The 57,671-nt window shown below is 64.2% G+C and carries 47 protein-coding genes and 3 pseudogenes (1 of these 50 running past the window's edge); 16 read left to right on the top strand and 34 right to left on the bottom strand.

The annotated features are described in order from the left end of the window. Window positions 1-93 precede the first annotated feature (93 nt). Window positions 94-945 (top strand): archaetidylserine decarboxylase, encoded by an 852-nt coding sequence (gene asd / locus ACRC0P_RS10920; protein WP_438630774.1) that lies wholly within the window; start codon window positions 94-96, stop codon window positions 943-945. A gap of 54 nt (window positions 946-999) precedes the next feature. Continuing rightward, the gene (locus ACRC0P_RS10925; protein WP_438630776.1) at window positions 1,000-2,235 is read left to right on the top strand and encodes an MFS transporter; all 1,236 of its coding nucleotides are present in this window, start codon (window positions 1,000-1,002) and stop codon (window positions 2,233-2,235) included. On the opposite strand, the gene ACRC0P_RS10930 is transcribed toward ACRC0P_RS10925, so the two are convergent. The 3 genes from ACRC0P_RS10930 to ACRC0P_RS10940 all read right to left on the bottom strand — a co-directional run bounded on the left by ACRC0P_RS10930 (window position 2,186) and on the right by ACRC0P_RS10940 (window position 5,150). Next, window positions 2,186-3,553 carry an HD-GYP domain-containing protein gene (locus ACRC0P_RS10930; protein WP_438630778.1) on the bottom strand — a complete coding sequence of 456 codons (1,368 nt, stop codon included), beginning with the start codon at window positions 3,551-3,553 and terminating at the stop codon, window positions 2,186-2,188. The genes ACRC0P_RS10925 and ACRC0P_RS10930 overlap by 50 nt on opposite strands. Window positions 3,554-3,699: 146 nt before the next feature. After that, a complete protein-coding gene (gene hemE / locus ACRC0P_RS10935) occupies window positions 3,700-4,779 on the bottom strand; it encodes a uroporphyrinogen decarboxylase (RefSeq protein ID WP_438630780.1) in 1,080 nt (359 codons plus the stop codon). Between the two features lie 206 nt (window positions 4,780-4,985). Continuing rightward, window positions 4,986-5,150, bottom strand: coding sequence for a hypothetical protein (locus ACRC0P_RS10940; protein ID WP_438630894.1), 165 nt, complete (start codon window positions 5,148-5,150; stop codon window positions 4,986-4,988). Between the two features lie 260 nt (window positions 5,151-5,410). On the opposite strand from ACRC0P_RS10940, the gene ACRC0P_RS10945 reads away from it, so the two are divergent. Then, window positions 5,411-6,691, top strand: coding sequence for an aerolysin family beta-barrel pore-forming toxin (locus ACRC0P_RS10945; protein ID WP_438630782.1), 1,281 nt, complete (start codon window positions 5,411-5,413; stop codon window positions 6,689-6,691). A gap of 152 nt (window positions 6,692-6,843) precedes the next feature. Beyond that, window positions 6,844-7,149: pseudogene (locus ACRC0P_RS10950) on the top strand (LysR substrate-binding domain-containing protein); the annotation flags it as partial. 197 nt (window positions 7,150-7,346) lie between these two features. On the opposite strand, the pseudogene ACRC0P_RS10955 reads toward ACRC0P_RS10950, so the two are convergent. The 7 genes and pseudogenes from ACRC0P_RS10955 to mbhE all read right to left on the bottom strand — a co-directional run. Beyond that, window positions 7,347-7,647 (bottom strand): annotated as a pseudogene (locus ACRC0P_RS10955) (FAD-dependent oxidoreductase); the annotation flags it as partial. Window positions 7,648-7,813: 166 nt separating this feature from the next. Beyond that, window positions 7,814-8,158, bottom strand: a complete 345-nt coding sequence (mnhG, locus tag ACRC0P_RS10960) for a monovalent cation/H(+) antiporter subunit G (RefSeq protein ID WP_438630784.1) — start codon at window positions 8,156-8,158, stop codon at window positions 7,814-7,816. Beyond that, window positions 8,155-8,490 (bottom strand): monovalent cation/H+ antiporter complex subunit F, encoded by a 336-nt coding sequence (locus ACRC0P_RS10965; protein ID WP_438630786.1) that lies wholly within the window; start codon window positions 8,488-8,490, stop codon window positions 8,155-8,157. Before ACRC0P_RS10965 ends, mnhG begins: the two co-directional genes overlap by 4 nt. After that, window positions 8,487-8,984: a Na+/H+ antiporter subunit E gene (locus tag ACRC0P_RS10970; RefSeq protein ID WP_438630788.1), complete on the bottom strand. Its 498-nt coding sequence runs from the start codon at window positions 8,982-8,984 to the stop codon at window positions 8,487-8,489. Before ACRC0P_RS10970 ends, ACRC0P_RS10965 begins: the two co-directional genes overlap by 4 nt. Beyond that, window positions 8,981-10,474: a proton-conducting transporter transmembrane domain-containing protein gene (locus ACRC0P_RS10975; RefSeq protein WP_438630790.1), complete on the bottom strand. Its 1,494-nt coding sequence runs from the start codon at window positions 10,472-10,474 to the stop codon at window positions 8,981-8,983. Before ACRC0P_RS10975 ends, ACRC0P_RS10970 begins: the two co-directional genes overlap by 4 nt. A gap of 26 nt (window positions 10,475-10,500) precedes the next feature. Then, the gene (locus ACRC0P_RS10980) at window positions 10,501-10,884 is read right to left on the bottom strand and encodes a sodium:proton antiporter (protein ID WP_438630792.1); all 384 of its coding nucleotides are present in this window, start codon (window positions 10,882-10,884) and stop codon (window positions 10,501-10,503) included. Beyond that, window positions 10,884-13,619 (bottom strand): hydrogen gas-evolving membrane-bound hydrogenase subunit E, encoded by a 2,736-nt coding sequence (gene mbhE, locus ACRC0P_RS10985; protein ID WP_438630794.1) that lies wholly within the window; start codon window positions 13,617-13,619, stop codon window positions 10,884-10,886. The genes ACRC0P_RS10980 and mbhE overlap by 1 nt, the downstream gene beginning before the upstream one ends. A gap of 593 nt (window positions 13,620-14,212) precedes the next feature. Between mbhE and ACRC0P_RS10990 the strand changes: the two genes are divergently transcribed. Both ACRC0P_RS10990 and ACRC0P_RS10995 read left to right on the top strand, forming a co-directional pair. Then, on the top strand, window positions 14,213-15,145 hold the full coding sequence (locus ACRC0P_RS10990; protein ID WP_438630796.1) for a universal stress protein: 933 nt from the start codon (window positions 14,213-14,215) through the stop codon (window positions 15,143-15,145). Window positions 15,146-15,173: 28 nt separating this feature from the next. Beyond that, a complete protein-coding gene (locus ACRC0P_RS10995; RefSeq protein WP_438630798.1) occupies window positions 15,174-15,530 on the top strand; it encodes a cation-transporting P-type ATPase in 357 nt (118 codons plus the stop codon). Here the strand turns inward: ACRC0P_RS10995 and ACRC0P_RS11000 are convergent. From ACRC0P_RS11000 to ACRC0P_RS11045, 10 genes and pseudogenes are all read right to left on the bottom strand, one after another. Further along, window positions 15,520-15,795, bottom strand: a pseudogene (locus ACRC0P_RS11000) (transposase zinc-binding domain-containing protein); the annotation flags it as partial. The gene ACRC0P_RS10995 and the pseudogene ACRC0P_RS11000 overlap by 11 nt on opposite strands. Then, complete coding sequence (locus tag ACRC0P_RS11005; protein WP_438630800.1) at window positions 15,796-17,214, bottom strand: FAD-dependent oxidoreductase; 1,419 nt, start codon at window positions 17,212-17,214, stop codon at window positions 15,796-15,798. Between the two features lie 57 nt (window positions 17,215-17,271). Beyond that, window positions 17,272-21,723: a glutamate synthase large subunit gene (gltB, locus tag ACRC0P_RS11010; RefSeq protein ID WP_438630802.1), complete on the bottom strand. Its 4,452-nt coding sequence runs from the start codon at window positions 21,721-21,723 to the stop codon at window positions 17,272-17,274. Window positions 21,724-21,942: 219 nt separating this feature from the next. Continuing rightward, entirely contained in the window at window positions 21,943-23,028 is a 1,086-nt protein-coding gene (gene aroB / locus ACRC0P_RS11015) for a 3-dehydroquinate synthase (RefSeq protein ID WP_438630804.1), read from the bottom strand. A 52-nt stretch (window positions 23,029-23,080) separates the two neighbouring features. Next, on the bottom strand, window positions 23,081-23,608 hold the full coding sequence (gene aroK, locus ACRC0P_RS11020) for a shikimate kinase AroK (RefSeq protein WP_438630806.1): 528 nt from the start codon (window positions 23,606-23,608) through the stop codon (window positions 23,081-23,083). Further along, entirely contained in the window at window positions 23,605-25,830 is a 2,226-nt protein-coding gene (gene pilQ, locus ACRC0P_RS11025; RefSeq protein WP_438630808.1) for a type IV pilus secretin PilQ, read from the bottom strand. The genes aroK and pilQ overlap by 4 nt, the downstream gene beginning before the upstream one ends. A 2-nt stretch (window positions 25,831-25,832) precedes the next feature. Next, on the bottom strand, window positions 25,833-26,360 hold the full coding sequence (locus ACRC0P_RS11030; protein WP_438630810.1) for a pilus assembly protein PilP: 528 nt from the start codon (window positions 26,358-26,360) through the stop codon (window positions 25,833-25,835). After that, window positions 26,357-26,977, bottom strand: coding sequence for a type 4a pilus biogenesis protein PilO (locus ACRC0P_RS11035; RefSeq protein WP_438630812.1), 621 nt, complete (start codon window positions 26,975-26,977; stop codon window positions 26,357-26,359). The genes ACRC0P_RS11030 and ACRC0P_RS11035 overlap by 4 nt, the downstream gene beginning before the upstream one ends. Before the next feature lie 11 nt (window positions 26,978-26,988). Next, entirely contained in the window at window positions 26,989-27,567 is a 579-nt protein-coding gene (locus ACRC0P_RS11040; RefSeq protein WP_438630814.1) for a PilN domain-containing protein, read from the bottom strand. Window position 27,568: 1 nt separating this feature from the next. Beyond that, window positions 27,569-28,645, bottom strand: coding sequence for a pilus assembly protein PilM (locus ACRC0P_RS11045; protein ID WP_438630816.1), 1,077 nt, complete (start codon window positions 28,643-28,645; stop codon window positions 27,569-27,571). A 146-nt stretch (window positions 28,646-28,791) separates the two neighbouring features. On the opposite strand from ACRC0P_RS11045, the gene ACRC0P_RS11050 reads away from it, so the two are divergent. After that, entirely contained in the window at window positions 28,792-31,446 is a 2,655-nt protein-coding gene (locus tag ACRC0P_RS11050; protein WP_438630818.1) for a penicillin-binding protein 1A, read from the top strand. Between the two features lie 284 nt (window positions 31,447-31,730). On the opposite strand, the gene ACRC0P_RS11055 is transcribed toward ACRC0P_RS11050, so the two are convergent. The 6 genes from ACRC0P_RS11055 to pilG all read right to left on the bottom strand — a co-directional run bounded on the left by ACRC0P_RS11055 (window position 31,731) and on the right by pilG (window position 42,250). Then, window positions 31,731-32,213 (bottom strand): chemotaxis protein CheW, encoded by a 483-nt coding sequence (locus ACRC0P_RS11055; protein ID WP_438630820.1) that lies wholly within the window; start codon window positions 32,211-32,213, stop codon window positions 31,731-31,733. 28 nt (window positions 32,214-32,241) lie between these two features. After that, a complete protein-coding gene (locus ACRC0P_RS11060) occupies window positions 32,242-38,298 on the bottom strand; it encodes an Hpt domain-containing protein (RefSeq protein WP_438630822.1) in 6,057 nt (2,018 codons plus the stop codon). 87 nt (window positions 38,299-38,385) lie between these two features. Then, window positions 38,386-40,527: a methyl-accepting chemotaxis protein gene (locus ACRC0P_RS11065; RefSeq protein WP_438630824.1), complete on the bottom strand. Its 2,142-nt coding sequence runs from the start codon at window positions 40,525-40,527 to the stop codon at window positions 38,386-38,388. 135 nt (window positions 40,528-40,662) lie between these two features. Beyond that, on the bottom strand, window positions 40,663-41,205 hold the full coding sequence (locus tag ACRC0P_RS11070; protein ID WP_438630826.1) for a chemotaxis protein CheW: 543 nt from the start codon (window positions 41,203-41,205) through the stop codon (window positions 40,663-40,665). A 28-nt stretch (window positions 41,206-41,233) separates the two neighbouring features. Continuing rightward, window positions 41,234-41,596 (bottom strand): twitching motility response regulator PilH, encoded by a 363-nt coding sequence (pilH, locus tag ACRC0P_RS11075; protein WP_438630828.1) that lies wholly within the window; start codon window positions 41,594-41,596, stop codon window positions 41,234-41,236. A gap of 258 nt (window positions 41,597-41,854) precedes the next feature. Then, the gene (gene pilG / locus ACRC0P_RS11080; protein WP_438630830.1) at window positions 41,855-42,250 is read right to left on the bottom strand and encodes a twitching motility response regulator PilG; all 396 of its coding nucleotides are present in this window, start codon (window positions 42,248-42,250) and stop codon (window positions 41,855-41,857) included. Window positions 42,251-42,529: 279 nt separating this feature from the next. On the opposite strand from pilG, the gene gshB reads away from it, so the two are divergent. The 9 genes from gshB to ACRC0P_RS11125 all read left to right on the top strand — a co-directional run bounded on the left by gshB (window position 42,530) and on the right by ACRC0P_RS11125 (window position 51,045). Further along, complete coding sequence (gene gshB, locus ACRC0P_RS11085; RefSeq protein ID WP_438630832.1) at window positions 42,530-43,486, top strand: glutathione synthase; 957 nt, start codon at window positions 42,530-42,532, stop codon at window positions 43,484-43,486. A 192-nt stretch (window positions 43,487-43,678) separates the two neighbouring features. Beyond that, complete coding sequence (locus tag ACRC0P_RS11090; RefSeq protein WP_438630834.1) at window positions 43,679-44,587, top strand: energy transducer TonB; 909 nt, start codon at window positions 43,679-43,681, stop codon at window positions 44,585-44,587. A 29-nt stretch (window positions 44,588-44,616) separates the two neighbouring features. Beyond that, window positions 44,617-45,201, top strand: a complete 585-nt coding sequence (locus ACRC0P_RS11095) for a YqgE/AlgH family protein (RefSeq protein ID WP_438630836.1) — start codon at window positions 44,617-44,619, stop codon at window positions 45,199-45,201. Further along, window positions 45,201-45,641, top strand: a complete 441-nt coding sequence (gene ruvX, locus ACRC0P_RS11100) for a Holliday junction resolvase RuvX (protein ID WP_438630838.1) — start codon at window positions 45,201-45,203, stop codon at window positions 45,639-45,641. The genes ACRC0P_RS11095 and ruvX overlap by 1 nt, the downstream gene beginning before the upstream one ends. 69 nt (window positions 45,642-45,710) lie before the next feature. After that, window positions 45,711-46,628, top strand: a complete 918-nt coding sequence (gene hemC / locus ACRC0P_RS11105; RefSeq protein WP_438630840.1) for a hydroxymethylbilane synthase — start codon at window positions 45,711-45,713, stop codon at window positions 46,626-46,628. Then, window positions 46,625-47,407 (top strand): uroporphyrinogen-III synthase, encoded by a 783-nt coding sequence (locus ACRC0P_RS11110; RefSeq protein WP_438630842.1) that lies wholly within the window; start codon window positions 46,625-46,627, stop codon window positions 47,405-47,407. The genes hemC and ACRC0P_RS11110 overlap by 4 nt, the downstream gene beginning before the upstream one ends. A gap of 86 nt (window positions 47,408-47,493) precedes the next feature. After that, the gene (locus ACRC0P_RS11115; RefSeq protein WP_438630844.1) at window positions 47,494-48,777 is read left to right on the top strand and encodes a uroporphyrinogen-III C-methyltransferase; all 1,284 of its coding nucleotides are present in this window, start codon (window positions 47,494-47,496) and stop codon (window positions 48,775-48,777) included. After that, window positions 48,774-50,015, top strand: coding sequence for a heme biosynthesis HemY N-terminal domain-containing protein (locus ACRC0P_RS11120; protein WP_438630846.1), 1,242 nt, complete (start codon window positions 48,774-48,776; stop codon window positions 50,013-50,015). Before ACRC0P_RS11115 ends, ACRC0P_RS11120 begins: the two co-directional genes overlap by 4 nt. Window positions 50,016-50,028: 13 nt before the next feature. Beyond that, complete coding sequence (locus ACRC0P_RS11125; protein WP_438630848.1) at window positions 50,029-51,045, top strand: alpha/beta fold hydrolase; 1,017 nt, start codon at window positions 50,029-50,031, stop codon at window positions 51,043-51,045. Here the strand turns inward: ACRC0P_RS11125 and ACRC0P_RS11130 are convergent. The 8 genes from ACRC0P_RS11130 to ACRC0P_RS11165 all read right to left on the bottom strand — a co-directional run. Next, entirely contained in the window at window positions 51,000-51,290 is a 291-nt protein-coding gene (locus ACRC0P_RS11130; RefSeq protein WP_438630850.1) for a GNAT family N-acetyltransferase, read from the bottom strand. The two genes, ACRC0P_RS11125 and ACRC0P_RS11130, sit on opposite strands and share 46 nt — an antisense overlap. Beyond that, window positions 51,262-52,725, bottom strand: coding sequence for a 4-hydroxy-3-polyprenylbenzoate decarboxylase (ubiD, locus tag ACRC0P_RS11135; protein WP_438630852.1), 1,464 nt, complete (start codon window positions 52,723-52,725; stop codon window positions 51,262-51,264). The genes ACRC0P_RS11130 and ubiD overlap by 29 nt, the downstream gene beginning before the upstream one ends. A 227-nt stretch (window positions 52,726-52,952) precedes the next feature. Continuing rightward, complete coding sequence (locus tag ACRC0P_RS11140) at window positions 52,953-53,222, bottom strand: RNA recognition motif domain-containing protein (protein ID WP_438630854.1); 270 nt, start codon at window positions 53,220-53,222, stop codon at window positions 52,953-52,955. Window positions 53,223-53,440: 218 nt separating this feature from the next. Next, window positions 53,441-54,700: a transcription termination factor Rho gene (gene rho / locus ACRC0P_RS11145; protein ID WP_438630856.1), complete on the bottom strand. Its 1,260-nt coding sequence runs from the start codon at window positions 54,698-54,700 to the stop codon at window positions 53,441-53,443. A 377-nt stretch (window positions 54,701-55,077) separates the two neighbouring features. Further along, complete coding sequence (trxA, locus tag ACRC0P_RS11150) at window positions 55,078-55,407, bottom strand: thioredoxin TrxA (protein WP_438630858.1); 330 nt, start codon at window positions 55,405-55,407, stop codon at window positions 55,078-55,080. A 140-nt stretch (window positions 55,408-55,547) separates the two neighbouring features. Further along, the gene (hemW, locus tag ACRC0P_RS11155) at window positions 55,548-56,801 is read right to left on the bottom strand and encodes a radical SAM family heme chaperone HemW (RefSeq protein ID WP_438630860.1); all 1,254 of its coding nucleotides are present in this window, start codon (window positions 56,799-56,801) and stop codon (window positions 55,548-55,550) included. Next, the gene (gene rdgB, locus ACRC0P_RS11160; protein ID WP_438630862.1) at window positions 56,794-57,408 is read right to left on the bottom strand and encodes an RdgB/HAM1 family non-canonical purine NTP pyrophosphatase; all 615 of its coding nucleotides are present in this window, start codon (window positions 57,406-57,408) and stop codon (window positions 56,794-56,796) included. The genes hemW and rdgB overlap by 8 nt, the downstream gene beginning before the upstream one ends. A 53-nt stretch (window positions 57,409-57,461) precedes the next feature. Next, a protein-coding gene (locus ACRC0P_RS11165) for a DUF4426 domain-containing protein (protein WP_438630864.1) crosses the window boundary here: on the bottom strand, window positions 57,462-57,671 show its final stretch. The gene runs 243 nt beyond the window's last position; only the last 210 of its 453 coding nucleotides appear in the window; its start codon lies beyond the right edge, outside the window; its stop codon occupies window positions 57,462-57,464.

Raw genomic sequence — 57,671 nt, forward strand, 5'->3', positions numbered from 1 at the left:
TGCCCGCGATCAGGCTCTGTTCGCGGGCATGGCCCGCTCCTACAGGGGTGAGCAGTTACGAAATAAGAATTTATACGGACCAGAAATAACTCTATGCACCCCAAACTATTTACCACACTGCAATACCTGACCCCGCAACGGGCCCTGTCCCGCGCCGCCGGCTGGCTGGCGGAAACCCGCATCAAGGCGATCAAGGACCCCTTCACCCGCTGGTTCGTGGACAAGTACGATGTGGATATGACCGAGGCGGAGCAGCCGGACTGCACCGCCTACCGGAGTTTCAACGAGTTCTTTACCCGCGCCCTGAAAGAGCGCGCGCGCCCGATCGTCGAGGGGGAAAGCGCACTCGCCTGTCCCGCGGACGGCGGTGTCAGTCAGTTGGGGGAAATTCACAACGGGCGCATCTTCCAGGCCAAAGGCCACGATTTCAGCCTGCTGGAGCTGGTGGGTGGCGATACAGGGACCGCGGCAAAGTTTACCGGCGGCCACTTCGCCACCGTGTACCTGTCGCCGAAGGATTACCATCGGGTGCATATGCCGATTGCCGGTACCCTGAAGAGCATGACCTATGTGCCGGGCCAGTTGTTTTCGGTCAATACCGTGACCGCAAAAAACGTACCGCGGCTCTTCTCGCGCAACGAGCGGGTAGTGTGCCTGTTCGACACCGCCGCCGGCCCAATGGCCGTGATTCTTGTGGGAGCGATGATCGTGGCCAGCATCGAAACCGTGTGGGCCGGTCTGGTGACCCCGCACCAGCGCCGGGTGCGCACCACCAATTACGACGACAATACGCCGGTTCATCTCGAAAAAGGCGAGGAGATGGGCCGCTTTAAACTCGGCTCCACGGTGATCCTGCTGTTTGGCGCCGACCAGGTGCGCTGGCTGGAAACACTACGGGCTGAGAGCCAGGTGAAGATGGGGCAGCATTTCGGCGATCTGATTTAGCGGTGCGCACGGCGCACCCTGCCCATCCGAGTCCCGAGTCCCGAGTCCCGTTTTATGTTCCCGCTGCCCATATTTATTCGCCACGACGGAAATCTCGCCTTTTTTGCCCTGCTCACCGTAGCCGCATCCGGTTTCGGCCAGACATTTTTTATCTCGATTTTCGGCAGTGCGCTGCGCGCCGAGTTTTCCCTCAGCCACGCCCACTACGGCATGGTTTACAGCGGAGCCACGCTCGCCTCGGCCCTGGCGCTGTTCGCCTGCGGCGGCCTGGTGGACCGCTGGCCGTTGCGCCGCAGCGCCCTGCTCGTCACCCTGCTGCTGGCCGCCGCCTGCCTGCTGATGGCCGGCGCGCCCGCCGCCTGGGCGCTGCTGCCGGGATTCTTCCTGCTGCGTTTTGCCGGCCAGGGCTTTATGACCCACCTGGGCATGACCACCGCGGGCCGCCACTTCAGCGATAACCGCGGCAAAGTCATCGCCCTGGCCGCGGTCGGTTTTCCGCTGGCCGAGGCGATACTGCCGGGCGGGGGCGCCCTGCTGATCCAGTGGGGTGGCTGGCGCAGCGCCTGGTATGTCTCCGCGGCATTGCTGGTGCTGCTGGTGTTGCCGGGCCTGCTGGCCCTCGCGGGCGGGACCGGGCGGTTGGGGGGCAGGGCGCAAAGCAGCGGCGACGGCAGCGGCTATACCCGCGCCCAGGTACTGCGCGATCCGGGCTTTTATCTACTGCTGCCGGCGGCGCTGATGACACCCTTTGTGGTGACCGCGGTGCTCTTCCACCAGGGTGCCATCGGCGAGAGCCGCGGCTGGCCGCTGACGCTGATGGCCGGCGCCTTCGGCGGCTATGCCATGGGCCACCTGCTGATGCTGTTCGTAGCCGGCGGCCTGGTCGACCGCCTGGGTGCCCGGCGCTGCCTGCCGCTGGCCCTGGTGCCGATGATTGCCGGCCTGCTGTTGCTGTCTCTGCGGGGGGACGGCTGGGTGCCCTATGCCTACCTGACGCTGCTCGGCATCACCCAGGCGGGCACCGGCACCGCCGGGGGCGCCCTCTGGCCGGAGCGCTACGGCAGCCGCCACCTGGGCGCCATCCGCTCTGTCTCCCAGGCGGCGATGGTGCTGGCGACGGCGGTGTCGCCGCTGGTGGCGGGGGTACTGTTGGATCGGGGAATCGGCGTCGAAGCGCTCGCGGGCCTGCTGGCCGCGCTGGTGCTCCTGTCGGCACTGCTGACGCTGCTGGTGCGGCCCCTCAGCGTTTCAGCAGGCGGGAGAGGAAGTTCGGCAACCGCTGCCGGCTGAACAGATAGCGGTCGCGCACCGCGGCCACATCCACCTGGGGGAAACGGCTGGGCTCCAGGTCCTGCACGATAGTGACTCCGTCGCCGGGGGGGAGTTTGCCGCGCTCGATCAGCTTCTGCCTGCGATCGTCGTCCGCGGCCATATCGAACAGCCGGGCCTCCGGCAGCGGCCGCTTGTCCCGGTCCAGTACCACCATCACTTTCGGCTTCAGGCGCCGCCCATAGGTCTGCTCCACGACCACAGCCACTTCGCCGGTGGAGAGCTCCACCTGGGTACCGGTGGGATAGAGGCCGATGGACTGGATAAACTCCACCGTCAACTGCTCGTTGAAGGCAGCTCCCCGCCGGTCGTAGAGCTGCGTCACCGCCCGGGACGGCGCGACCGGGGATTTCACACCGCGGGGATTGGTGATTTCGTCGTAAAAGGTGACGATGCCGCACATTCGCGCCAGCACCGGAATCCGGTCGCCGCGCAGCCCGCGGGGGTAGCCGCTGCCGTCGTGCTGTTCGCAATGGCAGTGGACGATATCGAGTACCCGGGAATCCATATCCGCATCCGCCGACAGCATTTGCACACTGTGGTCGACGAACTTGCGGTATGCCAGTTCAGTCCGTGAATCCCGCTTTGCCGCCCGCAGTACTTCGGGGCTGAGGCGCAGCTTGCCCACGTCCTTGAGCAGTGTGGCCAGCGCCAACTGCGTCAGTTCGCGATGGCGCAGGCCGATATGGCGGCCGAATACCAGCGACCAGATACTGGCGCGCACCGAGTGGCTGTAGGTGTGCTCGTCCTTCTCCCGCACCCGCGCCAGCCAGGCGAAGGCGTCGGGGCTGCGCAGCGCGCTCTCCACCAGATCCTCCACCACTTTATTGACCTGTTTCAGTGGCAGTGGCCTGTCGCTGTGGATCTGCGCCATCACCTGATCCATACCACTCAATATCTGCCGGTGCAGATTGCGGGCATTGCCGGCCTCGCTCTGTACCGGCGCGGGAGCCGGGTAGGCATCGTGGGAAACCTGCACCGGGCGGCAGGGAATGACCGGGGCGGGGCGGCGACTACGCGCCCCGCTGGCGGCAGATTTCCCCCTGGGAACGTCGGTTCGGCTCAGCCGGCGCAGCCTGGCACCCACATCGCCGACACTCTTGATCACGTCCACGTAGACGAAGCGGCAAAATTTCTGCAGCTGGCGGATTTCCTCCAGGTCGCGGATATAGAAGCCCTGCAGGGCAAAGGGAGTGCGCGTCCACGGCCGGTCGAGCTGGGACACGAACATGCCGCGCTGCAGATCCTCTACCAAGACTTTTGCCTGTTCAATCGCCACGCTGCTACCGCCGGATAAGGTGGGTCGGGAGGGCGAAGCAGAAGTAAAGCTCCACCGGGCATATTTATAACACGGCGGAATGAATACCGGTACACACAAAAGCTGTGAGCGCGGTCACAGAACTGAACAGCCAGACAGGACACTGGTCAGGAGTGGTACAGGGGCGACAGCTCCACTACTGCCTCGATCATCGCCCGCGCGTGCTCCGGATCCACCTGCGGCGTGATGCCGTGACCCAGATTGAAGATATGTCCCGGACCGCGGCCGTAGGATTCCAGCACCGCGGCCACCTCGGCGCGGATGCGCGCCGGCTCCGCCAGCAGCACCGCCGGGTCCAGGTTGCCCTGCAGCGCCACCCTGTCGCCGACCCGGGCGCGGGCGCCGCGCAAGTCAGTGGTCCAGTCCAGCCCCAGGGCGCTGGCGCCGGTCTCCGCCATCGCCTCCAGCCACTGGCCACCGCCCTTGGTAAACAGGATCGCCGGCACCGGGCGGCCGTCCGCCTCCTTGATCAGGCCCTGCAGGATACGCGCCATATATTGCAGGGAGAACTCGCGGTAGGCGGAGTGACTGAGGGCGCCCCCCCAGGTATCGAAGATCTGCACCGCCTGGGCGCCGGCGCGGATCTGCGCATTCAGGTAATCGGTCACCGAGTCCGCCAGCACCGCCAACAGTTGGTGCATCAGCCCGGGGCGGTTGTAGAGCATCTCCTTGCTGCGGGCGAAATCCCGGCTGGACCCACCCTCCACCATGTAGGTGGCGAGGGTCCAGGGGCTGCCGGAAAAGCCGATCAGCGGCACCCGGCCGTTCAGCTCGCGGCGGATGGTGGAAACCGCGTTCATCACGTAATCCAGCTGCCGCTCGCTATCCACCACCTTCAGTACCTCGATATCCGCGGCGGAGCGCAGCGGCTTGCGGAATTTCGGCCCCTCCCCCTCCTCGAAATAGAGGCCCAGGCCCATGGCATCGGGAATGGTGAGAATATCCGAAAACAGAATGGCCGCGTCCAGCGGGTAGCGCTCCAGGGGCTGCAGAGTGACCTCGCAGGCCAGTTGTGTGTTGCGACACAGGTCCAGGAAACTGCCCGCCCTGGCGCGGCTGGCGCGGTACTCCGGCAGATAACGGCCCGCCTGGCGCATCATCCACACGGGGGTGCGGTCCACCGGCTGGCGCTGCAGGGCGCGGAGGAAGCGGTCGTTTTTCAGTTCGGAGGGCTTTGTTTCGGGCATGGGTACAATGGGCTGGTTAAAAAGGCGGCTATTGTACAGGGGACAGAGGGGCTAAGACAGGGGACAAAGAATCTGATCGGATCCTGATGCAGTGGCTTTTCGCGAGGCTGTGACTCGGGCCATCCATGGCCCTCGCCCTCCGGGCGCCTTCGGCGTCCAAAACGGCTCCTGCCGTTTTGTCGGCGAGAGGGAGCTCGCCGACAAGCCTACAGGGATGTACTGATGTCCACACCCACTTCGGTGTTGAGGCAGAACTCGATTCCCATATCGGTAAATATCTGCCGGCGCAGCTGCATCACCGACTTTTCCAGTTTGAACTCGGGAATGTCGACGGTGATCAGGGCGATTTCGAAGTCACCATAAGTCGGCATTGTTGCCTGTCGAAGAAAGCTCTGCACTGATCGAAACAGTCCCTGAAAAACGACGAATTTCGCACAAAAAACGACTCATCTTTTGCATGCCGAAATGGCTTTACGTCATGATGGCGCCGGTCATCGACAGCCTCGCAGGGAGCAGGGCTGCCGCGGTACGTTGACGGCGCGATGTATTCCCGTCGGCGGGGTTTTGTCACCAAAGCGACTTGATGGCAAGGCTGCGAATCACTGCCAATAGAAAAACCAAGGAACCCAACATGTTACACACTCGCGCACCGGCCGCTCTGGCCGCCGCGCTGACCAGCGCACTCGCCTTCCCGCTCACACTTCAGGCCCAGGTTCCGGACGACATACCGGATTACCCCGACAAGGAATACGCCCGGCAGGACGCCGCCAGCCTGAAATACGCCATCGTCTCCGACCCGGAATTCCATGAACCGCTCATCTATCTGGCCCACTTCCTCGGCTACGCGTGGTGCAGCGGTACCGGCTCGAACAAAGTCGGCGAAGATTTCAGCATCCACCGGGACCATGCCAGCCAATATACCCTGCAGGCCCGCTACCACAGCAACGACCCATACTCGGACGGCTACCGCGCCCACGACCGGCTGAAAATGCGATTGTCCAACCTGCGCTTTCTCACCAACCCCGGCGACCTGGAACTGGGGGAGCCACAGGTGTACAACCGCGTGCCGATCAAGACCGTCACCTACGTCATCAAGAATGAAGGCAACACCACCGATACCAAGGTGGCCACGCTGTCCTACAATGAAACTGAGAGTTGGTCGAAAGAGGACAATTTCTCCTTCACCGAGACCATCGGCATCACCAACACCTATGAGTTCGACCTGAAGGTGATGGGCACCAGCACAGAAGTCAAAGCCGAGTTCAGCACCACTCAAGGCTGGAGCGAAACGCGCGGCGAAAGCAACACCGTTTCGCAAAGCGCGCAGTACCGCGCCCAAATGCCGCCGCGCACCAAGCGCGAAATCACCATCACCTTCTTCAAGCAAACGGCGGACATTCCCTACCACTCGCGGATGTTCATGGACTACAACGTCAACTACGAGAACTTCCTGCGCTGGAGCGGCAACGCCCGGACCGACCATCCCACCCACCGGCCCTGGGAGGTGTATACCTTCGGCGGTCGCAACAACCTGAACGCGGCTGAGGACGTACTGGACCAGTACCTGCATCAGCACATCAGCGGCTACAGCCAATGGGATTGGGCCTGGATGACCAACGAGTTCGGCGCGAATTCGATCCGCTGGACACTGGGCAACGTCAGCAAGCGGAAATACGGAGCCCCGATGACCGGCAAGTTCACCACGGTGGACGCCGGCCAATACGACATCGTCGCCGGGCCGGCGGTGCCGCTCACGGACCAGGAGCTGAACAAACTGCAACAACCCGACCGCGCCAATCGCAGCCTTGGCGGCGAGACGCTGTCGGTGGTTCGCGAGCAAAACTACGATTGGGAAAACCGGGTGACCGATGTGACTTTCACCGTCGAAGGGGACCTGCGCCAGTCCATGTAGCGACCGGCATCTGTCCGCTAATCCGTGACCCCTCTCCCCTTGGGAGAGGGGTTGGGTGTCTTACCGCAATTTCTCATACGGCAGTCCGACGTATTGTTCGGCGATGACGCGACGACCGGCTTCGGAATTGAGGTAGTAGTGGAGTTCCGACGCCATTCGAGTTGCTGCTGGCATCCTATGGAGTCAATGCGGCCCGGATTTTCGAGTTCGGCACACTGGACGCCATGCTCGGCTGTGTCTCTGCCGGGATGGGCTATACCGTGCTCCCCCGAGTGACTGTCGAGGCGCACCAGCATCGCTTCGGTATCCACTACCTGGAACTGCCGAAGCCCATCGCGGAGGTCGATACCTACTTTGCCGCACCCGAACCGGACACCTGGACGCCGGCCCTGGCACGATTCGTCGATACTTTGCGCCAGGCGGTGGTCATGGCCGAACCGCAGCGCGCCATATCCTGACCGGTGCATCTCGTTTTCCGATATTCGACTACATGAATTTTTATTGGACCTGATGTCCTTTGGGAATGAAGCTGAACTGACCGAGTGATTACTTCGACCAATGCTTCATTTTTGTACAGCCTATCGCTCTACTGCGGGATCTTGAAGCCTCACTTCTGATGCCAGCACTCCAAGGGGATAGGCTCGGCGGTCCCAGGTTATACATCAAGGTAGTCGAGGACCCCCTCGGCCGCCTGGCGCCCCTCCCAGATCGCGGTGACGACCAGGTCCGAGCCGCGCACCATATCGGCGCCGGCGAAGACCTTCTCGTTGCCGGTCTGGAACTTGTGCTCCTGCTTTTCCGGCGCCACCACGCCACCCCAGTCGGCCGTCTCGACACCGTGATCCGCCAGCCATTCGGGGGGGCTGGGGCGGAAGCCGAAAGCCACCAGGACTATATATCCGCGGGAATGATCTCCTCGGAGCCAGGGACCACACCTGCGGGCGGCGGCGGCCGTTCGTGAAATGATTGACTCCGGCCATCCATGGCCCTCGCCCTTCGGACGCCTGCGGCGCCCAAATCGGCTGTCCTGCCGATTTGTGCCGATAAGGCTGTTGAGCGAACGGCCGATGGCAGCGGGGCCGCCACCGCCTCCTGTGCGGCGCACCCCAGCGTCCAGACCGGTCAACTACCCCCGTCCCGCCGATCGCGCTCCAGCGCGTCCCCCAGCGGCCCCAACTCCGGCTTTATGCCCGCGCGATAGGCCGCGCGGGAAATGGCATGCGCCGCCATGGGCGCGCTGGCCATCAGCACCAACAGCGCCAGCAGCGCCTCCCCCGCCAGCCGCCCGCCGGTGGCCACCGCCACCGCCGCCAACAGCAGCACCGCCCCCAGCACCCCCGCCTTGCTCGCCGCGTGCATGCGGCTGTAGCTGTCCGGCAGGCGCAGCACACCCACGGCGCCCACCAGCGAAATCAGCGCCCCGCCCAGCACCAGCAGCGAAGCCAGCCAGGCCAGCAGCGCGTTCACGAGCGATTCTCCGGCCGCGTCTCTTCCTTCGTCTCCCCCCGCGGCTTTCCTGCGCCGGGAGAGGCGCCAAACAGCAGCGCGAAGGCCGCGGTGCCGAGGAAAGACACCAGCGCCAGCAGCACCGCCACATCCAGGAGCACCCCCTGGCCGGTGTACAGACAACCGAGGGCCATGGCCGCCACCGACAGCAGCGTCAGCGCGTCTATGGCCACCGCCCGGTCCGGGCGCCGCGGCCCGCGCAACAGGCGGTAGAAGATCAGCAGGCCGCTCACGGCCAGCAACGACGCGGCCAGGGGCAGCACCCAGGCGGCGCCAGCCAGTTGCGGGGTCATGGATTCTCCTCCTCCTCGCCGTCCGCCTCTATCCAGGCCAGCAGGCGGCGTTCCAGTTCCGTCACCAGGTGCTGCACACGCTCCCCACACCGCGCGTCCAAGGCGTGGATATACAGCAGGCCCGCGGCTTCGTCGTACTCCAGGGCCAGGGTGCCCGGCGTCAACGTAAGCAGCAGACCGAGCAGGGTCACGCTGCCCCTGCCCCGCCCGCGCACCGGGTGCGCGATCACTGCCGGCGCCACCCGCACCGGTTGCGCAAGCACCAATCTGGCCACATGCAGGCTGGCGCGGAACACCTGGAACGCAAACCAGGGGCAGAAGACCGCCCCCCGCTCCAGGGCGCGCGCGTAGCGGCGCAGGCGCGACACCCCGAACCCCAAGAGGCGGCAGAGCACATAGAGCGCCACAAAGGCCAGGGCAACGCCGCCGGTGCCCAGCTCCAGCACCCGCGCCAGCACAAAGCAGGCCAGCAGGTGCAACGCAAACAACCTCATTCACTACCCTCCGTCTCCGCTCCCCCGGCAAATGGCCGCAGGTAAGCCTCTGGTTCCGCTAGCTGTGCCGCGGCGTCCAGGGCGTAATTCACTACCGGGCCGGCGCCCAGTCCTATCGACACCGTGAGCAGCGCCAGGCCCGCGGTACCCACCCAGGCAGCGCGCAGGCCGAGTGGCCGCCGCAGGCCGGCCCCGCCGTGCGGGTGGACCTTGAGGAAGGCCTCGTTCCAGATCTTGTTCATGGACAAGAGGGTGAAGAGCCCGGTGAGCAGGGCGATGCCGGCGGGCCACCAGGCGGCGGCGTCCAGGCTGGCCTGCACCAGCAGGAACTTGGCCCAGAACCCGGACAGTGGCGGTACACCAACCAGGGACAGCGCGGGAATCGCGAACAGCAGCGCCAGCCACGGCTGCCGCGCGTAGAGGCTGCCCATGGCGGCCAGCCGCTCGGAGCCGCAGTAGCGCGCGGCCATGCCGCCGATAAAGAACAGGTTGGCCTTCACCACTATGTGGTGGATCACGTAGAACACCGAGCCGGCCAGGGCCAGGGGGGTGGCCAGGGCCAGGCCGAGCACCATGTATCCCACCTGGCTGACGATATGGAAGGAGAGGATGCGCCGCACCTCGGTCTGCGCCGCGGCCCCCAGCACCCCCACCAGCATGGTGGCGCAGGACACCCACAGCAGCAGCTGCTGCAGTGGACCGTAGTCCGGCCACAGCAGGGTCACCAGGCGGATCAGGGTGTAGACCCCCACCTTGGTCAGCAACCCCGCAAACATCGCCGACACCGCGGTCATGGCCACGTGGTAGGTGGCCGGCAGCCAGCCGAACAGAGGGAAGAGCGCCGCCTTGATGGAGAAGGCCAGCAGCATCAGCGCCAGCGCCGGAGTCACCCCCGGCGGCGCGCTGCCCGCGCGCACCTGCACCGCCAGTTCGCCCATGTTGAGGGTGCCGCTGGCGCCGTACACCAGGCCGGCGGCGAGAAGGAAAATCATGGTCGCGAACAGGTTGAGGGCCACGTAGATCATGCTGCCCGCCAGCCGGCGCGCGCCGCCGCCCAGGGACATCAGCGCGAAAGCGGCCACCAGCAGCACCTCCACCCACACATACAGGTTGAAAATGTCGGCGGTGACAAAGGCGCCGCAGATACCGGTGAGCAGGCCCTGCACGAACAGGTGGAAATCCCGCTCCACCCGTGGCCCCGCGCCCTCCCCCACCACGCCATAGGCCAGGGTCACCAGGCCGATCAGCGCGCTGATGGCGATCATCGCCGCCGACAGGCGGTCGATCACCAGGCTGATGCCGAAGGGCGCCGGCCAACCGCCCACCTGCCCGGCGAGCACGGTGCCGCCGGCCGCCAGCCACACCAGGCGCAGGCCCAGCAGCAGCAGCAGCAGGGCGCCGCCGAAACTCAGGTACTTGACCAGTACCAGGTGGCCACGCAGCAGCGCACACAGCAGCAGGCTGGAGAGGGGCACCAGAACCGGGGCCACCAACAGTAGGCTCCCAGATACAGCGCTCACCGCTCCCGCTCCCCGCGATCGCTGTGATGCAGGTCCGGGGCCGGCTTTTCGGTGACCGAACTGACGGAATCCGTGGATCTGCCCCCGTGCAACTCGCGGGTGCGCTTGAGCAGCGCCAGGGCGAACACGAACAGCCCGAAACTGATGACGATGGCGGTGAGTACCAGGGCCTGGGGCAGCGGATTGGCCGCATCCCCGGCGCCGCCGTCGGCGAAGGCGGCGCGCTCACCGAAGAAGCGCCCGGCGGTTAGCACCCCCAGGTTCATGGCGTTGCCCAGGAGCCCGATCCCCAGCACCACCCGCTTCAGGTTGCGCGCCAGCAGCATCCACAGGCCGAGCCCGGCCAGGCCGCCGACGGTGAGCGCCGCCAGCCACTCCATCAGCCGCCCTCCCCCGCCAGCCGCTCCAGCATGTGCAGCGCCGAGCCGAACACGGTGAGGAACACCCCCAGGTCGAACAACAGCGGCGAGCCCAGCGACAGGTCGCCGGGCGCCACCCACCAGAGGCCGCGCAGGAACTCCTGCCCCGCCAACAGGCCGAGCACCCCGGCGAGGGCCGCGCAACCCAGGCCCAGGCCGATCAGTTGCGCCGGGCGCAGGGGCAGCAACCGGCGCAGCTGCCCGCGGCCGAAGGTGAGCAGCAACAGGATCAGACCGCAGGCGGCCACCAGGCCGCCGACAAATCCGCCGCCGGGCAGGTTGTGGCCCCGCCACAGCAACAGCGCGGATACGGCCAGCAGCAGCCACGCCAGCGGGCGCAGCCCCTGGTGCAGCAGCGGTGAGGAGAAGGCGTCCTCACCGCGCTCGCCACCGCGCTTACCACCTCGGTAGAGGGGGCCGCCGCCCAGCAGGGTCGCCGCGGCCAGAGCAGACAGAGCCAGCACCAGTATCTCGCCGAGGGTATCGAAGGCGCGGAAGTCCACCAGGATCACATTGACTACATTTTCGCCGTGCCCGCCCGGCACACTGTTCTCCAGGTACCAGCGGGCCATGTCCCCCGGCAGCGGCAGGCTCACCGCCAGCAGCAGCGCGCCGCTCACGCACAGGCCGAACAGCACCGCCACCCCGATGTGCAGGCGCCGCCGCCAGGGCGCGCGCGCGCCGCCGTGACGCGAGCGGGGCATGTCGCGCAGCACCAGCGCCAGGAACACCAGGCCCAGGGTTTCCACCATCAGCTGGGTCATGGCCACATCCGGCGCATTGACCGCGGCGAATACCAGCGCCAGGCCCAGGCCGCTGCTGCCGAGGGCTGCCACCAGCACCAGGCGCCCCGGCATCACCGCCACCGCCGCGCCGCCGGCCAGCGCCAGCAGGCAACCGGCCAGGGCCAGGGGTGGTATCGGGCTGAAGCTGGCCCCTGCCAACAGCCGCCCCAGCGGCGCCAGGCCGAACAGTGACAGCCCCACCGCCGCCAGCGCCAGTATCAGCAGGTGCTGGCGCAGCGAGCCGTGCTGGAAACGGGAGGCGAGCAGTTCCGCGATCAGGAAGACGCGCTTCAGCAGCCGGTCCCACAGCAGGTCACTGCTGATGTCCCACACCGCGCTGGCCCGGTCCAGCAGCTCGCGCAGCGCATCGCGGAAATGGTAGATCAGCACCCCCAGGGACATGGTGACCAGGCTCGCCACCACCGCCGGGGTGATGCCGCCCCACAGGTACAGCTCCACGTCCACCGGCCCCCGCGCCACCGCCTGGACCGCGGTGTTCACCAGCCAGGTCTCCGACCAGGCGTTCCAGGCACCCAGGACCAGGCCGCCGATGGCGAGCAGCATCGGCCCCAGCCACATGGGCAGCCGCACCTCGTGGGGTGCGCGCGGATAATCCCCGCGCGGACCGAGGAAGGTGCGCACGAACACCAGCCCCGCGGTTGCGAACAACAGCGCGTTGGTTAGGATCATTACCAGGGTCACCGCCCAGCCAATCCCACCCATCTCCATGAGCCCGGTGTACTGGAACTCCTTGGCGATAAACCCGAAGAAGGGCGGCAGGCCGGCATTGGAGAAGGCCGCCAGGGCCACCGCCGCGCCGGTCAACGGCATAGTGTGGATCAGGCCGCCCAGGCGCGTCACCTCGCGGGTACCGGTGACGTGATCGATGGAACCCACCGCCATGAACAGCGCACCCTTGTACAGGGAGTGGGCCACAACATACAGCACGAACGCCTGTAGTCCGTAGCTGGTGTTGGTGCCGATCAGCATGGTCAGTTGGCCGAGCACCGTGACCGTGGTGTAGGCCAGCAGCCGCTTGAGGTCGGTCTGGCGCATGGCCACCAGGGCGCCGGTGAGCGCGGTGGCGGCGCCGATTCCGATCAGCAGCGGCCCCCAGCCGGCGGCGCCGCCGAGCACCGGGTTGAGCCGCGCCAGCAGGTAGATGCCGGCCTTGACCATGGTCGCCGAGTGCAGATAGGCGGACACCGGAGTGGGCGCGTCCATGGCGTTGGGCAGCCACAGGTGGAAAGGCACCTGCGCGGACTTGGTGAAACAGCCCAGCAGCACCAGGGCCACTATCGCCGGCAGCAGAGTACTGCCCTCCACCTGCGCCGCGTCCAGGTTGGAGAACTGCCATCTGCCGCTGACGCCGCCCAGCAGGATCAGACCCGCAAGCAGCGCCAGGCCGCCACCGGCGGTGATCAGCAGCGACTGCTGGGCGGAGCGGCGCGACACCGCCTTATCGTAGAGAAAGCTGATCAGCAGGAAGGAAGCGATGGTGGTCAGTTCCCAGAACACGAACATGGCCACCATATCATCGGCCAGCACCAGGCCGAGCATCGCCAGCATGAACAGCAGCAGGTAGGTGTAGAAGCGCCCCAGTTGCGGATGCCCGCGCAGGTAGGTGCCGGCATAGAAGACGATCAGCGCGCCTATGCCGCTGATCAGCAGCGCGAACAGCAGCGCCAGGCCGTCCAGGCGCAGGCCGAGGCGGATGCCCAGAGCCGGCACCCACTCCAGGCTCTCGAAGATCGCACCGCCGGCGGCCACCGCCTGGATGCGCGCCACGAACCACACAAAAGCCGTCAGCGGTGCCAGCGTCAACAGCCAGCCGGCGCGCAGGCCCAGCACGCGGGTCAATGCCGGCGCCAACAGAGCCGCCAGAGCGATGACGGACAGCAGGTAGAGCACGCACAGCTCCTGTGCAGAAAAAAGGCTACCCCCAACTATTAACCCGGCTATGCAATAGATCATCCCGGCCAGTGCCAGCAGGGAAGCAATAGGCGCTTTTTTCTCTTTCTTTAGCTTAAAAGCACTAGAATCCTCGGAAAGCCGAGTGTTAGAAAAAATATCGCGCCAGGCCCCAACCGGCGCCGCAGAATAATTCTGCATGATCGGCGCCGGTGCCTTGGGGCTGGAGGCCGCCGCGGCCCAGGTACAGGTATTCCCAAGCGCTGTCCGAGAGGCCGATGGTGTTCAGGGGGGCAATCAGGTTGCGCTCACCGGCGCGATCTGCAGCCGCGCGTTGGCCCGGAAGCCCTCGGCGCGGCAGATGTCGCAATCACTGCGCATATACACCACCGCTCCTCGTGGGTGTCTATGCCCATGCGCTGGGTGCGCAACTGCCCGGATTCGCCCATTCGCACTTCCCTTGGTCCGGTTTCGGCTAAGTTGGTAAGGTTTGGTGACGAAATATTTCCGAATCCATTCAATTGTCGCGGGTGGCGGGGAAGCCGCACATTTCCACCATTAATGCTGGCAAGCCCAAGGACAAGGTATTGGTTATGCAGAATTTTCATAACATTCTTTTCGTGAGTCATGGCCTGGGCGGGGAGTCGGCTGCCCTGATGCAGGCACTCAGCCTCGCCCGCAACAACAACGCCGCGCTCAGCGCCCTGATCCTGTGCCCGGAGCTGCCGGAGAGCCTGGGCGGCTACCGGCAGCTGTATATCAACGCCCTCAAGGATCGCTTCCGCCAGTCCCTGGACGCCGCGCGGGCCGGGTTGAGTTCGGAGCAAGGGGTTCCCGAGGTTTCGGTAGCGGTGGAGCCCGGCAACACCCAGGCGGAGCGAGTAGTGCGCAATGTGCTGCGCGGCGGCTACGACCTTGTGGTCAAGGACGCTGAGAGCGGCAGCCGGGGGTTCAAGGCCGTGGACATGAACCTGCTGCGCAAGTGCCCCTGCCCGGTGTGGCTGTGCCGGCCCATCGAGCGCCCCCGCACCGATATCCAGGTCGCAGTGGCCGTGGACCCGGAGAGCGAGGAGCCAGCGGGGCGCGAACTGGCGTTGCGCCTGCTGCCTCTGGCGCGCTCCCTGGCGGACAGCTGCAGCGGCGAGCTGCACGTCATCTCCTGCTGGGATTTCGAGATCGACGCCTACCTGCGCCAGAATTTTTCCGTGAGTATTTCCGATAAGGAACTGGACGAGGCCACCTGGCAGGCGCAGTCTGGCCACAACGCGCGCCTGGATCAACTGATCGAGGATTCCGGCATCGGCGGCAAACTGGAAACCCTGCGCGTCATCGGCCGTCCGGACGAGATGATCCCGTCCCTGATCGAGGATCGGGGTTTCGATATCCTGGTGATGGGCACAGTGGCGCGCACCGGCATCTCCGGCTTCGTGATGGGAAACACCGCGGAAAACGTGCTGCAAAAAATCCACTGTTCGCTGATCGCGTTGAAGCCGAGCGGTTTTGTCTCACCGGTGAAGGTGGACTGATTGTCGGCGCGGGCAGGGGCGTCCCATCATGTCGCACCCACACGGGCACCAGTTGTCCGCGGAGCAGGCGGCGGCTGAACTCGAGTCTGGCAGCTCCGGCCTGAGCGACGCGGAAGCCAGAGCGCGACTGCAGGAATACGGCCCCAACCGCCTGCCCGCGGCGCCCGGGCGCCACCCTCTGCTGCGCTTCGCACTCCACTTCCACAATATCCTGATCTACGTCCTGCTCGCCGCCGCCGCGATCACCGCCGCCCTCGGCCACTGGGTGGACACCGCGGTAATTCTGGCGTCAACGGGGCCATCGGCTTTATCCAGGAGGGCAAGGCGGAAAAGGCCATGGGGGCCATCCGCAAGATGCTGGTACCCTGCGCGGCCGCTTTCTTGATCAGATGCGTGGCAATGACGCGGCAGACGATACCCTGCACCTGGCCCATAACGGCCGGCCGGCTGGCGAACAGAAAGCGCAACGGGTACGGGAAGCTGAGCACCTGGCGCATGGGCTGTTCGCGTAGCGCCTCGTCGACCAACGAGGCAGCGCTCTCGGCCATGCGCCGCGCCCCGCAGCTCGGGCAAAAGCCACGGCGTTTGCAACTGAAAGCGACCAGGTGCTCGGCGTGGCAGGTGTCGCAGCGCACCCGCAGGAAACCGTGTTACACGTCCAGATAATCGAGGATGCCCTCAGCGGCCTGGCGGCCCTCCCAAATGGCGGTAACCACCAGATCGGAGCCGCGCACCATATCGCCGCCGGCAAAGACCTTTTCGTTGCTGGTCTGGAATTTGAACTGCTGTTTCTCCGGCGCCACCACGCCGCCCCAGTCGGCGGTCTCGACATCGTGCCCCGCCAGCCACTCAGGGGGATTGGGGCGGAAGCCGAAGGCCACCAGAACGATGTCCGCGGGGATGATCTCCTCGGAGCCGGGCACCACCTGTGGGCGGCGGCGGCCGTTTTCGTCCGGGTCGCCCAGTTGGGTGGTGACCACCTTGACGCCGCTCGCCGCGCCATCGCCGACAATCTCCACCGGCTGGCGGTTGAAAAGGAATTTCACCCCCTCTTCTTTCGCGTTGGCCACCTCGCGGCGGGAACCGGGCATGTTTTCCTCGTCGCGGCGGTAGGCACAGGTGACGCTCTTCGCGCCCAGGCGGATAGAACTGCGGTTGCAGTCCATGGCGGTGTCACCGCCGCCCAGCACCACTACGCGCTTGCCCTCGACGGAAATAAACTCGTCGGGATTCCGTTCCCAGCCCATATTGCGATTGACGTTGGCCACCAGGAACGGCAGCGCGTCGTGTACCCCGGGCAGGTCCTCGCCCGGGAAACCGCCCTTCATATAGTTGTAGGTGCCCATGCCCATAAACACCGCGTCGTAGTCGTTGAGCAGCTCTTCGAAACTGATGTCCACACCCACTTCGGTGTTGAGGCAGAACTCGATTCCCATATCGGTAAATATCTGCCGGCGCAGCTGCATCACCGATTTTTCCAGTTTGAACTCGGGAATGCCGAAGGTGATCAGGCCGCCGATTTCCGGGTATTTATCGAATACCACCGGCTGCACGCCGTTGCGCACCAGCACGTCGGCGCAGCCGAGGCCGGCGGGGCCGGCACCGATCACCGCCACGCGCTTGTCGGTCTTCTGCACGTGGCTCAGGTCCGGGCGCCAGCCGAGGGCGAAAGCGGTGTCGGTGATGTATTTCTCCGCGCTGCCGATGGTCACCGCGCCGAAGCCGTCGTTCAGGGTGCAGGCGCCCTCGCACAGGCGGTCCTGGGGGCAGACGCGGCCGCAGACTTCCGGCAGGGTGTTGGTCTGGTGGCACAGCTCGGCCGCCTCCATGACATTGCCGTCGGTCACCAGCTTCAGCCAGTTGGGGATATAGTTGTGCACCGGGCAGCCGGTCTCACAGTAGGGGTTGCCGCAGTCCAGGCAGCGGTGTGCCTGGCTGGCCACCTGGCGCTCACCGAAAGGCTGGTAGACCTCTACGAACTCGTTGGTGCGGGTGATGATGTCTTTTTTCGGCGGGTCGACACGGCCCACTTCGATAAACTGGAAATCGTTGCTCAGTCTTTCTTTCATAACTCATTCACCCCGCTCTTAATCTTCATCGCTACCGCTCGAAACCTTTCGCTACCGCTATTCGCCGCGCTTGCGCACGTCCGCGAGCAGGCCGGCGAGGCTGGCCGCCTTCGGCTTTACCAGCCAGAATTTGCTCAGGTAGTCGTCGAAGTTGTCCAGCAACTCCGCGCCCCATTCGCTGCCGGTTTCCGCGGCGAATTCCTCGATCACCTGACGCAGGTGGCTCTGGTAGGGCTCCAGGGTTTCACTGCTGATGCGGCGCAGTTCGATCAACTCGTGGTTGCACTTGTCGAAGAAGTTGCGCTTCAGGTCCAGCACATAGGCAAAGCCGCCGGTCATGCCGGCGCCGAAGTTGCCCCCGGTGCTGCCCAGCACGGCGATCATGCCGCCGGTCATATATTCGCAGCAGTGGTCGCCGGCGCCCTCCACCACCGCGAAGGCGCCGGAGTTGCGCACGCCGAAACGCTCGCCGGCGCGGCCGGCGGCGAACAGTTTGCCTCCGGTTGCGCCGTAGAGGCAGGTGTTGCCCACGATACTGGTGTCCTGAGAGGCGAAGGCGCTGTTTTGCGGCGGGCGGATCACCAGCTTGCCGCCGGCCATGCCCTTGCCCACATAGTCGTTGGCATCACCCTCCAGGTACATTTCCAGGCCGCCGGCGTTCCACACCCCGAATGACTGACCGGCGACGCCGGTGAGACGCAGTTTTATCGGTGCGCCCGCCATGCCCTGATTGCCGTGGCGCTTGGCGATCTCGCCGGACAGGCGCGCGCCGATAGATCTGTCGCAGTTGGTGACCCGGTAGGAGTATTCGCCGCCGGACAGGTTCTCGATCGCCGGCAGCAAATCGGCCACCATGCGCTCGGCCAGTTCGCCCTTGTCCCAGGGTTCATTCTTGGGCCTCAGGCAGGTCTGGGGCTTGCTGTCGAGCAATGCATCGGTGTGCAGCAGCGGCGACAGGTCCAGCTTCTTCTGCTTCTCCGTCTCCCCCTCCAGAGCGCGCAGCAGGTCGACGCGGCCCACCAGTTCCTCGATGGTGCGCACGCCCAGGCCCGCCATCCACTCGCGGGTCTCCTCCGCCACGAAGCGGAAGAAGTTCATCGCCATCTCCGCGGTGCCGATATAGTGCTGGTCGCGCAGATCCTTGTTCTGGGTGGCGACGCCGGTGGCGCAGTTGTTCAGGTGGCAGATGCGCAGGTATTTACAGCCCAAGGCCACCATGGGCGCGGTGCCGAAACCGAAGCTCTCGGCGCCGAGAATCGCCGCCTTAACCACGTCCAGGCCGGATTTGAGACCGCCGTCGGTCTGCACCCGCACCTTGTCGCGCAGGTCGTTGGCGCGCAGGGTCTGGTGGGTCTCCGCCAGGCCCAGCTCCCAGGGGGAGCCGGCGTAGCGGATGGAAGTAATGGGGCTGGCGGCGGTACCGCCGTCGTAACCGGAGATGGTGATCAGGTCGGCGTAGGCCTTGGCCACGCCGGCGGCGATGGTGCCCACCCCCGGGCGGGACACCAGCTTCACCGATACCAGGGCATCGGGGTTGACCTGTTTCAGGTCGAAGATCAGCTGTGCCAGATCCTCGATGGAATAGATATCGTGGTGCGGCGGCGGCGAGATCAGGGTGACACCGGGCACCGAGTAGCGCAGCCGCGCAATCAGCTCGTTCACCTTGCCGCCGGGCAACTGGCCGCCCTCGCCGGGTTTGGCGCCCTGAGCGACCTTGATCTGCAGTGCCTCGGCGTTGACCAGGTAGTGGGGGGTCACGCCGAAGCGACCGGAGGCCACCTGCTTGATCTTGGACACCTTGTCGGTGCCGAAGCGCGCCGGGTCCTCGCCGCCCTCTCCGCTGTTGGAGCGGCCGCCCAGGCGGTTCATGGCCTGGGCCAGGGATTCGTGGGCCTCCGGGGACAGCGCTCCCAGGGACATGGCGGCGGAGTCAAAGCGGCGCAGAATATTTTCCGCCGGCTCCACTTCCTCCAGCGGAATCGGCTGGATACCGTCTTTGAAATCCAGCAGGTCGCGCAGCGTGGCCACCGGGCGCCGGTTTACCAGCGCGGCGTAGTCGCGCCATACCGCGTAGTCGCCGGTGCGCGCGGCGCGGCGCAGGGTGTTTACCACATCCGGGTTGAAGGTGTGGTATTCCTGGCCCCAGACGAACTTGTGCAGGCCGCCGGGTGACACCGGCTTGCGCGGCTTCCAGGCCAGGGATGCGCGCTCGGCCATATCGCTCTGCAGTTCGGCAAAGCCGGCGCCCTGGATGCGGCTGGGCGCGCCGGGGAAACAGAGATCGACGACATTGCGATCCAGGCCCACCAGCTCGAACAGCAGCGCGCCGCGGTAGGAGGCCACGGTGGAGATACCCATCTTGGAGAGGATCTTGAGCAGCCCCTTGATAATGCCCTTGCGGTAGTTTTTCTGTGCTTCCGCAGCATCCAGCAGCAGCTCACCGGTGTCGATCAGGTGGTTGATGATGCTGTAGGAGAAATACGGGTGCACCGCGGTGGCGCCCACGCCGATCAGGCACGCCAGCTGGTGGGCGTCGCGGGCGCTGGCGGTGTCCACGACAATGTTGGAGTCGCAGCGCAGGCCGGCGTGCACCAGGTGGTGATGCACCGCGCCGGTGGCCAGCAGGGCGTCGATAGGCAGTTTGTCGGCGGCGATTTCGCGATCGGACAGCACTATGATGACCGATCCGCCGCGCACCGCGGCCTCCACATCGGCGCAGAGTTTCTTGATCGCCGCCTCGAGATCCAGCTGCGCCGGGTCGTAGTTGAGATCGAAGATCTTCGACTCGAAGCCGGGCCTGTCCAGCTCCAGCAGCGCGGTGTACTTCATATGGGAGAGCACCGGCGAGGCCAGGATCACGCGGTCCGCGTGCTCGGGGGTCTCCTCGAATACCGTTTTCTCACGCCCCAGGCAGGTCTCCAGGGACATCACCACCGTCTCCCGCAGGGGGTCGATGGGCGGGTTGGTCACCTGCGCGAACTGCTGGCGGAAGTAGTCGTACAGGCAGCGGTTGTTCCGGGAAAGCACCGCCATGGGGGTGTCGTCGCCCATGGAGCCCACCGCTTCCTGGCCGGCCTCGGCCATCGGCCGCACCACGGTATTGCGCTCCTCCAGGGAGGAGCTGAACAGCTTCTGGTAGACCTTGAACTGCTCGAAGGAAAAATTGTTGTCCACCGGCGCGGTGACCAGGGTGGAGCGGATGCGCCGCGCCTTTTCCTTCAGCCAGCGCTTGTAGGGCTGGGAGCGCTTGAGCATGTCGTCGATGTCGCGGGTGTGCATCAGCACACCCTCGCGGGTGTCCACCGACAGCATCTGCCCCGGGCCCAGGCGGCCTTTGGCCACCACATCTTCGGGTTTGTAGCCGTACACGCCCACTTCCGAGGCCACGGTGATGAGGTCATCTTTGGTGATTACCCAGCGGGACGGGCGCAGGCCGTTGCGGTCCAGGGTGCACACCGCGTAGCGGCCGTCGGTCATCACCAGGCCGGCGGGCCCATCCCAGGGCTCCATGTGCATGGAAATGTATTCGTAGAAGCCGCGCAGGTCCGCGTCCATGTCCTCCACGTTCTGCCAGGCGGGCGGCACCAGCATGCGCACGGCGCGGTGCAGTTCCATACCGCCGGCGGTCAGCATCTCCAGCATGTTGTCCAGGCTGGAGGAATCGGAGCCCTCGCGATTGATGAGCGGCGCCAGTTCGGCCAGTTCCGGGATCAGCGGGCTGGCGAACTTGGGCGTGCGCGCCACCGACCAGTTGCGGTTGCCGGTGATGGTGTTGATCTCGCCGTTGTGCGCCAGCAGCCGGAAGGGCTGCGCCAGCGGCCAGAGCGGCATGGTGTTGGTGGAAAAGCGCTGGTGAAACACACAGATGGCGGTCTCCATTCTCGGGTCCGCCAGGTCGGGAAAAAATTTCGGCAGGTCCGCCGGGATCATCAGGCCCTTGTAGGAGAGCACCCCTGTGGACAGACTGGCGATGTACACGCCCTCCCCCAGCTGCTGCTCCGCCCTGCGCCGGGCTACGAACAGCCGCGCGTTGAATTTCGCCTCCCCCAGGGGTTCTTCGGCGTCGTTGACCAGCAGTTGCTCAAAGTGCGGCAGGGTTTGCCGGGCGATGGGGCCGAGGCACTCGGGCTCGGTGGGAACCGGGCGCCAGCCGGCGATGCGCAGCCCCTGGGCCTCTATCTCGCGGCAGAGGATATCGCGGTTTTTTTGCGCTTCCGCCTCGTCCAGCGGCAGCATGATCGAACCCACGGCGTATCGATCGGTCAATTCAGCGCCGCAGTGCACTTTGGCTTCCGCACGCAGGAACGCATCGGGTTTTTGCAGCAGCAGACCGCAGCCGTCACCGGTCTTGCCGTCGGCGGCGATGCCGCCGCGGTGAGTCATACAGGTCAGCGACTCGATCGCCGTCTGTAGCAACTTGTGGCTGACCTCGCCCTTCAAGTGCGCGATCAGACCGAAGCCACAGTTGTCTTTGAACTCATCCAACCGATACAGGCCGCTGCTACCCATAGACTTCCTCACAGTTAAAAAAAGCCCGCAAGCGGGCTTCTTCGACGTTGTTTTTTGCCGGGTTTTCTCCGGCGGGCGCGCAATATTAATGGCGCCCCCCTGGAATTGCAATATTTCCCAGATTTATCTTCTGCCCATGGGCGCCAACACCGACTTATCTTCTTTTTGTGATCACTATTGCCAAATAGTCCTCAGGTTCGCCGGTTCGCGAGGGATCAGTCACCCGGCGCCGCAGATTTTCAGCGCCTCTTCCAGCTGTTCCCGCGGCGTGTCGTCGCTGATATGGGCGTCCCCCAAGCTGCGCAACAGCACCAGGCGCAGGCGGCCGTCCAGCACTTTCTTGTCCACCGCCATGGCCTCCAGGTAGTCCCCCACTGTCATTCCCCCGGGCGATTCCTGCGGCAGCTGTGCGGCAGCCAGCAGGGCACGGATTCGCGCCACTACTTCCCCGTCGATGGCGCCGCGGATGCGCGACAGCTCCGCGGCCATGACCATACCCGCAGCCACCGCCTCCCCGTGCAACCAGTTGCCGTAGCCCTGCACCGCCTCAATGGCGTGGCCGAAGGTGTGGCCGAAATTCAGTATGGCCCGCCTGCCGGATTCCCGCTCGTCCTCCGCCACCACCGCCGCCTTGTCCCGGCAGCAACGGTCCACCGCGTAGGCCAGTGCCCGGGGATCGCGCGCCGTCAGCTTCGGCATATGTTCCTCCAGCCAGCTGAAGAAGGGGGCATCGCAGATCAGGCCGTATTTGATTACTTCGGCGATGCCGGCGGACAGCTCGCGATCCGGCAGGGTGGACAGGGTGTCCATGTCCGCGAGTACCACCCTGGGCTGGTAGAAGGCGCCGATCATATTTTTCCCCAGGGGATGATTGACGCCGGTCTTACCTCCGACGGATGAGTCCACCTGTGCCAGCAGGGTGGTGGGAATCTGCACGAAGTCCACGCCGCGCTGGTAGCAGGCGGCGGCGAAGCCGGTCATATCGCCGATCACGCCACCACCCAGGGCGATCAGGGTGGTGCCGCGGTTGTGGCGCTTCTCCAGCAGGCAGTCGAAGATGCGTTCCAGGGTATCCAGCGTTTTAAAGGCCTCGCCGTCCGGCAACACCAGGGTATCGACCTGCCCGAAGCCCGCCAGGCCATCGAGCAACCGTTCGAGGTAGAGGGGTGCCACCGTCTCATTGGTCACCACGCAGACTTGTTTGCCGCGGATATAGGGCAGTAGATACTGCGGATCCCCCAGCAATTGCGAACCGATCACGATGGGATAGCTGCGCTCCCCCAGTTCCACATTCAGGCAGTGCATGGTTTCTCTCCCTTCAACTGAAGGGCGCACTTTAGCACAAGGAGGATAGAGGTTATTTAAAGGGTGGGTCCTGGGTCAGGCGCTCGGCCACCATCGACGCGGCCTGCTTGGGGGTGCAGTCGTCCGTGTCACAGATGATATCCGCCACTTCGCGATAGAGGGGGTCCCGCTCCCGCACCAGTTCGATAATGCGCGCGCGCGGGTCCGCCACCCGCAGCAGGGGTCGGTTGCTGCTTTTCGAAGTCCGCTCCAGCAGCTGCTCCACACTCGCCTGGAGATAAACCACCAGGCCGTACTGGCGCAGTTGCTCGCGGTTCTCCGGGAGCAGCACGATCCCGCCGCCGGTGGCCACCACCTGCGGCGCCCCGCGGCAGAGGTCCCTCAGCACCTCGCTCTCGCGCCGGCGGAATCCAACCTCGCCCTCTACGTCGAAAATCCAGGGAATATCGGCGCCGGTGCGCTCTTCCAGCACCTTGTCGGAATCGGCAAAAGGAAGCTCCAGCTGCGTCGCCAGCAGCCTGCCGATGGTGGACTTGCCGGCCCCCATGGGGCCGACAAGGAAGATGGAGCGGTTGATCACTTGGTGAAGAAAAGTTCGTCTTCCATGATGCGGGGGGTGATAAAGATCAGCATTTCGCGCTTGTCGTCCTGGCGCAGGGAGGTCTTGAACAGATGCCCCAGGAAGGGGATATCGCCCAGCAGCGGCACTTTGGTTTCCCCTTCGATCACCTGGCTCTCGAAAATCCCCCCGAGCACAATGGTTTCACCGTTGCGGACCAGCACCTTGGTCTGCAGGGTATTGACGTTGATAGAGGGAATGGTACCGCCCGTTGCGATATTGGTGACCAGTTCGCCCACGCTGTTCTGGTCGATATCCAGGGCCATAATAATATTGTTGTCCGGGGTAATCTGCGGGGTGACATTCAGTTTCAGCACCGCCTCGCGGAAGGTCACCGAAGCGGCGCCGGAGGATGTCGCTTCCACATAGGGAATTTCCACACCGGACTCGATATTGGCCTCCTGCTTGTCACCAGTAACCACTTTCGGTTGGGAGACAATTTCCGCCTTGCCCATGTCTTCCAGCGCGGAAAGCTCAAGGCCCAGATAAAAATTCTCCTTCAGGATCGCGTAGGCGATACTGCCGGCCCGGTCGGCCACCCCGAGATCCACCAGCACAGGAAGGTGGTCACTGGTGGGCGATGTGACATCCGGCCCCGAACCGTTGCCACTTACAATATTACCTTGCTGCCTGCCGGACCCTATGCCGATTTTATCGTCGTCGATATCGTGGTCCTCGACATAATCCCAGCGCACACCGAGCTCTCTCTGGAAGTCGGTGTTGGCAATAACAATCCGCGCCTCGATCATCACCTGGCGGATGGGAATATCGATCGCCGATATCAATTCCCGGAACTGGGCGATCTTGTCCTCGGTATCGGTGAGGATGATCGTATTGGTCCGCTCGTCCACGATGGCGCTGCCGCGGGAGGACAGGATACTGCGCTGGTCTGCGTCGCGCTGGCCGCCGGCGAAGTTGCCCTGACCACCGCCAAAGCCTCCGCCACCATCTCCCCGCCCGCCGGAGAAAAGGGCAAACAATTCACCGGCATCGGCGTAGCGGATCTGGATATACTCGGTGCGCAGCGGCGCCAGCTCTTCCAATTGCCTGCGGGTCTCCAGTTCCTGCCGCTCGCGCTCGGCGATTTCCGCCGCCGGCGCCACCATGATCACATTGCCCTCCTGACGCTTGTCCAGGCCCTTGGCACGGAGGATCAGGTCCAGCGCCTGGTCCCAGGGCACGCCGTCCAGGCGCAGGGTAATACGGCCGGACACAGTGTCACTGGCCACCAGGTTGAGGTCGGTGAAATCGGCGATCAGCTGCAGTACCGAGCGCACTTCGATGTCCTGGAAATTCAGCGACAATTTTTCACCCGTGAACTGGAATTCCTTTGCCTTTTCGCGGATTTCCGCCACGGTGAGCGGCTTGACGCTCAGCACGTACTCGGTATCCGCCTGGTAGGCCAGGTAGTCATAATCGGTATTGGAGGGGTCTACTGCGATCACCGTGTTGCGGCCGTCGTAGTCCACGGTAATGGAGTTGACCGGGGTGGCGAAGTCGGTGACATCCAGGCGCTGGCGCAGGGACTCCGGCAGTTCCGCACCGAGGAACGTCAAGTATATCTTGCCCTTGCGGCGCTCCACATCGATATTCACCGCGGGGTCCGTAAGACTGACGATCACCTTGCCCTCTCCGGCGTCGCCGCGGCGGAAGTCCACATTGCGAATGGCGACATCGCTGGCCGCGCGGAAACGTTCCTGCCCGCCCAGGTCGAGCCCGCCGCTGTGTGCCGCGGTAGCCGCGGGGGCGGGGGCAGCCGTCACCGACGCGGTGGCAGCCGCATCGGCACCCACCTCCAATACCACCTGGTTGCCTTTGCGCTCGCTGGTATACACCGGCAACTGGTCCAGATTGATGATCAGGCGCGTGCGCCCCTCACCGGACACCACCACTGCACTGCGCGCACTGCCCACTCCCAAAGAGTATTTTTTCTCCGGCAGGGCGCTCTCCACCCCGGCAAAATCCATCACGATGCGGGCCGGCTGCTCGATGGTGTAGCCGGTGGGCTCCGGCGGGGTATCGGTAAAGGACAGTCGCAGTTGCAGCCGGCCGCCGGGCAGCTCGGAGAACTGGATATCGTTGAGTTTATTGACCTGGGCCTGCAGCGCCGGCGGCAGCAGGGCCAGAATAAGCAGCAATGTCTTGCCGAACGCCAACACTTTGGCGAGTTGCCTGTTGATCATTATCAATTGTCCTTCTCTTCCAAAGTCAGCGCCCGCGGCCTTTCGATCCAGCCACCGGTGCCATCCGGTACTATTTCCAACACGTCGATTTTGTTGGCACTGGCGCCGACCACCCGCCCGTGGTTTTTACCCAGGTAGTTGCCGATGGTAATGCGGTGAATGCCGCCCTCGCTGTCGTCGACCAGCGCCCACACCTGGCCAGCGCGGGACAGGGTGCCCACCATAGACAGGGCGTCGAAGCTGAACCGCTCCAGCAGTTCGCGCTGCCGGTCCAGGTCCGGCGCCACGTCCAGCCTGCGACCCACCAGGCGCTGGTCCTCCTCCAGCACCGGCCGGCTAAAGGGGCTGCGCAGCGCGGCGGCGCTGTAGACATAGGGGCTATAGGGGGTAAATGTCGGGATGGGCTCAATCTGCCCTTTGGGCTGGTGCTCAACTGCGGCCATTTTCTTGCGCAGGTCGCTGTGGCTGCCGTCCAGGCTGCAGCCCGCGGCGGCCAGCAGAACCGGTATCAGAGCGAAGTACTTCTTCATCCCTCCTCCCCCTGCTCTTTGTAGCGATAGGTCTTGGCGTTGATGGTCATGCTGAGCAGCCCGGCACTCTCTCTGCCGGTCCGAATCTCGAAATCGTGCAGGGTCACGATCCTGGGCATACCGGCGATACCACTGACAAAGGCGCCGAACTCGTGATAGCCCCCCTGCACTTCGATACGGATGGGCAGCTCCACATAGAACTCACCCACCTGCTCGTCTTCCAGCGCCACTTTCTGGATGGTAAGCCCGCTGCCGCGGCCGTATTCGTCGATATCCTCGAGCAGGCCGGGCACTTCGGTGTCCTTGGGCAGCTGGTTGAGCAGGGCGCCGAAGGTCTCCTCCATTTCCGCCAGCTGTTCCCGGTAGGCATCCAGGTTGGCCGCCTCAAAGGATTTTTTCTCGAACTGCGTGAACAGCTCCTGCTCCTTGTTGACGGCGAACTCCAGCTGCTGATAGCGGTCCTTGATCATGAACCAATAGCCCCCACCGACCAGGGCCGCCGCAATCAGCAACAGCAGGACAACCCGCCCCGCCAGGGGCCAGACCCCGACGCGGGAAAAATCGATATCGTTGATATCGAGCTGATTCAATTGTTTGAGCGTATCCTCTAGCGCCATGGCCAGGCCTCTTAATTATCCGCGCCTTGTTGTTCGTCTTCTTCTTTTTTGCGCCCGCTCACACTGACAGTCATCTGGAAAGCACTGGCCTGTTCGCCGAATTCGGGCTTCGCGGTCACGCCGGTCAGGTTGGGCTCCTGATACCACTCCGACTGGTCCAGGTTGCGCATGAAGGACGACACCCGGTTGTTGGACTCCGCCACCCCGGAGACCTGCATGGTGTTGCCGCTGCGTTTCAGGCGGGTGAGCCACAACCCCTCGGGTGCACTGCGCACCATCTCGTCGAAGTAGCGCACCGACAGCGGGCGGTTGCCCTGCAGCTCCTGGATAACCCGCATGCGGTCGATCAGTTCCTGGCGGCGCTTTCTCAGGTCTTTGATTTCACGCACCTTCTTGTTGAGCGTTGTTATTTCCGTCTGCAGTATCTGATTGCGCTCGTTCTGGTTTGAAATCTGTGCGTCGACGGTTTTCATCCACATAAACGTCGCAAAACAGGCGGCAATGACCGCCAGCACCGCCACCTGTTGAAATTCCTTCTGCTTCTGTGCGCGGTATTCCTGGCGCCAGGGAAGTAGGTTGATCTTGGCCATCTCAGTACTCCCGCTCGCGCATCGCCAGGCCGGCGGCGATCATCAGCGCCGGCGCCTCGTTGGCCAGCGCCTGGCGATTGACCCGTGAGGCCACCGTCATATCCTGAAAGGGATTGGCGACAATGGTGGGTTTGTCGAGCTTCTGCCCCACCAGTTCCACCAGCCCGTCCATGGCCGCGACGCCGCCGCCGAGCAATATGTAATCCACGTCGCTGTAGGAAGTGGAGGAGTAGAAGAACTGCAGCGAGCGGGTGACCTGCTGCACCACGGCATCGCGGAAGGGCTCCAGCACCTCCGGGTAGTAATCGTCCGGCAGGCCGCTGCCGCCCTGCCGCTTGGCCAGCCCCGCTTCTTCCGAGGAGAGACCGTAGCGGCGCTGGATCTCGTCGGTAAGCTGGCGACCCCCGAACAGCTGCTCGCGGGTGTACACCGTTTTGCCATCCACCAGCACCGAGAGCGCGCTCATGGTGGCGCCGATATCGATGACGGCCACCACCAGTTGCTCCTGGGGGGGGAACTGGCGTTCCAGCAGGGTGTAAGCGCGCTCGATGGCGTAGGCTTCCACATCCACCACCCCGGCCTGCAGTTCGGCGTCGGTCAGCGCGGAAACCCGCTGTTCGACATTCTCACTGCGGCAGGCCGCCAGCAGCACTTCCACCTGACCCTCTCCCTTTTCCGAGGGGCCCTGCACCTCGAAGTCGAGATTCACTTCATCCAGCGGATAGGGAATGTACTGATCCGCCTCCAGGGCGATCTGCGCCTCGAGAGCGTCGTCGGAGAGATCGGCGGGCATTTCCAGGGTCTTGGTGATCACCGCGGAGCCGGACACCGCCACCGCTGCCTGGCGCAGGCGCGTCTTGGATCGGCGCACCACCTTGCGAATGGCTTCCGCGGTGGCGGCGACATCGTTGATATTTTTGTCCACCACCGCATTGGGAGGCAGGGGCTCGACCGCGTAACATTCGACCCGATACTTGTCGCCGCTGCGGGAGAGCTCCAGCAACTTGACCGTGGTGGAGCTGATATCCAGCCCCAGCATGGCCTTCGGGCCCTTGTTGAGAAAAGGGAGCATCCCCATTTTTCTTATCTTTTCCGTGGGTTATGAGAGTTTGATGTTATAGCACTTTAAATTACAGCTGCAACCGCCTTTTGCATAGGTAACAGCGCACAATCTTCGTATAATTGTTAATCTGACCCGATTCAGACGTAAGCCAGAAGCAACTCATGACCGAAAAGACCCGCAACCGCCTGCTCTCGCTCCTTTGGCTCGGCACGGCGGGAATCGCCGCCGCCGCCATGGCCTTTGCCAGCATCTACCTGTATCTCAAGCCCGGCCTGCCATCGGTGGAGAGCCTCCGCGACATCCGCCTGCAGACGCCGCTGCGGGTCTACTCCCGGGATATGAAGCTGATAGGGGAATTCGGCGAGAAGCGGCGCAACCCCATCACTATCGAGCAAACGCCCGAGCTATTCGTGAAGGCCGTCCTGGCCGCGGAAGATGCAGGATTTTACTCCCACAATGGCGTATCGATTAAAGGCTTAGTGAGAGCTGCGTCACAATTATTGCAAAGCGGCTCCATCCAGTCCGGTGGCAGCACCCTCACCATGCAGGTCGCACGCAACTTCTTTCTCAGCCGCGAGCAACGCTTCGTGCGCAAGTTTAACGAGATACTGCTGTCGCTGCAGATCGAACAGGAACTAGACAAAGACGATATCCTAGAACTCTACATCAATAAAATCTTTCTCGGCAACCGGGCCTACGGCTTCCAGGCCGCGGCCCACGTCTACTACGGCCGCGGCATCGACGAACTCAACCTCGCCCAGTGGGCGATGATGGCGGGCCTGCCCAAGGCCCCCTCCGCCTACAATCCTATCGCCAATCCCACCCGCGCGCTGGTCCGCCGCAACTGGATCCTCAAGCGCATGCTGGAATTGGACTACATCGACCAGGATGACTACAAGAATTCCATCACCGCCCCGGTTACCGCCAGCTACCACGGTCGCGACCTGGACCTCTACGCCCCCTATATCGCGGAGATGGCACGCAAGGAAGCCGTCGAACTGTTTGGCGATGCCGCCTACACCGACGGCTATCAGGTGATCACTACGGTGGACAGCAAATTACAGGCGGCCGCGCGCGGCGCCCTGCAAAAAGGCCTGGAAACCTACGACGCCCGCCACGGCTACCGGGGCCCGGAGCAGCGCCTGGACGCCGCACTGTTGCAGGACAGCGACCAGTTAGTGGACCTGCTCAAGGAGATCCCGGTGCTCGGCGGCCTGCAGCCGGCGGTGGTGACCGCGGTGGAGCCCCAGCGCCTGCGGGTGCAACTGCGCGACCGCCGCGTGGTGGAGGTGCTGTGGGAAAACGGCTTGTCCTCCATCCGTCCCTACCTTTCGGAAAACGCCCGCGGACCGCGCCTGAAGTCCGCCGACGAGATGTTCGCTCCCGGCGACGTGATCCGCCTGCGCCGCGTAGAGATAAGCCCCGAAGAACCCGGCGACCAGCCCCCCCCCCTGGAGGACGGGGAGCAATTGGCCTCCGACCCTTTTGCCGACCCCGGTGAAGAGGGTGCTATCGCGCCGGTGGTGGAGCCCCAGGTACGCGAGGAGTGGCATCTGGCCCAGGTGCCGGAGGCTCAGGGCGCCCTCGTCTCCCTGGCCCCGGAGGACGGCGCCATCCGCGCGCTTGTCGGCGGCTACGACTTCCACCAGAGCCACTTCAACCGCGTCACCCAGGCGGCGCGCCAGCCGGGCTCCAACTTTAAGCCGTTTATCTACTCCGCGGCTATAGAGAAGGGCTATACCGCAGCCAGCATCATCAACGACGCGCCAATCATCTTTGAGGAGACCAACCTACAGGACGTGTGGCGCCCGGAAAACGCCAGCGGCAAATTCCTCGGTCCCATCCGTCTGCGCAGAGCGTTGTACATGTCCCGCAACCTGGTCTCCATCCGCCTGTTGCAGGCACTGGGCATCGACTATGCACTGGGCTTTGTGGAGCGCTTCGGCTTCGAGCGCAGCAAACTGGCCCGCAACCTGACCATTGCCCTGGGCAGCTCGGCGCTCACCCCGCTGGAAGTGGCCCGCGGCTACGCCGCCTTCGCCAACGGCGGCTACCGGGTGGAGCCCTACCTGGTGGACCGGGTGCTGGATGTGAATGGTGAGGTGGTCTACCAGGCGCTGCCGCTCACCGTTTGCCGCGACTGCCCGGACGACGGCAGCAAAACACTGCCGCTCGAGCCAGTGAATCTCGCGGATGCGCAGCTGGAAGCCGAGATACTGGAAGAGGGGGAGGAGCCGCTGGAACTGCGCCGCCTGCCGGTCAATCCGCTACGCAGCGACGCCGCGCAACGGGGGCGCCCCCGGGCGCCCCGCGCCATATCCCCGGAAACCGCCTACATCATGGATTCGATTCTGAAAGACGTCATCAAGAAGGGCACCGGGCGGCGTGCACTGGTTATGAAACGCGGCGATATCGCTGGCAAGACGGGCACCACCAACGGCCCGCGCGACTCTTGGTTCTCCGGCTACAGTTCCCACCTGGCCACCAGCACCTGGGTCGGTTTCGACTCCAACGGCGAACTGGGCAAGACCGAATACGGCGGCACCGCCGCACTGCCAATCTGGATCGACTTTATGAGTACCGCGCTGGAGGGGCTGCCGGAGCGCCACCTGCCGCAGCCGGACGGCATAGTGACCGTGCGCATCAATCCGCGCACCGGCCTGCGCACTTCCCGCGGCGGTATGTTTGAAATCTTCCGTGCCAACCGGGTGCCCGGCCGCGAGACCTACAGTGCGTACCAGCCTGGGTATGATGATGACGAAGACGACAGTGAAGGGGAACAGTCGGGAGAATCGGTGCCGGAGGAGCTGTTCTGACAAATCTGCCGGGAGCAGTGAGGAATGCGGAATGCGGAATGCGGAATGCGGAATGCGGAATGCGGAATGCGGAATGCGGAATGCGGAATGCGGAATGCGGAATGCGGAATGCGGAATGCGGACAGGATCTGCGTGAACCCCGCCTCTTGTCAAGCCTGGGCGCGGCCCGGATTCATTCGGACATGTACAGCGTTAAATCGCGCATTGACTCGCGCCATCCATGGCGCTCACCCTGCGGGCGCCTTCGGCGTCCAAATTTTTTCCAGAAAATTTGTCCGCATTCATCATTCCGCATTCCGCATTGCTAAACAGGCCTGCTCCAGCCCACCCAGGTCCGGAATCACTGCCTCCTCGCCGGACAGTGCCACATGCATCAATTCCCCCTGGTTGCAGTCCCGCTCCCGCCCCGCCAGTTCGTCCGGGGTCACCCGTACCAGCCGGGGTGTACCCTGCAGCACCAGGGCGAAGAAAGGCAGGCGCCCGCCGGGATTACCACTGCACAGGACCGCAATCCGGCAGCTGCCGTGCATAGCCGGCAGGGACTGCCCGCGCATCATTTCAAAGGACATCAGTGGCAGGCGCTGTTCGCGCCAGCTGAGTTCCCCGAGGTACCAATCCGGGGCGTCGTAGGCCGCCACCGGGGTCTGCATTGCGATCACCTCTGACAGGGTGTCCACAGGTACCAGCAGCTGGCCGTCCGCCAGTGGCAGCAGCAGGCTGCTCACCTCCTGGGGGGTATCCACCGGCAGCGCTTTAATTCCACTCATCGCCAACACTCTCTGCTTTATCGTTGGTTTAGCCGACCGCCGGCGCGGAGGTGTATTCACGGATTGCCGCCAGTAGCACCTCCTCCTGGTAGGGCTTGCCCAGGTAGTGGTTTACCCCCAGGGACAGGGCGTGATCGCGGTGCTTCTTGCCGGTGCGCGAGGTGATCATCACGATGGGGATGTCGCGCAGGCGGCTGCTGGAACGGATGTGCCGCGCCACCTCGAAACCATCCATGCGCGGCATTTCGATATCCAGCAGGATCACGTCGGGGAGAATATCCTGCAGCTGGATCACCGCGTCCTGCCCGTCCTTGGCGGTACTCACCAGATAGCCCTCGCGCTCCAGGAAACGCGTGGTGACCTTGCGCACGGTCACCGAGTCGTCCACCACCATTACCCGCTGCTGGCGCTCCTCCGCCGCCGGCTCCGGCTGGGGTTCCGGCGCCAGGCGGGCCATTTCCGGACGCGCCAACTGGGCGGCCTGCCGGCGTAACAGCGCGTGCGGATCGAGGATCACCACCACGGTGCCGTCGCCGGTGACCGTGGCTCCGGAGACCCCCTGTACGCCGGCGAACTGCGGCCCCAGGCTCTTCACCACGATTTCGCGGCTGCCCATGATCGCGTCCACCTGCAGCGCCATGGCGTGACCCTCGGAGCGGACCAGCAGCACCGGCAGCTGCATATCCTCCAGGCTCAGTTTGGGCTGCGCCCGGGATTGCAGCAGGGTACCGAAATAATTCACCTGATAGGGCTCGCCGGCATACTCGAAGCGCGCCTCGCTGTCGCGGTAGTAATGCTCCAGTTCGAAGGGGCTGAGGCGCACTATGCCCTCGATAGTGTTGAGCGGCAGCGCGAACACGTCGTCGCCCACGCGCGCCATCAGCGCCCGGTTGACCGATACGGTAAACGGCAGGCGCACCACAAACTCGGTGCCCAGGCCGGCCTCCGAACTGATGTTCACGGTGCCGCCGATCTGTTTGATCTCCGCGGATACCACGTCCATGCCCACGCCGCGACCGGAAATCTGGGTCACCTTGTCGGCGGTACTGAAGCCCGCCTGCAGGATAAACTGCAGAATTTCGGTGTTGGACAGCTCCGCGTCCGGACGCATCAGGCCGCTTTCCACCGCCTTCTGGCGCACTTTCATCAGATTGATGCCGGCACCGTCATCGCTGATAGTGAGCACCACCTCACTGCCCTCGCGTTCCAGCGCAACATTGATGCGGCCGCGCTCGGCCTTGCCGGCTCTCGCCCGGTCCTGCGGGGTTTCGATACCGTGGTCCACGGCGTTGCGCAGCATGTGCTCCAATGGCGCTACCATGCGTTCGAGCATGGAACGGTCCAGTTCGCCCTCCACGTTGGAGAACACCAGGTCCACCTGCTTGTCCAGTTCCGCGCTCACCTGGCGCACGATGCGACGCAGACGCGGCACCAGACGCGAGAAGGGCACCATGCGGCTGCGCATCAGACCCTCCTGCAATTCGGTGTTCACCCGCGATTGTTGCAGCAGCAGCGTCTCGGTGTCCCGGGCCTTATTGCCCAGGGTGGCGCGCAGCTCCATCAGGTCGGAGGTAGATTCCAGCAGGGAGCGGGACAGTTGCTGGATGGATGAGTAGCGGTCCATCTCCAGCGGATCGAAATTGTCGTCCTGTTCCGCCAGTTGCTCTTGGCGGAACAGGATCTGCGCCTCGGTCTCCATATCCAGCCGGCGCAATTGTTCGTTGAGACGGAACACGGTCGCGTCCATTTCCTCCAGCGCCAGGCCGAATTCGCTCACCTGCTCTTCCAGGCGCCCGCGGGAAATGGAAGTCTCACCGGCCAGGTTGACCAGCTCTTCCAGCAGTTCCGCCGCCACCCGCACCATCTCCTGCGGCTGGCCGCGGCCCGAGGTCGCGTCGCGCTCGCCGGGGGCACCTTTCTTGCGAATGAACGGCAACACATTGCTGGCAGTTTCTGCCGCAACTTCCGGCAGCTGGGCGGGAACCACCTCCTCCGCGGCCGGCGTGGTATCCGCTGGCAGCTCCGGCGTCACGCCGGCGCTGTCCGCGCCCCGGAGTTCCGGCTCGGGGCCATAGCCCGACGGCTCGGGACTGTCCGCCGGTTGTTCGTCGGCCCAGCGGGTGCTCAGCAGCTGGGCAAAGGCATCCAGCTGCTCCCCGCCCATCCAGGCGCGCACTGTCTCCACGCCGGCGGCGATACGATCGTAGATGGCGTGGGCGTCAGCGAAGAATTCCGCCGGGGGCTCGGCGTCGCCGCGCATGCCCTCGATTACCGTCTCGAACCGGTGCGCCACTTCGCCGAGCCCCATCAGCGCGGCCATGCGCGCACCACCCTTGAAGGTGTGCAGTACCCGTTTGAGGGCCTCCGCCGGGCCGCTGTCCCCCGGCGCCTGCTCCCAGCCCTGGATCAACTCTTCCAGTTCGTCCACCAGGTCGCCGGCCTCTTCCATAAAGACGTCGACCACGTCCGGGTCCACGTCCGCCAGCAGCGCCTGCAACTCGGCGTCGGGGCCGGCGGCCGGTTGTTCCCGCTGCGGTTGATCCGCCGCCGGGGCCTCGGCGATGGTTTCGCTTTCCTCCAGTTGCGGCTCACCAGCGGGCTCTGTGGCGAGCAGGTCATCAAAGCCCAACTCGCCAGATTCTTCTGCACCCGCGTCAACCCGCCCTCCGGACAGCTCCTCAGCGGCGGGCAGTTCCTCACTGTGGATACCCAGTTCCGCAAGGTCGTAGTCATCGTCGGCGGAGGTATCGCTCTCCCCCTGGGCCAGCGAGCGCAGCGCTTCACCCACTGCCTCGCTGACCTCGGGCAGGTCCTGGGTCGCGGCAACAGCGTCCACCAGGTCCAGCAGCTCGTTGTGGCCCTGTTCCAAGGCGGCCCACAGTGCCGGCTCCTCTTCCAGTTGACCGCCGATCACCCTGCGGTAGACGGCCAGCAACAGCCCGGCCAGCTCCGCCAGGGTGGGAAGCTGCGCCCGGGCGGCCGCCTCCTGCAATATATCCAGTTCCTCCGCCACCGGCTCCAGCAGCGATTTGTCCCCGGGACGGCGGCGCCACCGGTTCAGCATCTGGTCCACGTCCAGCAGCACCTTCATGCCGTCGGCCATGATCACCGCCAGTAGTTCCGGATCCACTGCGCGCGGCTCGCTGGCCTCGCGCTCGCGAATCAGGTGACCAACGGCTCGCTCCTGCAGCTCCGCCACGCGGGCGAGGAACTGCTCGGCCCGGTCCAGCTCCAGGGGCTCGCCGGTGTATATCTGTTCGAGGACACCGCGCACATAGCCGGCGCCGTCGCCGATCAGTTCGTAGATATCCGCATCGATGGGTATCCGGTAAGTGCGCAGCTCCTTGGCAAAGCGCTCCAACGGTGCCACCAGCTGCGCCACCGGTTTGACCTCGGCCATGTGGGCGGAGCCCTTGAGGGTGTGCAGGGCGCGGTGCAGGGGATCCGATGGAACACCGTAGAGGGGCGCCGCCTCGCGCATTTCGGCGAGGAACTCGTCCACCACCACCAGATGGGTCTCCGCCTCCTGGGCGAAAATTTCCCACAGCTGGTCCCTGTCCTCCAGGCTCTCCTCGGTCGGAGCGGCGGTATCCGGCTCCACTTCGGGCGCCCGTTGCGGCTCCGCCGCCCGCTGCGCCAGTTCCGCCGGCACCTCGCCGCGGGAAAGCTGCTGAGCCCAACCCTCCAGTTGCGCGGTGCGCTCCGGTTCCGGATCGCCGCTGCCGAGGCGGAAGCCCTCGATCATCGACGGCAGTTTTCGCCGCACCTGATCCACCAGCTCCGCATGGGCGCGCTGGGGCTTGACCGTGTCGTCGATAACGCGGTTGAGCATGTTCTCCACCGCCCAGGCCAACTCGCCGATTTCCAGCGCCTCGACCATGCGCCCGGAGCCCTTCAGGGTGTGAAAGCCCCGGCGGAATTCCACCAGCGCGTCTTTATCGGAAAAGTTGGCGGCCCACTGGGGGAAATAGAGACCGATGGTCTCCAGCACCTCGGCCGCCTCTTCGAGGAATATCTCGACAATCTCGTCGTCGATCAGACTCTCGTCGTCATCCATCTCGGCCGCCGCCGGTGCGGCAACGGCCTCCGCAGCCGCGGTTGCCTCCGGACTCTCCTCACCGGAAAACCAGTTGTCCTCCTCGCGCGCCTCCGGCACCTGCGGTCCCCCGGCGACAGCGGCGGGCTCCTCCCACTGCTCACCGCCGTCGGACTGCAACCCGGCGGTTTCCATTTCGGCCGGCTGCGTTTCGAGGGGTTGCATTTCCTCGCCCTGAGTTCCGGCGGGCTCGGGCGTCAAATCAAGCTCGCAGTCATCCGTCGCGGCGGCTTCCGCTTCCCCGACAGGGGGTTCCACTTCAACAGCGCCTTCCTCTACAGCGCTTTCCTCCGCAGTTCTTTCCGCTTCGGCTTTTTCCTCCGCCGGTGCGACTCCGCCGGCAACCGCAAAACCCAGGGTCGCAACGCTGTCTTCCGCCAGCGCCAGCAACATATCGGCGTCTTCGATGCCGTCGGCGCGGCGTTCCAGGTAATACTCGACGCTGGTAATGGCATCGGCGAGGGTGTCTAGCAGCTTCCACTCCGGCTGCTCGGCAGCGTCGATCAACTGCTCGCCGATATAGCGCTTGCAAGCGCTCACTATCTCACCGGCGCGGCGGTAACCCACCATATCCAGACCGCCGCACACCTCCTGCAGTCGCTCCGGTACACGGCTCAGGTAGCTGATGTCCCAGTGGCTGGCGATATATTCCACCACCGATTCCTTGACCGCTTCCAGGCCGGTGCGCGCCTCGCGCAGCACCGTCTCAGTGGCGTCGCCCATCAGCGGCCCGCCGCTGTCCATTTTTTTGTCCCGGGTCACGGCGGCGGCGAGGCTGGCGTCCAGTTGCACCACGTCTCCGGCGGCCTGCATCAGCAGGTCGTCGGTGTTCTCGCCGCGGGACGCATCTCGCAGGCACTCGTAGATACCCCGCGCGTAGCCGCGCTGGTTCTCCAACCCCAGTATGCCGAGGGTGTCCGCCAACCGCTTGGCAACCGCGGCGGTATCGGAGAGCGACGGGCGCTCGGCATCGGCGGTGCCAGGCTCCAGGGCCTCGCGCACCGAGCGCAGCTCCTCCCGCAGGGCGGCCACCGCGGTACCCAAGGCCTCCGGGCCCATGGCCAGGGCGTCCTCGGTATCCGGGCGCGGCGTGCCCGGAACGGCCTTATCCAGGGCGAAAGTGTCGTAAAGAGTCTTGCAACGCGCGCCGTTGGGGCCGCTCAGGTAAACGTAGAACAGCAGGTTGCGCACCAGGCTGCGATCCAGGGGGGCGTCCAGCACCGGCGCGCCGCGGCCGGCCAGCAGGCGGAATTCCACGTCGATACGGCGCAACAGCTGGCGCAATGCCGGCATTACGGTGAGGCGGTGTTCGCCGATAGCCTCGAACAGGCCCAGCAGTACCCGCCACAGGGGCTGGCGCAAACTGCCGCTGTAGAGGAGCGACATCTTTTCACCGACCTTGACCAGGTAGGCGAGGCTCTCGCCACTGTTCACGTCGCGTATCAGCCCGGCGGCGGCCACGTGGTAGATTTTGCGCAGCTTGCCCACCAGTTCCTGGAGCGCGGTTTCGTTGGCGAGCAGGGGCTGGCGCTTGCCGGATACCTGCTCCAGGGCGGAGAGATCGGGGGAGAAGAGCCCACCCTCGGTGATCAGTCGCTCGCGGCGCACCGCGCGCAGGTCATTGAGCAGGGGCAACAACAACACCGCATTGTCCCGGCGCTGGAATGCCACTTTTTCCAGGTAGAGGGGCAGTTCGAGCAGCGCGCGCATCAGGAACTCGCGCGTTTCGTCGGTGTTCTCCACCTCGCCGACGGCCAGCGCCTGCACCAACTGCTCCATCTCCCCGGCGAGCATGGCCGCACCGCTGAGCTCCGCCATATGCAGACTGCCGTGCACCTGGTGGATCAGCTCCAGGCAGTTCTGCAACGGCGCCTTGTCGGACGAATCGGAGGCGAAGGATTCCAACTGCTGGCGCGCCTGCGCCAGCGTCTCGTTTATCTCACCCGTCAGCCAGTCCAGGGCCAGAAAATTGGGATTGTCGTGACTCACGGCAAGTCCTCAGTAGTGCAATCTGTACGCCGGCGCAAAGCACCCGAAACGGGACATCATCCATGCACCTTGAAATTCCCCACCGGATCAGGCCAGGGCCCGGTCCTCACGCTCATCCACGGAGAGTTCTTCGCCGTCCAGCAGCGAGAAGTCCTCCCCGGCCATTTCCGGCAGCTCCACATCGTACAGCTCGCCGCTCTCTTCGACGCCTTCCTCGCTGGGCAGCTTGAAGCCGGCGACGGATTCACGCAGGGCGTTGGCGGTTTTGGCCAGATTACCAATGGACTGGGCTGTGGCCTGGGTACCGGCGGAGGTCTGCGAGGTAATCTCCTGAATCACGTTCATCGTGTTGGAGATGTGGCCGGCGGAAGAGGCCTGCTGGCGGGCGGCGTTGGAGATGTTCTGAATCAAGGCGGCCAGGTTGGTGGATACGCCCTCGATCTCCTCCAGGGCGACACCGGCGTCCTGGGCCAGTCGGGCACCGCGCACCACCTCGGTGGTGGTCTGCTCCATCGAGACAACCGCCTCATTGGTGTCTGACTGAATCGCTTTTACCAGGCCTTCGATCTGCTTGGTCGCCGCGGCGGAACGTTCCGCGAGGCGCTGTACCTCGTCCGCTACCACCGCGAAGCCGCGACCCGCGTCACCGGCCATGCTCGCCTGGATGGCGGCGTTCAGGGCGAGGATGTTGGTCTGGTCGGCAATGTCGTTAATCAGGCTCACGATATCGCCGATCTCCTGGGAGGACTCACCCAGCCGCTTGATCCGCTTCGAGGTGTCCTGGATCTGCTCGCGAATGGTATCCATGCCCTTGATCGTGTTCTGTACCACCTTGGCGCCGTTGCTCGCGATCTGTACCGAGCGCTCCGCCACCTGGGCCGATTCGGCGGCGTTGGCGGATACCTGGTCGATGGTCACGGCCATTTCGTTCACCGCCGCGGACGCCCCGGCAATTTCCTGCGCCTGGTGCTCGGAGGCCTCGGCCAGGTGCAGTGCGGTCTGCTGGGTTTCCTGGGACAGCCCGGATACTTCCTGGGCCGCACCGGTGATCCGCGATACCAGCACCCGCAGCTGGTCGATGGTGTAGTTGATGGAGTCCGCGATCGCACCGGTAAAGGCCTCGGTCACCGTGGCCGAGGTGGTCAGGTCACCGTCGGCGAGATCGGCCAGTTCGTCCAGCAGCTGCATAATGGCCTGCTGGTTGCGCTCGTTGGTCTCGGACTCCTCCTTCAGGCTGCGGCGGGTACCGGAGAAGGCCATGATCATCATGCCGAAGATCAGCATCACGAACACACCGGTGATGATCATGATGGTCTGGTTGTTGGGCTGGCGCTCGCCGGACAGGTTGACGATGCGGTCGTTGAGGACGTTCAGGGATTCCAGCAGCTGCGGCGAGGAGGCCAGGATACCGTCCGCCGCCTGGCGGGTGGCGAACAGTGCCGGGGTGGCCTCGAAGATCTCGCGCACGGAGGAGCTCACGAACTCGAACAGCTCGGTGATCTCATCCAGCGACTGGCGCGCCTCCGGGTCGGTCACGCGGGAGATGCCCATCACCACGTCGCCGCCCTTCATGCCCTCCACCACTTTACCGAACAGGCTGGCGTCGGTATTGAACTGGTCCGCGGCGGCTTCGGCGTCTTCACCGCCCTGCAGCATCTTGTCGATGTTCCGGCCGATCCGCTCCGCGCGCCATACCTGCAACTGCGCCTGCTCGATCTGGTTCGCCGGGGCGCTGTTGGCCAGCAGGATTTCCACGATGTTGTTGTGTTCCGCCTGTAGTTCCGGCAGCGAATCGTTCAGCGTACTGGCCACATCGTTGAGGAAGATAATGGTGTCCTTATTGCCGAGGATGGTGTCCGCCTGTTCGCGCACCTGGCGCCAGATCTGGGCGTAATCCGCCAGCTCCTGCTCCAGCGCGCGGCGGGTGCCGGCGTCGGCGCCCTGCAGCCGGTTCCAGATCCCGGCCATTTCGCCGACCACTTTTTGCAGCTCGTCGAAGGCTTCTTCGTCACCTGCAGTGGCCTCCGGACCGAGTGACACCACCTGGTATGACAGCGCGCGGAGTTCCGCCACCTGCTGCAGGTACTTTTTATCGCGGTCGCCCTGGGTCTGCACCAGGTAGATACTGACAATCAGCCCCGCCAGTGTGGCGAGTACCAGCAGACCCATAAACAGCGCTGCCGGGTTACTGCGCAGCGCGGAAGAGGAACTCTGGGAGCCTGTTTTCATAGTTTACTCCTGGCGGACCTGAGGGTCAGGCCAATTCTTTTTATATCACTACTTGGTTAAACGCTCTGTCCGCAACAGCCCCCACCGACGGGGCCGTCGCAGATTCCCCGAAAGAGAAAAAACCGAAGCCGCGGCTTACTGGGCCGCGGCATCCATAAACTGGAAATCGTTAATGAGCGCCTGCATATCGAAAACCAGCCATCGCTCCTGCTGCAGCGCAAACTGGCCGTTGACCATCGGCGCAAAAGGCTCCATCAGGTCGCCCGGGGCGCGCCTGGCATATTCGAGTGCCAGGTGCTGCATGCCGTGCAACTCGTCGACGATCAGCCCCGCGTAAATCTTCCCGTGCTCCACCACCAGCACGCGGCGGCGCTGCTTGGCCCCTCTGAGACCGCCGCCGAAAAAAGCCGCCAGGTCAAACAACGGCAACAGGCGGCCGCGCACATTGGCCACACCGCACACCCAGGGCTGGGCTCCGGGGATAAAGGTATGCTGGGGGACTTCGAGCAATTCCACCACCTCCTCCATGGAGGAGACGAAACGATGACCCAGAAGGGAGAAACCGATACCACTCCAGTAAGGCTTGACCTCCTGCCGCCCGGGCAGGCCCGCCGCCTGCGTCTTGGCACGGTTGGCGATATCGACCAGGGCGAGATATGGGGACTGTTTTGACGGCACTTTTGACGGCACTGAGTCAGCAGCTGGCCTAGGCCAACACCTCCTCGATAGCACCCAGCAACCGGCTCTCATCCACCGGCTTGGTCAGGTAGGCGCGAGCCCCCTGGCGCATACCCCAGACGCGATCGGTGTCCTGGTCCTTGGTGGTGACGATAATGATCGGTATCCCACTGGTGTCGCTGTCCTTGCTCAGCTGGCGTGTGGCCTGGAAGCCGTTGAGGCCCGGCATCACGATGTCCATCAGAATGACGTCGGGCCGCTGCTGGCGCGCGACGTCGACCCCGTTTTCACCATTGGTGGCGGCGATCACTGCGTGGCCGTTCTTCTCCAGTATAGTGGTAAGTTTGTGAGTTTCTGTTGGCGAATCGTCAACGATTAGTACTCTTGCCATTTGCTCCCCGCGACATTTATTGCTCGCAGAAACACCCAAGGATGGGCGCCTGCAAAGGTTTGTTGTCATTGTCGGCGGACCGGGCCCACACCGAAGCGGCACCGACCGCACACCCTTAAAAAGATTTCGTTATCCGCGAAAATCACTCCGCACCGGGCGAACTTTGCCTGACACCACGACAAATGTTCAGCCGGCACCGGCACCTATTCTACGCCACCGGTGTTAACAAAGTCACAGCGAAAACCCGAACTGCGCTGATCACGCCGCGTGATGCGGCTTGGCGTGAGCCGAGATCGCACCCAACAACTCGCTCTTGCTGAACGGCTTGGTCAGATATTGATCACAACCGACCACCCGGCCCTTGGCCTTGTCGAACAAACCGTCCTTGCTCGACAACATCACCACCGGCGTCGAACGGAATTCGCTGTTGTTTTTGATCAGCGCGCAGGTTTGATAGCCATCCAGACGCGGCATCATGATATCGACAAAGATAATATCCGGCCGCGAATCGGCGATTTTTGCCAAGGCATCAAAACCGTCCGTCGCGGTAACCACCGTACACCCCGCTTTTTGCAGCAGCGTCTCGGCGGTGCGGCGAATCGTCTTACTGTCGTCGACCACCATCACCGTCAGGCTTTCCCAGTTGAGCTCCATAGTGTTGTTGAATCCCCTGTTTACTTATTTTTCGGACACGGCTTTAAGCGCGCCCTTTCTTCAACCGCTTGCGGGGTCTGGACACCTCGGCAGGCCAAGGTCGCACATCAGAGGGAACTTTTATCACAGAACCTTAAGTGAATCTACCGGTGCCGGGGTGCGAACGGTACAACAGTACAAATAATCGCCACCGGGCCAATCTGCGTAAATAGTTGCGCCAGCGGCGGACAGCTTTTACTTTAACCTGAATCCACCCTTCTGGCTGGCACGGACACGAATATGAGCTACTCCCTCGGCGTGGTGATGGACCCCATCGCCAAGATTCACTTTAAGAAAGACACCACCCTGGCGCTGTTGCAGGCCGCACAGCGCAGCGGTTTCGACCTGTTTTATTTTGAGCAGAGCGATCTCTACCTGGACGGCGGGCGCGCCATGGGCTGGGGACGCCCGCTGCAGGTGTTCGACGATGCCGAGCGCTGGTTCTCCCTGAGAGAAGCGGCGGAGATGCCGCTGGGGGAACTGGACGTAGTGCTGATGCGGGTGGATCCACCCGTCGACAACGAATATATCTATTCCACCTATATACTGGAGGCCGCGGAGCGAGAAGGCGCACTGGTGGTGAACAGCCCGCAGGCACTGCGCGATTGCAACGAGAAGATTTTCGCCACGCAGTTCCCCGACTGCTGCCCGCCGCTGATCGTCAGCCGCAACATGCAGCGGTTGCGTGCCTTCCACGCCAGCCATGAAGACGTGATATTTAAACCCCTGGATGGGATGGGCGGCACCGGTATCTTCCACTGCAAGCCTGACGGCGCCAACCTCGGGGCGATACTGGAAATGCTCACCGACCGCGGCCGGAAGCAAATCATGGGGCAGCGCTATATCCCGGAAATCAAGAACGGAGACAAGCGTATTCTGGTGGTGGACGGCGAACCGGTGCCCTACTGCCTGGCCCGTATCCCCGAAGCCGGCGAGACCCGGGGCAACCTGGCGGCCGGCGGCCGCGGCGAGGCACGCCCGCTGTCGGAGCGCGACCGCGAGATCGCCGAGCGGGTGGCGCCAGCTTTGAAAGAAAAGGGATTGCTGTTCGTGGGCCTGGACGTGATCGGCGACTACCTCACCGAAATCAATGTCACCAGCCCCACCTGTGTGCGCGAAATAGACGCCGCCTACGGCACCGATACCGGCGGCCTGCTGATGAGCGCCATCACAGACCGGCTGCAACAAAAAAGGTAAACTGGCGAACCCTTATTGGGAATTGAGCAGTAAACAATCAAGTCTCGGGTTTCGGGCGTTATCACCTGAACTCTCCAGGCCCCGCGCCGGGTGCCGACACTTGAATAACCAACTCAAGTTTCGGAGCTCGACGCCTGCCGGCGGCAAAAGCCGGAACTGAACTCCGAAACTTGAGTAACCAATAACGAAAAAATGAACCCGACCGCCGGCACCACTCGACAACAGGCCGCCCAACAGGACCGCTTCGCGTTCGCCCTGTTTCTCGCCTGCGCCTTCCACGCACTGGTGATTTTCGGCGTGGCTTTTGCCGCGCCCGAAGGTCGGCGGGCACCGCCAACCCTGGAAGTTACCCTGGCGCAGCACCATACCGCCGCGGCCCCCGAGGACGCCGACTACCTGGCCCAGCACAACCAGCAGGCCAGCGGCACCGCCGACACCCCCAGGGAACTCTCCAGCAACCGCCGCGCGGAAATCGCCGACACCGTCGTGCGCGAGGTGAATCCCCTGCCGCAGCAGCAGGCCGCCCGCCCCGCGGAGCAGCGCCGGCAGTTGGTAACCACCATCGGCGAGAGCCCCCGACAGGCACCGGAACTGCCCGCAGAAGACAAGCCCTCCGAGGAAAAGCGCGGCGACGCCCCCAGCGACCTGCCCCATTCCAACCCGGAGATCGCTAGCCTGCAGGCGCGGCTGGACAAGATTCGCCAGACCATCGCCCAGCGCCCGCGGGTGCGCCGACTCACCTCAGTGGCCACCAAGGCCTCCGCCGACGCCGCCTACCTGCACAACTGGCGGCAGAAGGTGGAGGCGGTGGGCAACGACAACTTCCCCGAGGAGGCCCTGCAGCGGCAGATTACCGGCAGCCTGCGTATGATGGTGCGCCTGCTGCCCACCGGTGCAGTGGAGGAAGTGGTGATACTTGAGTCCTCCGGCGAACGTATACTGGACGATGCCGCCCAGCAAATAGTGCGCCTGGCGGCGCCCTTCGCACCCTTTCCGGCGGAAATCCGCAGGGAAGCGGACCGCCTGGAGATCATCCGCACCTGGCACTTCGAAATGACCGGCTTCTCCACCGACGCCGGCGAAGCTCCCGGGCGCGGTTAGACCCCAACAATCGGCCCTACACTGACAATATGCACACCACCAGCATCGACAACGACCTCACCCACTCCAGCCTGCGCGGCCAGTTCCTGCTGGCCATGCCCGGGATGCAGGACCCGCGTTTCCGGCAGACCATCACCTTCGTCTGCGAGCACACCCGCGAAGGCACCATGGGTATCGTGATCAACGCCCCCAGCAATGTGTCCTGGAGAGAGGTGTTCGAACAGCTCTCCCTGGACGACGCCAGCCTGCGCGGCGAAGAGATAGTAATGCTGGGCGGCCCGGTGGCACCGGAGCAGGGCTTCGTCCTGCACGGCGCCGGCGCGCGCTTCGATTCCACCCTGGAGGTCTCCGAGGATATCAGCCTCACCGCCTCCAAAGACATCCTCGAATCCCTCGCCGCCGGCCGCGGCCCCGACGACGTGCTGGTGGCCCTGGGCTACGCCGGCTGGGGCCCGGGCCAACTCGAGGAGGAGCTGACGGACAACGCCTGGCTCACCCTGCCGGCAGAGCCGGAAATTCTCTTCGCCACCCCGTGGCAAAAGCGCTGGCACACCGCCGCCGCGCGCCACGGCATCGACATGACCGGCATCGGCTCCCAATCCGGCCACGCCTGATGACCGGCACCACCACCGCCCTCGCCTTCGACTTCGGCACCCGCTCCATCGGCATCGCCTTCGGCCAGAGCCTGACCGGCGGCGCCCGCGAACTGCCACCGCTTCCGGCGAAAGACGGCGCACCGGACTGGGACAAAGTCCTGCGCCTGATCGCCGAATGGCAACCGCAAACCCTGCTGGTGGGCCTGCCGCTGAATATGGACGGCAGCGAGAGCGAACTCTCCGCGCGCGCGCGCAAATTCGGCCGGCGACTCCACGGGCGCAGCGGCCTGCCGGTGGAGTATGTCGACGAACGCCTCAGCACCCGCGCCGCCAAGGAAGAGGCGCGCGAGCGGGGCCACCGCGGGAACTACGCCAAAGATCCTGTGGATTCCATCGCCGCGCGTATTTTTCTGGAGGACTGGCTGCGCTCCAGAGGACAGAAGCCAGAGAACAGATGACAGACAGTCCCCGGTCATCCATCACCATCTGTTAAAATTCCCAGCCACTTCCAAATCGACCGACGCCCTATGCCCATCACCCGCATCCGCATCGCCACCCGCGAGAGTGCCCTGGCCCTCTGGCAGGCCAATTTCGTCGAGGACCGGCTGCAGCAACACCACCCGTCACTGCAAATCGAACTGCTGCCGCTCACCAGCCGCGGCGATCAGATGCTGGATATCCCCCTGGCCAAGGTCGGCGGCAAGGGCCTGTTCGTGAAAGAGCTGGAAAAAGCCATGCTCGACGGGCACGCGGATATCGCCGTGCACTCCATGAAGGACGTGCCGATGGAATTTCCCGACGGCCTGCACCTGCCGGTGATCTGCGAGCGTGAAGATCCCCGCGACGCCTTTGTGAGCAACCACTACGCCAGCCTGGACGAACTGCCGCAGGGTGCGGTAGTGGGCACCTCCAGCCTGCGCCGCCAGTGCCAGTTGCTGGCCCGGCGCCCGGACCTGCAGGTGCACTTCCTGCGCGGCAACGTCAACACCCGGCTGGCGAAAATGGACGCCGGCGAGTTCGACGCGATCATCCTCGCCGCAGCCGGCCTGGTGCGCCTGGAAATGCACGAGCGCATCCGCACCGCCCTGCCCCCGGAAATCTCCCTGCCCGCCGGCGGCCAGGGCGCGGTGGGCATCGAGTGCCGCCGCGACCCGGAGTTGGAGGCCCTGCTGCAGCCGCTGCACCACCCCGCCACCGCCGCGCGCCTGGCGGCGGAGCGCGCCCTGGTCAAACGCCTGGACGGCAGTTGCCAGATTCCCATCGGCAGTTATGCCGAACTCGACAACGGCGAACTGCACCTGCGCGGCCTGGTGGGCAGCCCCGACGGCGAGACCCTGGTTCGCGCCGAGGCCCGCGGCCCGGCGGAAAACGGCGAAGCCATGGGCACCGCGCTGGCGGAGGAACTGCTCGCCGCTGGCGCCGACAGGATTCTCGCGGCGCTGTGAGCGGCGAACTGCGCAGCCGGCGCATACTGATTACCCGCCCCGCGCATCAGTCCCGGGGCTGGCGCGCACAGCTGGAAGCCGCCGGGGCCACAGTGGACAGCATCCCCATGCTGGCCATCGAGGCGATCGACAGCGGCCCGGAACAGCAGGCGATCAAGAACCATATCCTGAACTTCGACCTCGCCGACCACTCGGTCTTCGTGTCGCAAAATGCGGTGCGGATAGGCTTCGACTGGATCGAGGACTACTGGCCGCAACTGCCGAAGGGACCGCGCTACTACGCCGTCGGCGCGGCCACCGCGCGCGCACTGCGCGAACGCGGCGTCCCGGTGGAGGCAGACGGCGACACCATGGATTCCGAGGCGCTGCTGGCGCTGCCCGCCCTGCGCGATATCGCCGGCCAGCGCGCGCTGATTTTCCGCGGCCGCGGCGGACGCACACTGATCGGCGAAACCCTGCGCCAGCGCGGCGCCCGCGTCGACTACTGCGAACTCTACCGCCGCCTTTTGCCCCCGGACGCCCCGCAGCAGCTCGCCGCCTACGCACAACAGCCGGACGCCATCAGCGTGCACAGCGGCGAGACCCTCGCCAACCTGGCACAGTGCATCGGACAGTCCGGCCGCGAATCCCTGCGCGATGCGCTGCTGGTTTGCCCCAGCCGGCGGGTGGCCGAACAGGCCCGGGAGCTGGGCTTTGCCCGGGTCCGCGCAGCGCGGAATGCCGGCGACAGCGCCATGCTCGAAGCCCTGCGCACCGGCCTCGCCGGCAGGCTGCGGTAAAAAGTTTCAAAAGGGCGCCGCACTTCGTATAAAGCGTGTCTTCAGTCGCTATAATTTGACGACATTTTTCACTTGCCCGCCCAGCCATGACTGACGAGAAATCCACAGACACCGACAAGCCAAAAAGCAACTTTGCCAAAGCCCAACAGGGCAAGGACACCGGTACCGCCAAAGCGGCCCGAAAGCGCGGGAGCGGCAGAGTCTGGCTGTGGCTGCTGCTACTTCTCCTGCTCGGGGCGGCCGGCACCTGGGGCTGGCTCAACTGGCCGCAAGTGCAAGAGCGGCTGGCGCAATACCTGGATTTCCTCCCCGGGCGGGACCGGCAAACCGCCGGCGCCGACCGCGAGAAGCCCCCCGCCGCCGAGCCGGCGGCACCCCGGGAACCGCAACCGCAGGACACCCCGCCCGCCGCCTCAACGCCGCCACAGGACTCCGCCGCCCTGCGCAACCAGCTGCGTCAACAGGGCAATACCATCCGCCAGCTGCAACAGCAGCTGGCGGAACTGCAGCGCAGTGTCACCGCCCAGGGCAACCGGCTGGGGGAGCTGGGCAATATCGGCCGCCAGGACTGGCAGCTGGCGGAAGCGGATTACCTGCTGCGTCTGGCCAACCAGCGCCTGCTGCTGGAGCGCGACAGCCGCGCAGCCCTCGGCCTGGTGGAGGAGGCAAACGAGATACTGCGCGACGTCAACCTCCCCGACCTCTACGGCGTACGCCAGCAGTTGGCCAGAGACCTCACCGCCCTCAAGCTGGTGGAAAACATCGACCGCGAAGGGCTCTACCTGCGACTGCGCGCGCTGGAAGAACAACTGGTGCAAGTGGACATCCGGCCTGAATTCGAGCTGGCCAAACAGGACGCCGTCGAAGAAGAGGAGACACCGTCACCCGCCGGTGGGGAAAAACTCCCGGTATGGGAGCGCAGCTGGCAGAACTTCACCCGGTTCATGCGCAACTCCTACCGCGTTCGCGACGTCGATATCGACCCGGTACTACTGTCGCCGCAGAGCGAGGCGCGCTTCCGCCAGAACCTGCGCCTGAATATGGAACAGGCGGAGCTGGCCCTGCTGCGCGAAGACGACACCGTGTACAAGGACTCCCTGGAGCGCGCGCGCCAGCTGCTGCTCGAATACGGCACCGACAACCACCGGCGCCAGGTGCTGGCCCGGGAACTGCAGGAGCTGGCGCAGCAGCCGGTGATCGTCGAGCTGCCCAGCCTGAGTGCCTCGCAAAGCGCGCTGCACAACTATATCGAGCGGCTGCACAAGGCCGACCCGCAGCGGGCGCCTGCAGCTCCGCCCGGCGGCAACAGTGAAGAAGCCGACTCCCTGGAAACCGATACCCCGAACACGGCAGGAGACGAGACACAGTGAAACGCTTTCTGTTTTCCGCACTCACGCTGCTGCTGTTCGGCGCCTTTCTCGCGGAGATGATGCGCAGCTACCCCGGCTACATGGTGCTCGCCGTGGGCGGCAAGCATATCGAGATGAACCTCTGGGTAGCGGTGGGCGCGGTCGTATTCGGGGCGCTCGCGCTGTTCCTGGTGGTCTGGCTGGTGCGCAGCCTGCTGCGCGGCATCGGCGGCGGCGTCAGCCGCATCCGCTTCGGGCGCTCCCGGATGGCGCGGCGGCGCCTCACCAACGGCCTGGTGGAATTTATGGAGGGCAACTGGGCCCGCGCCCGCCGCCAGTTGCTCAAATCCGCCCCCCGCTCCGAAGCTCCCCTGATCAACTACCTGGCCGCCGCCCGCAGCGCCTTCGAGCTGGGCTACCGCGACGAGGCCAACGAGCTGCTCGCCAAGGCCGAGGCCAGCGGCGACGATACCCAGCTGGCGGTGGCCCTGAGCCAGGCGCGCATGCAACTGCTGGACAAGCACTATGAACAATGCATCGCCAGCCTGGAGCGCGCCAAACAAGTGGAACCCAAACACCCCGCCCTGCTGCAGCTCCTCATGCAGGCCTACTACCGCCTGAGGGACTGGAACGGCCTGCGCGAACTGCTCCCGGAACTGGAAAAGCACGCCAATATGCCCGAGGCGGAGCTGCAACAGCTGGAGCTGGAGGTCTATCAGCACCTGCTGGGCGAAGCCGCCAGCCGCCGCGACCGGGACAAGCTGCGCGAAACCTGGAACAGCCTCGGCAGCCGCTGGCAGCGCAATATGGACCTGCGCTGCCTCTACGGCGAGCTGCTGCACCAGATCGGCCAGGACGAAGAAGCGGAAAAGCAGTTGCACTGGGTACTCAACCGCGAGTGGCGGGGAGACATTGCCCGGCTCTACGGCTGTCTCACCGGCGCCGACGCCAACGCCCAACTGGTAGTCGCCGACGGCTGGCTGAAGGAGTACGGCGAGAACGCCGATCTACTCACCTGCCTGGGCCGCCTGTGCCTGCGCAATGAACTCTGGGGCAAGGCGCGGCAGTACTTCGAAAAGAGCCTGCTGCTGCGCTCCGACCCCGCCACCTCCGCCGAGCTGGCGCGGCTGTTGCACGCACTGGGGGAAAAAGAGCAGTCGGCAAAATTGTACAAGGAGGGGCTGATACAGGCCGTGGCGGACCTGCCGCTGCTGCCGCTGCCCGGGCAGCGGAGCCCGCTGCTGAGAGCCCATAGCTGAACGGATTTCAACCATGCGATTATCAAAAATCCCCTGCATTGCACTGGCGCTGCTGTCCGCCGCCCTGCCCGCACTGGCGGAAGTCGGGGTCACCCCCCGGGACGCGATGCTGAGCGACTACCAATACCCCTATCCGGTAAAGCAGTTCCCGCTGACAAGCCAAGAGCGGCCCCTGGTTATGGCCTATATGGATGTTCCTCCACGGGAACAGGAAGCCAGGGGCACGGTACTACTGTTGCACGGCAAGAACTTCTCCGGCGCCTACTGGCGGGACACCATCAAAGCCCTGAGCGAGGCCGGATACCGGGTAGTCGCACCGGACCAGATCGGCTTTGGCAAATCGAGCAAACCGGTGCGCTTCCAGTACAGCTTCCAGGCCCTCGCGGACCACACCAAAGCCCTGCTGGATCACCTGAAACTGGATAGAGTTGCCGTGGCCGGACACTCCATGGGCGGTATGCTCGCCAGCCGCTTCGCGCTGATGTATCCGGAGCGGGTGGACAGGCTCGTGCTGATCAACCCCATCGGCCTGGAGGACTGGAAGCGCTCCGTGCCCTACCAGCCCCTGGACCGGGCCATAGCCGCGGAGCGCGCGCAGACGCCGGAGAAAATAAAACGCTATATGACCCGGGCCTATTTCGACGGCCAGTGGCGGGAAGCTTACGAGCCGCTGCTGGCAATCCAGGCCGGCTGGGCCGCGGGGCCGGATTCGGACAAAATCGCCGTCGTGGATGCGCGGACTTCAGATATGGTCTTTACCCAGCCGGTGCTCTACGAGTTTCCGGATATCCGCGCGCCCACTCTGCTGATTATCGGCACCCGCGACCGCACCGCGATCGGCAGGGACCGCGCGCCGGCTTCGGTACAGAAAACCCTGGGCCGCTACGACCAGTTGGGGAAAAAGACCGCGAAGGCGATCCCAAACGCCGAGCTGGTTGAGCTGGACGGCGTCGGGCATGTGCCACAGCTCGAGGCCTTCGCCCCCTATATCGAAAGCTTGCGGAATTTCCTGCAACAGAGTGATTCGTAAAATTTGATCGCCGGCTCACTCCAGTCGAGCACGCTCCACTCGAACCTGCCGCAGCCCTTGTCGACGGCGATTCCCGCCAGGTGCTTGAGCAGCGCCTTGCCGGCGCCACAACCCCTCGCCTCGGGGATGACGTAGATATCTTCCAGGTAGAGGCCGTTGCGGCCCAGCCAGGTGGAATAGAAGTTCGGATTCCGGAGAACAGTATTTCTCGGTTCCCTACAAATCCAGCTGGGACCAGATTGCATCTATCTTTTTCACCACTTCGGGGTCCCTGGCGATGGGCTCACCCCACTCCCGGGTGGTTTCCCCCGGCCATTTGTTGGTAGCGTCGAAGCCGATCTTGGACCCCAGGCCGGATACCGGGGAGGCGAAGTCCAGGTAGTCGATCGGCGTGTTCTCCACCATCGCCGTATCCCGCGCCGGGTCCATGCGTGTGGTCATGGCCCAGATCACATCCTTCCAATCGCGGGCGTTGACGTCGTCGTCGGTGACGATCACGAACTTGGTATACATAAATTGGCGCAGGAAGGACCAGACCCCCATCATCACCCGCTTGGCGTGGCCGGGGTACTGCTTTTTCATGGTGACTACCGCGAGGCGGTAGGAGCAGCCTTCCGGCGGCAGATAGAAGTCGGTGATTTCCGGAAACTGCTTTTGCAGTATGGGCACGAACACTTCGTTCAGCGCCTCGCCCAGCACCGCCGGTTCGTCCGGCGGCCGGCCGGTGTAGGTGCTGTGATAGATGGGGTCTTTGCGGTGGGTGATTTTTTCCACGGTAAACACCGGAAAGCGGTCCACTTCGTTGTAGTAGCCGGTGTGGTCGCCATAGGGTCCCTCGTCGGCGGTGTCGCCCGGGTGGATAAAGCCCTCCAGTACATACTCCGCGCTCGCCGGCACCTGCAGGTCGCTGAGCGTAGCCCCGACCACTTCGGTCTTGTCGCCCCGCAGCAGGCCCGCAAAGGCATACTCGGACAGGGTGTCTGGCACCGGGGTAACAGCGCCGAGAATGGTGGCGGGGTCCGCGCCCAGGGCCACCGCCACCGGGAAGGGCTCGCCGGGGTGGCGGCTGCACCAGTCGCGGAAATCCAGAGCACCGCCTCGGTGGGAGAGCCAGCGCATGATCAGGCGGTTCCTGCCCAGCAGCTGCATACGGTAGATGCCCAGGTTCTGGCGTTTCTTCTCCGGGCCGCGGGTGATCACCAGCGGCCAGGTGATCAGTGGCGCCACATCACCGGGCCAGCAGGTCTGGATGGGCAGCCTGGTGAGATCCACCTGGTCGCCGCTCTGCTCCATCTGCTGGCAGGCGGCTTTGCCCACCACTTTCGGGCCCATATTCAACACCTGCCGGAAGACCGGCAGTTTTTCCCAGGCATCGCGCAGACTCTCCGGCGGCGCCGGTTCCTTGAGAAAGGCCAGCAGTTCGCCCACTTCCCGCAGCTCGTGGACGCTCTCGCGTCCCATCCCCAGGGCTACCCGCTCGGGGGTGCCGAACAGGTTGGCCAGTACCGGGGTGTCGAAGCCTATGGGGTTTTCGAACAGCAGTGCGGGACCGCCGGCGCGCAACACCCGGTCGGCGATTTCGGTGATTTCCAGTTTGGGGTCCACCGGGTGTCGGATCCGCTTGAGCAATCCGCGTTTATCCAGCAATCCAATAAAATCGCGCAAGTCTTTGTATTTCATACATTTCCTGGCAGCAGGGGAATGTCAGTGCGCAGTTTAAAGCAGGACAGGCAAAATGGGGGACAAAAATGACGGAAGCACTTGGCCAGCGTTCAGCGAACGCAAAGGAGGAGCGCGGCCCACACCAAGCACACACCCGGGCAGTGCCGGGGTGTAACGGCGGGACCTCAAAAGCGACCCGCAGCGGGCGCTACGGGTCGTTGAAACTGTTTTAGCAACCGGATGGCTTAGAAGCGGGGACGACGCGGACGGTCTTCCCGGGGCTTGGCTTCATTGACACGGATGTTACGGCCGGACAGCGGCTTGTCGTTCATCTCTTCGATCGCTTTGCGCGCTTCGTCGTCGTTCGGCATTTCTACGAACCCGAAACCTTTAGAACGGCCAGTCTCACGGTCGGTAATAACAGTAGCCCGAGAGATTTCTCCGAATTCACCGAAAGCTTCGTTCAGCTCATCAGAGGTAACGCCGTAGGCCAGATTTCCAATATAGATATTCACAAAAAGTTCTCACTAGGTATGTGGGCTGTCGTGCAGTCACAAATGGATAACCAGCTCCACCAGATCATCCATCTGAGATTGGCCTTTGTTGATTCAGGCGGCTTGCGGGCCGCCTGAGGCCAATTCGGTCGGGCGTTGTACATATCCGACGCCACAATGTGGGCCTTTATATGCTTAACGGCTTACCTTTTCAATACAATTCGGCGCAAATAACCCCGTTACTTTCGCTTCATTGACAGGAAGAATTCGTCGTTGGTCTTGAAGTCCTTCAGCCTGTCCACCAGGAACTCGGTGGACGCCACATCTTCCATATCGTGCAGCAGCTTGCGCAGGATCCAAACCCGCTGCAGCTCGCCCTCGGGCATCAGCAGCTCCTCGCGGCGGGTGCCGGAACGGCGCACGTTGATCGCCGGGTAGACACGCTTCTCAGCGATTTTGCGATCCAGCTGCAGTTCCATATTGCCGGTGCCCTTGAACTCTTCGAAGATCACCTCATCCATTTTAGACCCGGTGTCGACCAGCGCGGTGGCGATAATGGACAGGCTGCCACCCTCCTCGATGTTGCGCGCGGCGCCGAAGAAGCGCTTGGGGCGCTCCAGGGCGTGGGCGTCCACACCGCCGGTGAGCACCTTGCCGGAGGAGGGCACCGTGGTGTTGTAGGCGCGCGCCAGGCGGGTGATGGAGTCCAGCAGGATCACCACGTCCTTCTTGTGCTCCACCAGGCGCTTGGCCTTTTCGATGACCATTTCCGCCACCTGTACGTGGCGCGCCGGCGGCTCGTCGAAGGTGGAGGCCACCACTTCGCCCCGCACCGAACGCTGCATCTCGGTTACCTCCTCCGGGCGCTCGTCGATCAGCAGCACAATCAGGTGGCACTCCGGGTTGTTACGGGTGATCGCCTGGGCGATGTTCTGCAACATGATGGTCTTGCCCGCCTTCGGCGGCGCCACGATCAACCCTCGCTGGCCCTTGCCGATGGGCGCCACCAGGTCGATGATGCGGCCGATCAGGTCCTCGGAGGAGCCGTTACCACATTCCAGGGTCAGTCGGTCGTTGGGAAACAGGGGGGTGAGGTTTTCGAACAGGATCTTGCTGCGGGCATTCTCCGGCTTGTCGAAGTTGATCTCGCTGACCTTGAGCAGTGCGAAATAGCGCTCGCCCTCTTTCGGCGGGCGGATCTTGCCGGATATGGAGTCGCCGGTGCGCAGGTTAAACCGGCGTATCTGGCTGGGAGATACATAGATATCGTCCGGGCCCGCCAGATAGGAGGAGTCGGCGGAGCGCAAAAAACCAAAACCGTCCTGAAGAATTTCCAATACGCCGTCGCCGTATATGTCTTCTCCACTCTTGGCGTGGCGCTTGAGGATATTGAAGATAATGTCTTGCTTGCGCGACCGGGCCAGGTTTTCCATGCCCATGCCTTTGGCGATTTCAATCAATTCTTCAATGGGTTTGGTTTTTAATTCGGAAAGATTCATACCAATTGCTTTATTAAGGTTTCTGTTGTCAGTTGGCGCGGACGCGCCGGATATTCATGGGGAGGGGGTTTAAAAGTTGATTCCGCTATTGCCCACGCCTCTGTGGTGCCGCACTCGACTCTCGCACCAGGACAAACTCATATGCTGCACTGCCCGCCCGGCAGCTATAGCCAATTGCTACGGATAAGTTCGATTCGAGGAGTTTGTGCGCCGGAGTGGTCTACACGGTTACCGTGTGGAGGGCGACTTTGTTCAGCTCAGTTTAAGAATCGGTGCTTGCTTCGTCTGGATTACAAGAATACTAGGCAGTATAACGGCAGTTTGCCATCCTGCAAAGGAAATTTATTTGCTCCCAACAGGATGGCCGCGACCGCAGCCTAGAGCTGGCTGTCGATAAATTCGGTCAGCTGGGCGCGGGACAGGGCACCCACCTTGGTACCCTCCACATTGCCGCCCTTGAACAGCAGCAGGGTGGGGATGCCGCGCACGTTGTACTTGGCCGGAGTCTCCTTGTTGGCATCCACGTCAACCTTGCAGATCTTCAGCTTGTCGCCGTAGTGGCTCGCCAGGTCGTCCAGCACCGGAGCGATCATCTTGCAGGGGCCGCACCAGGTCGCCCAGAAATCCACCAGCACCGGTCCCTCGGCCTTGAGTACTTCGGCTTCGAATTCGGCGTCAGTCACGTTGACGATTGCATGCTCGCTCATATCGGCTTCCTGTTCTTACAGTTACTTTGACCCGGCCCGGGCTGTATTCAGACATGATAAGGACTGCCTGCCCGCCCCCGCAAGGTATTGGCTTTCCCCTTAGTGGGGGTTGCGCCGACAGCTTTCAAGGCCAGGGGCTGTTAACAGGCCCCTAGAAAACGCTGCAGTATCTCGTCCAGATAGTCGAAACCGAAGTCGCTGGCCGCGACGCGACTCTCCAGGGGCAGCACCAGTTCCATTGCCCGCAGCCCCGGCCACCGCTGTTCGAGCACCGCAGGGGAGAGACCGGTGTAGGCCGGGAAGGTTTCCCGCGGCACCCCGTCCACCAGCCGCAGCGCATTCATCAGGAATTCCAGCGGCAGCTCGTCCCGGGCGATGGTTTCAGCGCGGGGCGGCGCCAACCCGCCGTCGGTTTCCTCAGGCAGTGCCAGGTAGTCGCGCGGGCCGCGGGTGCGGCGACTGCGCACCAGCTTCCGCTCCCCCGGCAGCGTGACCTTCCCGTGGGCCCCGGCGCCGATGCCCAGATAGTCGCCGAAAGTCCAATAGTTCAGGTTGTGCCTGGCCGCCAGTCCGGGCCGGCTGTAGGCGGACACCTCGTAGCGCCCGTAGCCCTGCCCCGCCAGGTATTCCCGTCCACCGGCCTGCATGGCCGCGATACGGGCGGAGCCGGGAGTGGGCGGCGGCGCGCTGTAGAAGGCGGTGTTGGGCTCGATGGTGAGCTGGTACCAGGAGATATGTTCCGGCGCCAGGGCCACCGCGCGGCGCAGGTCCGCCAGCGCCTGCTCCCCGGTCTGCTTCGGCAGACCGTGCATCAGGTCCAGGTTGATATTGTCAAACCCGGCGCGGCGCGCCATGCCCAGCGCCTCGGCGGCCTCGTCGCCGGTGTGGATGCGCCCCAAGTTGTGCAGCTGCTGCGGATCGAAACTCTGTACGCCGATGGACAGGCGGTTGATCCCGGCGGCGCGGTAGCCGGCAAACTTCTCCTGCTCGAAGGTACCCGGATTGGCCTCCAGGGTGATCTCGATACCGTCGGTGAACCCCACCTCCCTTTCCGCCGCCTCCAGCACGGCGCCGATGGCCGCCGGGGAAAACAAACTGGGGGTACCGCCGCCGAAGAAAATCGACACCAGCCGGCGCCCCTGGACCCAGGACAGTTGGCTGTGCAGGTCGCGCTTCAGCTGCGCCACATACTCCGCCTCGGGGAGTTCACCGTTCACCCGGGGAGTGCTCCCAGCCACCTGGTGAGCGCCCGCGGCCACCTGATGAGCGCCCGCGGCTACCTGATGAGCGCCCGCGGCTACCTGATGAGAGTTAAAATCGCAGTAAGGACATTTGCGCACACACCAGGGAATATGCACATAGAGACTGAGGGGCGGCAGCTGCAGTTTATTCACGGCCGGGACACTGCATCTGCTCGCGCCACAGGGCGGCAAACTTCTGCACCGCCTGGCCGCGATGGCTGATACGGTTCTTGACCTCCCGCGGCAGCTGCGCGGAGGACATGCCTTCGGATTCCACATAGAACAGCGGGTCGTAGCCGAAACCCTGTTCGCCCACGGGTTCTTCCAGGATTCGCCCACACCAGCGCGCAATGCACACCAGCGGCACCGGGTCGTCGTAGCGGCGCATGAAGGCCAGCGCGCAGTGAAAACTGGCGCTGCGCTCGGCTTCGGGCACATCGGCCAACATCTGCAGCAGCTTGTGGTTGTTGTCCACGTCACTGGCATCCTCGCCGGCATAGCGCGCGGAATAGATGCCCGGGGCGCCATCCAGCGCGTCCACCGCCAGCCCGGAGTCGTCCGCCAGGGCCGGGAGGCCGCTGATGCGACTGGCGTGTCGCGCCTTGACCAGGGCGTTCTCAATAAAACTGAGGCCGGTTTCCTCGACCTCCGGCACCTGAAATTCGGACTGGGGCACCACCTGGATCTGCCAGTTGGCAAACAACTGGGAAAACTCTTTCAGCTTGCCGGCATTGCCGCTGGCCAATACAACTCTGTTCAATGATTCTCTCTGCCTCTCCAAAACGCCAAAACGGCGGGAGCCGTTGGGAGTACTCAGTCTTTTTCCAGTTTGCGCTGAAAAGTCACCTGCTCCTTATCGCCGTTGGGCAGCACCAAATCGACGGTAAAAGTGAGGTTCTCCTCGTCGTCGAAGCGCAGCGGAGCCAGGTAGTAGACCGCCTCGCCCTCGCGAATCTCCATAAACTCCAGCGGCCGCGACTGCTGGATCAGGTTGGTGGCGCGGCCGGACACCTCGCCGGCCAG

Source organism: Microbulbifer sp., assembly GCF_051659245.1.
Taxonomy (GTDB): Bacteria; Pseudomonadota; Gammaproteobacteria; order Pseudomonadales; family Cellvibrionaceae; genus Microbulbifer.

Bases quoted from the DNA above. Each gene is read 5' to 3' on its own strand.
- ACRC0P_RS11095 (WP_438630836.1), top strand. From the start codon at position 44,617: ATGCACACCACCAGCATCGACAACGACCTCACCCACTCCAGCCTGCGC.
- ACRC0P_RS10970 (WP_438630788.1), bottom strand. From the start codon at position 8,984: ATGAGGTTGTTTGCGTTGCACCTGCTGGCCTGCTTTGTGCTGGCGCGG.
- ACRC0P_RS10990 (WP_438630796.1), top strand. From the start codon at position 14,213: ATGCAGAATTTTCATAACATTCTTTTCGTGAGTCATGGCCTGGGCGGG.
- ACRC0P_RS11130 (WP_438630850.1), bottom strand. From the start codon at position 51,290: ATGCAATCTGGTCCCAGCTGGATTTGTAGGGAACCGAGAAATACTGTT.
- hemE (WP_438630780.1), bottom strand. From the start codon at position 4,779: ATGCCCGAAACAAAGCCCTCCGAACTGAAAAACGACCGCTTCCTCCGC.
- ruvX (WP_438630838.1), top strand. From the start codon at position 45,201: ATGACCGGCACCACCACCGCCCTCGCCTTCGACTTCGGCACCCGCTCC.
- trxA (WP_438630858.1), bottom strand. From the start codon at position 55,407: ATGAGCGAGCATGCAATCGTCAACGTGACTGACGCCGAATTCGAAGCC.
- ACRC0P_RS11030 (WP_438630810.1), bottom strand. From the start codon at position 26,360: ATGAAGAAGTACTTCGCTCTGATACCGGTTCTGCTGGCCGCCGCGGGC.
- aroB (WP_438630804.1), bottom strand. From the start codon at position 23,028: ATGCACTGCCTGAATGTGGAACTGGGGGAGCGCAGCTATCCCATCGTG.
- ACRC0P_RS10945 (WP_438630782.1), top strand. From the start codon at position 5,411: ATGTTACACACTCGCGCACCGGCCGCTCTGGCCGCCGCGCTGACCAGC.
- ACRC0P_RS11050 (WP_438630818.1), top strand. From the start codon at position 28,792: ATGACCGAAAAGACCCGCAACCGCCTGCTCTCGCTCCTTTGGCTCGGC.
- pilQ (WP_438630808.1), bottom strand. From the start codon at position 25,830: ATGATCAACAGGCAACTCGCCAAAGTGTTGGCGTTCGGCAAGACATTG.
- ACRC0P_RS10965 (WP_438630786.1), bottom strand. From the start codon at position 8,490: ATGACCCCGCAACTGGCTGGCGCCGCCTGGGTGCTGCCCCTGGCCGCG.
- ACRC0P_RS11045 (WP_438630816.1), bottom strand. From the start codon at position 28,645: ATGGGGATGCTCCCTTTTCTCAACAAGGGCCCGAAGGCCATGCTGGGG.
- rho (WP_438630856.1), bottom strand. From the start codon at position 54,700: ATGAATCTTTCCGAATTAAAAACCAAACCCATTGAAGAATTGATTGAA.
- gshB (WP_438630832.1), top strand. From the start codon at position 42,530: ATGAGCTACTCCCTCGGCGTGGTGATGGACCCCATCGCCAAGATTCAC.
- ubiD (WP_438630852.1), bottom strand. From the start codon at position 52,725: ATGAAATACAAAGACTTGCGCGATTTTATTGGATTGCTGGATAAACGC.
- asd (WP_438630774.1), top strand. From the start codon at position 94: ATGCACCCCAAACTATTTACCACACTGCAATACCTGACCCCGCAACGG.
- ACRC0P_RS10925 (WP_438630776.1), top strand. From the start codon at position 1,000: ATGTTCCCGCTGCCCATATTTATTCGCCACGACGGAAATCTCGCCTTT.
- ACRC0P_RS10940 (WP_438630894.1), bottom strand. From the start codon at position 5,150: ATGCCGACTTATGGTGACTTCGAAATCGCCCTGATCACCGTCGACATT.
- ACRC0P_RS11035 (WP_438630812.1), bottom strand. From the start codon at position 26,977: ATGGCGCTAGAGGATACGCTCAAACAATTGAATCAGCTCGATATCAAC.
- ACRC0P_RS11055 (WP_438630820.1), bottom strand. From the start codon at position 32,213: ATGAGTGGAATTAAAGCGCTGCCGGTGGATACCCCCCAGGAGGTGAGC.
- ACRC0P_RS11125 (WP_438630848.1), top strand. From the start codon at position 50,029: ATGCGATTATCAAAAATCCCCTGCATTGCACTGGCGCTGCTGTCCGCC.
- ACRC0P_RS11115 (WP_438630844.1), top strand. From the start codon at position 47,494: ATGACTGACGAGAAATCCACAGACACCGACAAGCCAAAAAGCAACTTT.
- ACRC0P_RS11005 (WP_438630800.1), bottom strand. From the start codon at position 17,214: ATGAAAGAAAGACTGAGCAACGATTTCCAGTTTATCGAAGTGGGCCGT.
- ACRC0P_RS11090 (WP_438630834.1), top strand. From the start codon at position 43,679: ATGAACCCGACCGCCGGCACCACTCGACAACAGGCCGCCCAACAGGAC.
- ACRC0P_RS11065 (WP_438630824.1), bottom strand. From the start codon at position 40,527: ATGAAAACAGGCTCCCAGAGTTCCTCTTCCGCGCTGCGCAGTAACCCG.
- hemC (WP_438630840.1), top strand. From the start codon at position 45,711: ATGCCCATCACCCGCATCCGCATCGCCACCCGCGAGAGTGCCCTGGCC.
- gltB (WP_438630802.1), bottom strand. From the start codon at position 21,723: ATGGGTAGCAGCGGCCTGTATCGGTTGGATGAGTTCAAAGACAACTGT.
- pilG (WP_438630830.1), bottom strand. From the start codon at position 42,250: ATGGAGCTCAACTGGGAAAGCCTGACGGTGATGGTGGTCGACGACAGT.
- pilH (WP_438630828.1), bottom strand. From the start codon at position 41,596: ATGGCAAGAGTACTAATCGTTGACGATTCGCCAACAGAAACTCACAAA.
- ACRC0P_RS11040 (WP_438630814.1), bottom strand. From the start codon at position 27,567: ATGGCCAAGATCAACCTACTTCCCTGGCGCCAGGAATACCGCGCACAG.
- ACRC0P_RS10995 (WP_438630798.1), top strand. From the start codon at position 15,174: ATGTCGCACCCACACGGGCACCAGTTGTCCGCGGAGCAGGCGGCGGCT.
- ACRC0P_RS10980 (WP_438630792.1), bottom strand. From the start codon at position 10,884: ATGGAGTGGCTGGCGGCGCTCACCGTCGGCGGCCTGGCCGGGCTCGGC.